The organism is Paenibacillus tritici, assembly GCF_018207515.1.
Taxonomy (GTDB): domain Bacteria; phylum Bacillota; class Bacilli; order Paenibacillales; family Paenibacillaceae; genus Paenibacillus_AQ; species Paenibacillus_AQ tritici.
Genome location: NZ_CP073365.1, coordinates 3228932 through 3286602 on the forward strand (window position 1 = coordinate 3228932; position 57671 = coordinate 3286602).

The following is a 57671-nucleotide window of genomic DNA, read 5'->3' on the forward strand; positions in this document are numbered from 1 at the left end:
CACCGCATCGGCTTTCTCCAGCTTGCCTTCCACTGCGCGGGTATTGACCCGCAGGAAGTATTCGCCACCATCCTGACGGTCTTCTATTTTGCAGTCGTAAGTAGCGCGGTAGTATTCCCATTGCCACCTGATGAATCCGGCTTTGGTTGCACTCTCGTCGAGATAAAGAAGGTCACTCTTCAATCCTTCGAGGCCAGTGTTCTCAAATATCATAGCGCACAACTCCCCTTAATGAAGTATAATGATACATTTGTAATTAAAATTTGCTATTGTTCTTCCTCATGATAGTATGTTTCCCAGGGTTGTGCAAGGTAGATCGGGCTGATCGGTACCCACTTTTTTTGGCGAATCTGCTACAATAAAAGAAAGTTGGCAGGCTGCGGACGAAGCCGGGATGAAGCAGGCTTGTCCGAAGGATGCTGCCAGAGAAGGGAATGGAGAATTATGGAGAGGTTAACGGCCAGCGGGCTGCTACCGGAAATGGTGAAATGGCGGCGCCATCTGCATCGTCATCCGGAGCTGTCGTATCAGGAGAAGGAGACCTCCGCCTATGTCGCGGCAAGGCTCGCTGAACTGGGGATTGAGATCAGACGGAGCAAAGCGGGCTACGGCTTGACAGGCATACTTAAGGGCCGGGAGTCCGGCAGAACGGTTGTCCTCCGGGCGGATATGGATGCACTGGCTATCACCGAAGAGAATGGCCGGGAATATGCTTCACAGCATCCCGGTATTATGCATGCCTGCGGGCATGACGGCCATACGGCCATGCTGCTTGCAGCCGCTGCTTATTATAGCTCCCGCCGTGAGGAACTGAAGGGGGAGATCCGCTTTTTGTTCCAGCCGGCGGAGGAGGTCTGTCCCGGCGGTGCGGTGGGAATGATTGCGGAAGGCGTGCTGGAGGGGGCGGATGCTGTCTACGGGCTGCACTTGTGGACACCGCTCCCGCTCGGAACGGTAGGCAGTGCGCCGGGGCCGCTGATGGCGTCCGCCGATGAGTTCTTCATTGATATGATCGGCAGGGGCGGACACGGCGGGATGCCGAACCGCACAGTAGACAGCATTGTTGCCGGTGCGGCACTGGTGACCGGGCTGCAGAGTATTGTCAGCCGGAATGTTGATCCGCTGCGCCCTGCTGTAGTCAGTGTAGGAACCATTCAGGGCGGTTCGGCCCAGAATATCATTGCTGAGCGCTGCCGCATTACCGGGACGGTGCGGGCGTTCGATGAAGAGACGCGTCATCTGATCCGCCGCAGAATCGAAGAGATGGCAGCCTCGGTTGCCGCGGCGTACGGTGCAGAAGCGAAGGTCGATTATCTGATGGGTTATCCGCCGCTGGTGAACGACGAAGCGGAATATAACCGCTTTTACCGTGTCGCACCTGAGGCGCTGGGGCCGGACGCAGAAGTGATTCGGATGGAGCAGATTATGCCGGCGGAGGACTTCTCTTATTATGTGAAGGAGATTCCCGGCTGCTTCATCTTCGTAGGTGCGGGCAACCCGGACAAGGGTGCTGTCTATCCGCATCATCACAGCAAATTCGACTTCGATGAGGATGCCATGCTCCATGGAGTCAAGCTGCTGATCGCGATGGCCGATTCCAGTCTGAATGAAGCGTCATCCGTATAAAACCTGGCGCTCCAGGAAAAACTACTCTCAAATGCCATGGTAACATGGACAGGAGGGTTCATTGTTGAAGACCTTGAAGACAGTCAAAGAAGTCATGACCGCGCATCCGGTGTCGGTTACTCTGCTGGACAATATCTACGAGGTTGCCGTTAAAATGAGAGATAACGGGACCGGCTTCATTCCTGTGGTAGATTCGGCTGACGGGGCAACCCTGATTGGTGTGATCACCGACCGGGATCTGGTCATCCGGGGGTATGCGGACAAGCATTCCGGCTCAACTGCTGTTGAGACGGTCATGAGCCGGGAGGTCATCTCCGTTCCGGAGTCTGCGTCCGTTGAGGAAGCGGCTGAGCTGATGGCGTCCGCGCAGATCCGCCGGATTCCGGTGACCCGGGACAAGAAGCTGACCGGAATAGTGTCGCTGGGCGATTTGGCAGTCAAGAGAGTGTTCGCCGATGAGGCTGCGGAAGCGCTCCATGACATCTCACAGCAGCAGCTGCACTAAATATCATGAGGAAAGGCTCATTATCCGGGTTGCGGAGATGGGCTTTTTCGTTGTACCGAAAAATACGGAAATCAAAAGGATATGTCCCTCTGATTCGGCTGGGAGTAGGCTGGAGGGGGACGGAAGAGTCTGAGTGAAGGACGGAAGGGGAATGAGAGGGATAAGTCCCTCTGAATGGGCTGGGAGTAGGCCGGATGGGGGGATCAAAGGGATAAGTCCCTCTGAATGGTGCTGGGAGTAGGACGGATGGTGGAATCAAAGGGATAAATCCCTCTGATGGGGCTGGGAGTAGGCCGGATTGGAGAATTAAAGGGATAAATCCCTCTGATGGGGCAGGAAATAGGCCGGATGGAGAAATCAGAGGGATATATCCCTCTGATGGGGCATGAGTAGGCCGGGATGGAGAAATCAAAGGGATAAATCCCTCTGATTTGGCTGGGAGTAGGCCGGATGAGGGAATCGAAGGGATAAATCCCTCTGATGGGGCTGGAAATAGGCCGGATGGAGAAATTAAAGGGATATATCCCTCTGATGGGGCTGGGAGTAGGACGGGTGGTGGAATCAAAGGGATAAGTCCCTCTGAATGGGCGGAGTGTAGCTGAAAGTGAAGAATGAGGAGCACTAGTGCACCTGAATTCAACGGATGCAGGCTGAAAGAGCAAGTGAGGTGCAAAAGTACACCTGAATTCAGCAGACGTAGGCTAAATGAACAAATGAGGAGCACTAGTGCACCTGAATTCAACGGACGCAGGCTGAATGAGCAATTGAGGAGCAGTAGTGCACCTGAATTCAGCAGACGCGGGCTAAATGAGCAGGTGAGGAGCAGTAGTGCACCTCATTACGATGCACGCCGCCAAGACTCTCTCATTTTTCACCCCTAGAGTAATTTGTTTCACCACCCGGTATCTCAGATATGCTCAGTTAGCAGTTTAAGAGGTTGAACCACATAGGAGACAAGGAGGGAATAGGATGAACGGAGCAGGTACGGGGCCATGTATCGTAAGGAATGACCGGACAATTCTGCTGGAATGCGGCCATTCCGGGTATGAGGAAGCGCGGGAGATGCTAAGTGAGTTTGCCGAGCTTGTTAAAAGTCCGCCAGCCTATCACACTTACCGGATCACGCCGTTGTCCCTGTGGAACGCAGCAGCCGGAGGGCAGGCTGCGTCAGAGGTGATTGGCAGGCTCCGGAAGCTGTCCCGGTGGGGCATTCCTTCCGGTCTGGAAGATGAGATTGAACTGCTGATGTCACGTTACGGCAGCTTGCAGCTGCACACGCATGAGAGTGATCCGCAGCTTGTTACGTTATCCGCCGGCCACGCCGGGCTGCTGGATGAGCTGGAAGAGCAGGATGCCGGCCAGCAGCTTAAGCAGCTGGGTTTGTTCCGGTCCGGGGAGCGGCAGAGCGATTGCCCTAAGGTGAACCGGGGGCTTTTGAAGCAGGAGTTAACGAGACTGGGTTATCCGGTCCTTGATTATGCCGGGTACCGGGACGGGCAGGAGCTGAAGCTGACCTGGAGGAAGTCCCTCAGAGAAGAGGCAGAGGGGAACGGGTCCGGCTTCGGGCTCCGGGATTATCAACGGGAGGCTGTCCGCCAGTTCCAGGGGATCGGCGGACAAGGGGGCAGCGGTGTGGTCGTGCTGCCCTGCGGGGCAGGCAAGACGGTTGTCGGTCTTGCTGTACTGGAGCAGCTGCAGTGCGAGACACTGATCCTTACTTCAAGCACTACCTCCGTAGAACAGTGGCGGGAGGAGCTGCTGAAGCGGACTACTCTGAGCGCGGAAGAGGTTGGGGAATACAGCGGGGAGAACCGGGAGGTGCGGCCTGTAACCGTTGCAACTTATCAGATTCTGACCCATAGGCGCTCCAAGGGAGGGCCGTTTGTCCACATGAATCTGTTCAATGAACGGAATTGGGGGCTGATTATTTATGACGAGGTCCATCTGCTTCCGGCGCCTGTCTTCCGGGCAACCGCTGATATTCAGGCTACGCGGCGGCTGGGTCTGACCGCAACCCTGGTCCGGGAAGACGGGCGGGAGGGAGATGTGTTCTCCCTGATCGGCCCGAGATGCTATGACCTGCCCTGGAAGGTGCTGGAGAAGCAGGGGTGGATTGCGGCTGTCGACTGCATCGAGGTCATCGTCCCGATGAACGAGATGCTGCGCCAGCAATATATGTATGCCGGGGTGAAGGAGCAGTTCCGCCTCGCGGCAGGCAATCAGGCCAAGGCGCTGGCCGCATCACAGATTGCTGCAGCACATCCCGCAGCGGCCATTCTGGTGATCGGCCAGTACCTCGACCAGCTGGAGCAAATGTCGGAGCAGCTGGAGGCTCCGCTGATCACAGGCAAGACTTCGCAGAAGGAGCGCAGCGCGCTGTATGCCGCATTCAATGAGGGGAAGCTGCCGCTGCTGATCGTCTCCAAGGTGGCTAACTTTGCTGTGAATCTGCCGGATGCCTCGGTGGCGATTGAGGTATCCGGGGCCTTCGGTTCGCGGCAGGAGGAGGCGCAGCGGCTGGGCCGTATCCTGCGCCCAAAGCCGGGCGATAACAAGGCGTATTTCTATACGCTGGTTACGGGCGACAGCCGGGAGCAGGACTTCGCTCTGCGCCGCCGGATGTTCTTGACGGAGCAAGGCTACGAGTATGGAGTCCGGTTGCTGGACCCGGCGGAAGGGGCTGTTCTGTGATGAGACAGGAGCAGGCAGGTGATACCTTGAAGCTGACGGCAGAGGCCTGCGAAGTGCTGCTGCGGATAGCCGCGGAGCATGCGGCTTCTCCTTTTGCCGCAGATACTGTTGACCGGCTGCGGCCTGAATTCCTGTGCCGTGCGCAGCAGGCGCTTGCCCTGGATGAGCTGCTTCACGCAGGGATGCTTGAGCTGCGGCAGAAGGTCTGGGGAGAGAAGCTGTATCAGATTCCGCAGCAGCAGTTGTCCTTCATCCTGCGGAGCTTCTGGGAGGGATGCCCGCAGGTCCGGGTGGAGGGTTCTGTCCAGGTTGAGCTTGCTGCCTGTACGGAGCTGGCCGCAGAGGTATTCCGCGGGCTGCTGTTCATCGCTCAGGAAGGCCTGCCGCTGACAGCTAAGGGAGTGATACATAAGAAGCAGCTCAGCCGGCTTGCCGGACAGCTGTCCATGCAGGAGCAGCATGCAGCACTGCTGCGGCCGGCTTCTTCCAGGCCGGAGAGCTATCCGCTGCCGGTAACGGTAATCATTGATCTGCTTACCGTGCTGGGACTGATCAGCCGCCACAGCAGCGGGTATCTGCCGGACAGGGAGCGGCTGCAGCAATGGCTGTCGCTCTCTGCTCAAGAGATGACGGATACGCTCTACACCATTGTGATCAGCCGTTATGGTTCTCCGGGGCCTGAAGAGCAGCATTTCAGGCACTTAATCTCGGCGGCGGAGTTCACAGCAGGCGAATGGTTTGCTGTAAATCCTATTCTGAGATGGATGATGCAACAGGGTCTCGCCAAGGAGTGGTCTATCTCGGAAGAGGCAGACTCCGGCCTGAAGCTGTCTGTTCTTGCCTGGATTTCTCTGCTGGCCGGATTCGGCTGGTGTGAGCTGGGAACTTCGGCGGAAGGAGAACCTTGCTTCCGCTGGAAGGCAGTGAAGCCGCAGCTGACCGATATTAAGGCTGGAAAAACTTCGCAGGGTGTAGCGGGGGCAGAGGAGGCTTACAGGAGTGCTGATGGAGAAGGGGGCGCTCCTGAAGCACAGAGGATGGTCAGCAACAGCTCATGGAGACCCGGAGAAGAGGAAGCAGACAAGATCACACTGGCTCCGGACTGCACGCCACTAACTCCGGGCAGCGCGCCACCGGCTCCGGACTGCACGCCACCGGCTCCGGGCAGCGCGCCACTGGCTCTGGACTGCACGCCACCGGCTCCGGACTGCACGCCACTGGCTCCGGGCAGCGCGCCACTGGCTCTGGACTGCACGCCATCGGCTCCGGACTGCACGCCACTGGCTCTGGATTACGCGCCACTGGCTCCGGGCAGCGCGCCACTGGCTCTGGACTGCACGCCACTGGCTCCGGGCAGCGCGCCACCGGCTCCAGACTGCGCGGCAACCGGCTTCATAGTGCAGCCGGATTTCGAGGTGCTGGTCCCGCCGGAGGTTCCTTATGCGGTCCGCTGGAGCCTGGCCGGGTATGCGGAGCTGCTGCATAATGAGGATCTCTGGAGCTTCCGGTTAACCCGGGAGAGGCTGGAAGCCGCAGCGGAGCAGGGCAGCGATCCCAGTGAGGTTATCGCTTGGCTCAGCGCCCATGCTGCGGGGGGACTGCCGGAGCAGGTTGAGCTGTCGCTGCGGCAGTGGGCCAGAGGAATCGGGCGGACCGTGCTGGCGGATGTGCTCCTGCTGTCCTGTGCCGGGGAGCAGGAGGGACGGGATATTGCCGAGCATCCCCGGCTACAGGACATCGTTACCCGTATCGGGCCGCTTCACTTCATTGTCCGGCCGGAAGCTGCCGGGCAACTTCGCAAGGAGCTTACAGCCGCCGGTCTGGCCCCGTCGGTAAGGACCGGGGGCGCGAATGAGGACACCGGACAGCAGCGGCTCTTCGAGCCGTTTGCACCGCCTGGGACAACGCGGCGTTACGAGCTTCCGTCAGCGGCCGGGGAACGGGGACTACTGGGTACAGGTCCCTCTCCGCAGCTTCTGCCGCTGGATAGAGACAACCGGATGAAGCTGGAGCTGCCGGGTGAGGAAGCCGTGCCGCAGATGTGGTTCAACCAGTGGAGGCAGTATCATATCACCACAGCGCAAAAGATCATGGAGCAGGCTCTGGGCTGGGGAATCAAGGTTCGCCTTTCGCATCAGGGCAGGGCAGCCGAGTTCATCCCTGAGCGGATCAGCGGGCGCCCATGGAAAGTCCGGGGCATTCTGCTGCTTCCGGACACGGAGACAGCTGAGGAGATCGAGCTTGCTGCGGAGGGCTGGGAGGAAATGAAGCTGCTGCATCCGCTCAAACATAGAAATTCTTCTTCTGCTGGGGCGGGCGGATATGTTATGATAAGGTAGTCTATCGCTGCGGTAGAACATTAAATGCAGAAAAGAGTTGAAGTTCATGAGCGTAGCGGAAATGAATACGGTTGATATGGCCGAAGTGCTGACATACGCCTATGAATTAGGCGATATGATTAATCAATCCGCAGAAGTGTCGGATTACTTATACTGGAAGGGCCAGGTGGATACCGATCCCGAAATCCAGGCCATAATCAAGCGGCTGCAGGGCAAGAAGGAGCTGTTTGAGGAGACACAGCGGTTTGGCCATTTTCACCCGAACTATCACTCGGCCAAGGATGAGGTTGCGGCCGTAGAACGGGAGCTCGAACAGTTCGAAGCGGTAGTTCGGTTCAAGAATGCGGAGAAGACGCTGGATGATATTCTTCATTCCATGTCTGAGGCGATCGCATTCTCGGTATCGGACAGTATCAAGGTTCCAAGCAATGACCCGTCCCCCAAAGGCGGATGCGGCAGCGGCGGCAAATGCTCTTGCGGATAAGCTGACCCATGAATAGACAGAGAAAGAGAGGCGGATGAGCTTATGTTTGCGGAACGGACAGGTTATATCGTATGGGTCAGCGACGTCAAGGCGGCGCGCAACCTGGAGAAATACGGAACACTGCACTATGTATCCCGTAAAATGCACTATGCGGTAATGTATGTCAATGCAGAGCGCGCCGAGGAAGTTATGAAGAATGTCCGCAGACTTTCCTATGTGCGCAAGATTGAGCGTTCTTACCGCAATGAGCTTAAGACAGAATATACCAGCAACGGACCGGACAAGTCCCGGTATTTCGGTCTGTAATTCATTATAGCAGTTACTTGGACAGGCGCCGCTGGGCGTCTGTTTTTTTGAAAATATAAGAATGTATAGGTTTCTCATGATAACTTATCCTTATATTTCTCGCTGAAACGAATACCGTGCTTATCAAAGGACGGCAAAGCCGTTTCCGCTTGAGCGGAGGGTTGGCAATGAATAAAGAGGAGCAGGTATTAACAGCTTTCCGGGACTTATTCAATAAGTTAAGCTGGCTGAACAAAGCCAAGATGGAATCCAGTCTTAAGGGCAATAAGCCTTCGGAGGTACATTGTATTGAATACATTGGGAGAAATGCAGATTCTAACGTGACCAGACTTGCCGAGTCCTTGTATATGACCAGGGGGGCCATAAGCAAAATTACCCAGAAGCTCCTGCACAAAGGTCTGATCGAGAGCTACCGGAAGCCGGGGAATCATAAAGAAATTTATTTCAGGCTTACGGCCGAGGGGCAGTCCATTTACGACATCCATGATAAGCTGCACCGGGAGTTCCGGGAGCGGGACCGCCCTGTGTTCGAGCAGGTGACCGCCAGCCAGTATGACAGTATGATCAGCTTCATGGAGAAGTACAGCAGACATTTGGATGAAGAGATTAAGCGGCAGGAGCTGGACAACAATCCCGAATCTACTTGAATAGGAAAACAATAAACCGAAGCAGCCGGACTCTATAGAGAGCAGGCTGTTTTTTTATTGTATAATTTTTGTTTCCAAGGAACCAAAAACGTGATAGAATATTATTGTTTCTTAGGAAACATAAATCAATTTCTGAGGAGAGTCGTGAAATGTCCATTTTCAGATCAGATCAACCGTCCAATAAACGCCAGCATACAGGACAAAAGGTAGACAAACACGCGCTAATCTTCGGCCTTATCTCTGTATTTTTGTGCGGAATAGGCTTCAGTATCATAGCTCCTGTTGTCCCGTTCCTGGTACAGCCTTATATAAGCGATCCCGGAAAACAAGCGGTAATGGTTACGATGCTGACTTCTGCGTATGCTGCCTGCGTGTTTTTTGCGGCTCCCGTACTCGGTGCTCTAAGCGATAAATACGGACGCCGCCCCCTGCTTTTAATCTGCTTATTGGGTTCTGCCACCGGGTACTTCATTTTCGGGCTTGGAGGGGCGTTGTGGGTGCTGTTTGCCGGGCGGATTATCGAAGGGATCACAGGCGGGAGCATCAGCACGATATTCGCCTATTTTGCAGACATCCTTCCGCCGGAGCAGCGGACAAAGTACTTTGGCTGGATGAGTGCGGTGGTAGGGGCAGGTACCATTATTGGACCGTCAGTGGGCGGATTGCTGGCCAGGTTTGGTTACTCGGTGCCCATGTATTTCGGAGCTGCTGTAACTTTGGTGAATGTGGGGTACGGATTCTTGTTCATGCCGGAGAGCCTGGAGAAGCAGAAAAGACTGAAGGAAATCTCATGGATGAGGCTGAATCCCTTCACGCAGCTTGCCAATCTCATGTCCATGAAGAACTTGAACAGGCTGCTTGTCTCCGCATTCCTGCTGTGGATACCGAACGGATCGTTGCAGGCTATCTTTTCACAGTTTACCTTGGATAATTTCAGCTGGAAGCCGGCGGTCATCGGACTTATGTTCTCGATTATGGGTCTGCAGGACATTCTGTCACAAGCATTCATCATGCCCAGGCTGCTGCAAAAATACAGTGACAAACAGATAGCCATTCTAGGAATGGTCTCGGAAATTGCGGGCTACGGTCTGTTTGCGTTGTCTGCCTTGTTCTCCTTCTATCCTCTTTTTATCGCAGGTATGTTTATCTTCGGTTTCGGCGATTCGGTCTTCGGGCCTTCATTCAACGGGATGTTATCCAAGTCTGCCGCTGCCGTCGAGCAGGGACGGGTTCAAGGGGGCAGCCAGTCGATTCAGGCGCTGGCAAGAATGATCGGGCCGCTGATTGGAGGACAACTTTATGTATTGCTGGGACCCGCAGCACCTGCTTTTATGGGGATGATTCTCATAATGGCGGCTATCCCCGTGCTGTATAAGATCAACCGGACCGGATTATTGCCGAAATAGGCATACAGGAGATTCCGCACAGCCGGACTGCCGGGGATCGCGGTATGCTTGAACAACAGCCGTCAATGCGGTAAGATTGACAACAATAAGAGCATGCCAAGACCCTTTTACGTGGAGTGTGATGACAATACAATGCAGGGCAAGGGGATGGACTGGTGGGGGGTATACGAACCCTTCCATATCGTGCTTAATAATTACCGGATTGCTGACATTGTGCTTACCCGGCATGCGAAGGACCGCTACGCGAACCGGATTGCCCAGGAGGACAGCGGGAACGGCGAGGTGACCGTCTGGATCTGGCAGGCCCTGAAGCAGAACCGGCTGAGGCCTTACTCGAACAGTGAATATAACGCTTATCTGATCGACAATGATACGGTGATCGTGGCTGATTTCAGGCAGCTTGAGGGCGTAACCACCCTCGCCGGAGAGCCGCTGTATGTCATGATAATCGTGTCCTTTCTCGGCAAAATATCGGTGATTCCGCAGCTCCGGGATCTCAAGAAATACTACTCCTGGCTGCGTCATTCCCGGCGGATCAAGCTGTCGAAGAAACGCCGCAGGCGCAAGTAGGATACCAAGAACCAGGGAGGCATGCGGCTTAGGGCTGCGTGCCTTTTTGCTGGAAATATACGATTAACAAAGGAGCAGTAACGTATGAATTTTCATCAGCTTCATATTTTCTATACCGTATCCGAACGGGGCAGCTTCTCGGCGGCGGCACAGACCCTGCATATGACCCAGCCGGCGGTGACGATGCAGGTCCAGGCGCTTGAGGATTATTTCGGAACCAAGCTGTTCGACCGGTCCACCAAAAAAATCATGCTCACCGAGGCCGGTCTCACGCTGATGCCGTTCGCGCTGCGCAGTATGCAGCTGATGCGCGAGACGGATCAGGCGATGTCGGCCTTCACTCACATGCTGGAGGGCCGCCTGCAGCTGGGAGCCAGCCTGACCATTGGGGAATATGTGCTTCCCCGCCTGCTGGGGCCTTTCGGCAAGGAATATCCGCACATCTCCATCATGATGAAGGTGATGAACACTTCACAGATTATGGATGAGATCAACAAGCACCAGCTGAATTTCGGGCTGATTGAGGCGCCGGTAACCCACCCGGATATGGTGATTGAACCGGTAATGGGCGATGAACTGAAGCTGATCGTGCCCCGGGATCATCCGCTGGCCAATCAGGCTGAAGTGACTCTGGAGGGGGCGCTCGCCTATCCGTTTGTCCTGCGCGAGCGCGGCTCGGGTACAAGACGGGTGATGGAGGAGCAACTGGAAGCCAAAGGGCTTGATCCTGCCGCCATGCGGATTGTGATGGAGCTGGGCAGCACCGGAGCTGTGAAGTCAGCGGTAGAGGCCGGGCTGGGGATCACGATCATCTCGACCTCCTCGGTCAAGCATGAAGTGGCACTCGGCCTGCTGAAGATTGTCAATCTGGCGGACGCGTCGTTCAAACGGCAATTCTATGCCATTCATCTGAAATCGACCCTGCTGCCGATCTCGGCGGTGACCTTCCTGAACTTCCTGCGCCAGCATACCGGCGGACAATAGAGGACAATAGCATAAGAATAACCGTATAAGAATAGCTGTATAGACCGATCTGAAGAACGGAGGGATTCTATGAAAGATCATAACAGTCATACCGAGCCGTCACAGGCTGAGGCCCACACGCAGGACACTGCTGATACCGCAGGGAGATGCGATCTGCACACCCACACACAGGCCTCGGACGGCATGCAGCCGCCGGCCGAGAACGTGCGGCTGGGCTTTGAGAAGGGGCTGGCCGCGCTAGCCATTACCGACCATGATACGCTCAGCGGTGTTGCGGAAGCGCTGGAGGCGGGCAGGCAGTATGGAATTACCGTGGTTCCCGGTGTAGAAATCAGCACACGTGCAGGCGGCAAGGAGATCCATGTTCTCGGTTACTATATTGACACTGAGCAGGAGCTCTTGCTGTCCCGGCTGGAAGAACAGCGCAATACCCGGCTCGGGCGCAATGAAGCGATTCTGGAGAAGCTGCGCGGGCTGGGCATTGCGATCACCCTGGAGCAGGTGGTGTCAGGGCTGGGGCGGGAGCTGAAGCCGGATGAGAGCATTGGCCGCCCGCATATCGCCGATGAGCTGGTCCGGCTGGGCGCGGCAGTGGACATGCGGGATGCTTTTGACAAATATCTGGCTGAAGGTGCGGCGGCTTATGTATCTCCTCCGCGCATCACACCGGAGGTGGCCTGCCGCTGGATTCGTGAAGCGGGTGGTGCGGCTGTCTTGGCGCATCCCGGTATTTATGGCGATGATGAACTGGTGCGCAGCATTGTGGAGCAATGTGATCTGGACGGCATCGAGGTCTACCATTCCGACCACGGTCCTGCGGAGCATGCCCGTTACCTGTCACTGGCCGAGGAATTCGGCCTGCTCGTTACCGGCGGCTCAGACTTCCACGGTGCGCGGCAGGGCGTTGTTTTTCATGGGGAAATCGGCAGCGTGAGTGTGCCTGCTGCTGTGCTGGCGCAGCTGAAGGCCGGGATAGGGAAGCGGTTAGGGTAAGGGATTAGAGTAGGAGTAAGGGTAGCAGTTGGAGTAAGGGTAGCAGTAGGAGTAATAATAGTAGGAGTAAGGGGAATGCTCAAAAGTAAGGATTAAGAGTAAGGAGTAAGAGTAAGAGTAAGAGTAAGGAGTAAGAGTAAGAGTAAGAGTAAGAGTAAGGAGTAAGAGTAAAGGATAAGAACAAAGCTTAAGGACAAAACACAAGAACGAAGCATAAGAACAAATCAAGAACAAGCAAGAACAAAGCAAGAACAAAGCAAGAACAAAGCAAGAACAAAGCAAGAACATAGCAAGAACAATCAATAACAAAGCAAGAACAAAGCAAGATCAAAGCAAGAACAAAGCAAGAACAAAGCAAGAACAAAGCAAGATCAAAGCAAGAACAAAGCAAGATCAAAGCTTAAGGGCCTTGGAAGACTTAGAGTAGTTCAGAAGAAAACTTGGGAGCCACTGCACAGGAGGCCAGCGCAAATCCGGCCAAAGTAGGCTGGATGAGAGAATGAAGTGTATAAGTGCACCTCATTTCGATCAAAGTGGGCTGAATGAGAGAATGAAGTGTATAAGTGCACCTCATTCCGATCAAAGTGGGCTGGATGAGAGCATGAAGTGTATAAGTGCACTTGATTCCGGCCTAGGTGGACTGGATGAGAGAATGAAGTGTATAAGTGCACCTTATTCCGGCCAAGGTGGGCTGGATGAGAGAATGAAGTGTATAAGTGCACCTGATTCCGACTAAAGTGGGCTGGATGAGAGAATGAAGTGTATAAGTGCACCTGATTCCGCCAAAAGCGGGCGGAGTGTAGAAAACAAAGGGATAAATCCCTCCGAATCCGCCAAAAGCGGGCGGAGTGGGTAAAGCAAAGGGATAAATCCCTCCGAATCCACCAAAAGTGGGCGGAGTGGGTAAACCAAAGGGATAAATCCCTCCGAATCCGCCAAAAGCGGGCGGAGTGGGTAAACCAAAGGGATAAATCCCTCCGAATCGGCCAAAAGTGGGCGGAGTGTAGAAACCAAAGGGATAAGTCCCTCCGAATCCGCCAAAAGCGGGCGGAGTAGGGAATTCAGAGCGATAAAAGGATTGGATGAATAAATCGGATGACTTGCAGCACCGGAAATCCAAGGGTATACCGCCGGAAATCCGTGAGTATACCGTCGGAAGTCCAAGGGTATACCGCCGTGACGACCAGCTTCAAATACAAATCTAAAAAACCCCCGTCCGACAATGGGCGGGGGTTTTTTAGATTTTGTTGTGAGATTAGAAGTGTCCAGACAGCGATGCAGAGGGTTACCGGCGCAGCTATAGAAGGCACAATCAGAATTCCTTCGCAGTCAGTTGTCCTTCTGTGAGATCCGGCATGTGCCGACTGCGCCAGGAGTCTTAGCTCCGGAGAACATTCGGCAGACGCTTGATCCGCTCTTCATCCGGTGTGACGAACAGCGTCCGCTGATGATCATAGATGACGAAGCCGGGCTTCGCTCCGCTGGGCTTGCGGACATAACGGATCAGAGTGCAGTCAACCGGCACGCTGCTCGATTGCTTGGCCTGGCTGAAGTAGGCCGCAAGCTGTGCAGCTTCCTCCAGTGTGGCATCGCCGAATTCTTCGCTGCGGATCACCACATGCGAGCCCGGAATATCCTTGGTATGCAGCCAGGTATCATTCGGAGAGGCCAGGCGGTTGGTGACATATTCATTTTGCAGATTGTTTTTGCCGACATAGATATCCACTCCTTCAGAGGAAGTGAACACCTGCAGCGTGGGTCTGGCGGCCTTCTTTTTCTTTTTGCCTTTCTTGCTGCGGTCACGCAGGTAACCCTGACTGACCAGCTCCTCGCGGATCTCCTCAATGTCATTCAGTGAGGCGTGGGCGAGCTGCTGGAGCAGCAGCTCCATGTAGGCAATCTCTTCATGTGTCCGCTGCACCTGCTCCCCGATCACCCGCAGGCTGTTCTTATACTTGTTGTACTTCTTGAAATACCGCTGTGCATTGTCCGTAGGGCTTAGAAGCGGGTCCAGCGGAACGGTAATCTCCGCCTGGTCCTCATCATAGTAGTTGACTAGCCTGGCTTCCTTGTCGCCCTTCTTCAAGGTGTGCAGGGAAGCGAACAGCAGCTCACCCCAGATCCGGAACTGGTCTGCATCCTGGGCTTCATCCAGATCCTTTTGCAGGTTGGCCAGCTTCTTGATGTTCTTGGCGCGCTCGTTGCTGAGGAAGCGGATGAGGTCGCTTACCCGCTGCTTGACGGTGTCCTTCTCTGCCTTGTCTCCGTAGTAATCCTCCAGGCACAGGCTGATGGAGCTGTAATGCTTCACATTCCCGCCCATCACCCGCAGCGCAATAGCAGAGAAGATTGGCTTACCCTTGGCATTCAGCCCGGTAACCGGGGAGAAGTCCTGCTTCCGGACAGGCTCCATTACGGAATCGAAGGCTTGCCATAGCTGCTCCGGCTTGTCGGTTCCGCTGGTGTATTCTTCAGCGGCTCCCCCAAGCTCCTTATACCGGTGGACGATCTCACCGGCGATCAGCGGACTAAGGCCGCTGAAGGCATGGACCAGCCACCCGGCCGGGTCGGCTGAAGGGGAGGGACCCCCGGAGCCGTTGGCCTTCGGAGCCTCAAGGGAGGCCAGCAGTCCTGCGATTTCGCCTTCGATCAGGTCTTCCTCCGGCTCCTCCGGATGCTCGGCTGCGTAGAGAACTGCTTCTTCTGCCGCTGCCATCAGCGCGGTGAAGCCGGCTTTGCTGATCTCCAGCGGATTCAGCTTATGCTGCTGCGGCGGCTGGGTATAGGCGGCTCCCGGCATCACTACCCGGTAGCTGCTGATTGACGGGGTCACATGATGAATGCCGTCGATAATTGTTCCTGTGGACAACTCGGTCAGAATGATATTGCTGTGCCGTCCCATCAGCTCAATAATGATTTTTTTGGCGGAGACATCCCCCAGCTCGTCGCGGGTTCTGATGGTGATATGGATAATCCGCTCCAGGCCCACCTGGGTAATGCTCTCGATGGTCCCTCCTTCACAATGCTTGCGCATCAGCATGCAGAACATCGGCGCTTCGGACGGGTTGATGCTGCTTCTCTCGGTCAGATGGAGCCGGGGATAGGTCGGGTTGGCGGACAGCATCAGCTTGCCGCCTCCGCCTGCACCGCGGAGCGTGAAGATTAGGTCATGTGTGCTGGGTTGATATATTTTGCCGACGCGTGCACCGATGAAGGGCTGAAGCTCATGCACGATCGCTTGGGTAACAATGCCGTCTAATGCCATGATAAAGTTCTCCTGTCGCCTAATAATAAAGTACTCCCTCTATGATGCCACACTTTCACCGGTTCGCGCAAAAGGAAGCCGCCGGCGGTGATATTTTGGGACGACCATGAATACACTTGGACATGAACAGGTGGAAAAGCTGTGCGCCGCCGGAAGTCAAGAAACGACCGGGAGGGGAAAGATTAGTCATGGAACAAAAAAGCTGGCACCGGCTCGGTGCTGAGGAGCTGCAGGAGATGTTCGGCGTTCATCCGGGAACGGGCCTGAACGCCGAGGACGCCGCCGCAAGACGCAAAGAGAGCGGGTACAATGAGCTGTCTGAGGGCAAAAGGGTATCCCCCTTTACGCTGCTGCTCAATCAGTTCAAGGATTTCATGGTACTGGTGCTGATGGGGGCGACACTGGTATCCGGCCTACTTGGCGAATATCTTGACGCGATTACGATTGTTGCCATTATTCTGCTTAACGGGGTGCTCGGGTTCGTGCAGGAGTTCCGCGCCGAGCGTTCACTGAGGGCGCTGAAGCAGCTCTCCGCACCTACCGCCAAGGTGCTGCGCGGCGGGAAGCAGGAGGTGCTCCCGGCCAAAATGCTGGTTCCCGGAGATATTGTCCTGCTGGAGAGCGGGGACCGGATTCCGGCGGATATCCGCTGGCTCCAGTGCAGCGGGATCTATGCCGAAGAGTCGGCGCTGACGGGGGAATCCCTTCCTGTCTCCAAGCATGCCACCGCTATTCATGCCGAAGACATTCCGCTGGGCGACCAGAAGAACATCGGCTTCATGGGTACGATGGTGAACCGGGGGACCGGCCGGGGAGTCGTCATCCGCACGGGTATGGCTACCGAGATGGGCAAGATTGCCGATCTGATCCAGAATACCGAATCACAGGAGACTCCGCTGCAGCACCGTCTGGAGCAGCTCGGCAAGATTCTGATCTACGTCTCGCTGGGGCTTACCATTGTTGTGGTTCTGGCAGGGATTCTGCATGGACAGCCCGCAACAGCGATGTTCCTGGCAGGCGTGAGTCTGGCAGTGGCGGCGATCCCCGAAGGCCTTCCCGCGATTGTGACGATTGCGCTCGCTCTGGGGGTCCAGCGGATGATCAAACGTAAAGCAATCGTCCGCAAGCTGCCATCGGTAGAGACCCTGGGCTGCGCCTCCGTAATCTGCTCGGATAAGACGGGAACGCTCACCCAGAACAAAATGACAGTCACACAGGTGTGGAATGCGGGGCGGACGTTCGAGGTATCAGGAGAGGGATATGCTCCGGTAGGGAATGTAATACAGAAGGGCAGGCCTGTGGATCTGAAGAACGACCAGAGCCTTCGGCGCATGCTCCAGGTGGGGGCTCTATGCAGCAACGCAGAGATCTATGAAAGCATCCCCGAGACACGCGGCAAAAAGAAAGGCAAAGGGGCCGATGCGGACAAAGGGGCGAAAGCGGAGCCTGTCTGGGAACTGAAGGGAGATCCGACCGAAGGTGCGCTGGTGGCCTTGTCCGCCAAAATGGGGCTGACCGCCCAATCCCTTGCTGTGACCTATACCCGGGAAACAGAGTTTCCATTCGATTCCGAGCGTAAGCTGATGTCGGTCATTGTGAATCATCCCGGCGGGAGGATGATTTGCACCAAAGGCGCACCCGATGTGCTGCTGAATTGCTGCACTTATATGCTGTGGGAGGGCGGTGTTGTTCCCTGCACGCCGACCTTGCGGCAAAAGGTGCTGGAGGCCAATGAAAAAATGGCTTCAGGTGCGCTGCGCGTGCTCGGAATGGCTTACCGTGACATGCGGAGCGGAGAGGTAGCAGGCAGCGAGAAGGAAGCGGAGAGCCAGCTTATCTTCGTGGGGCTGGCCGGAATGATCGATCCCCCGCGCAAAGAAGTGCGCGATGCGATCAGCGTCACCCGCCGGGCCGGAATCAAGACAGTAATGATTACCGGCGACCATGGAACCACCGCAGAGGCCATTGCCCATCAGCTCGGCATTCTGCAGCGCGGCGGCACGGTCCTGACCGGCACCCAGCTTACCCGGATGGACGACGATGCGCTGGATAAAGTATCGGACAGCGTCTTCGTATATGCGAGGGTATCGCCGGAGCATAAGCTGCGGATCGTGAAGTCGCTGCAGCGCCACGGCCATGTCGTAGCGATGACCGGCGATGGTGTCAACGATGCGCCTGCGATCAAGGCAGCCGATATCGGAATCTCGATGGGCATTACCGGCACGGATGTCACCAAAGAGGCTTCATCCCTGATCCTCGGGGACGATAACTTCTCGACCATCGTGGCGGCGATTGAAGAAGGCCGGAATATCTATGAGAATATCCGCAAGTTCATCCGTTACCTGCTGGCCTCGAATGTCGGCGAGATTCTGACCATGTTCTTCGCCATGATGCTGGGCCTGCCGCTGCCGCTGGTGCCGATCCAGATTCTCTGGGTCAACCTGGTGACGGACGGTCTGCCCGCTATGGCGCTGGGGGTAGACCAGCCGGAGAAGGATTTGATGGAGCATAAGCCGCGCGGGGCGAAGGAGAATATTTTTGCCCGGAGACTGGGCTGGAAGATTATCAGCCGCGGACTGCTGATCGGCCTCTGCACCCTGGCCGCCTTCTGGCTGACCCTGCGGACCGATCCGGGCAGCGCACAGCAGTTAGTCCGTGCGCAGTCGGTAGCTTTTGCAACACTGGTCATGGCCCAGCTCATTCACGTATTTGACTGCCGCAGCTCACGGTCGGTATTCTACCGGAACCCTTTCCAGAACAAATATCTGGTCCTGGCCGTCCTGTCCTCTGTCGTGTTGATGCTCGCTGTTATGTACCTGCCTGTGCTTCAGCCTGTATTCAAGACCGTTCCGCTCAGCTTCCGTGAATGGTGTCTGGTGCTGGTGATGGCCGGTATCCCTACCTTCCTGATGGGGGCGGGCAGCGTCTGGGGCGGCATGAAGAACCGCAGCCGCAGCGGCGGGGGCCAAATGATAAAAAGTACAAAGTTTTCAGCATAAAATGAATAGCATCTCCCCGCTCCTATAAGGTATGCTGGTTTCACTGAGAAGCTTGGTTTATGATGAATCAGGTTTGTGTTGAGGCTGATATTACTTATAGGAGTGGACCTGACAATGGAATTCACAAAAATGCACGGATTAGGCAATGATTTTATTATCGTATTCGGTGAGGATGAGCTGCCGGGCAACGCCCCGGAGCTGGCAGTTACGCTGTGCAACCGGTTCTTCGGCATCGGCGCAGACGGACTGGTGTACATTCTGCCCTCGCAGCGCGGCGATTACATGATGCGAATCATGAATTCCGACGGCTCTGAAGCAGAGCAATGCGGCAATGCGATCCGCTGCGTATCCAAATACGTATATGAGCATGGTCTGGTGGAGTCCGAGCAGCTTGTCATTGAAACCATCGGTGCCGGAGAACAGAAGGTAACCCTGAAAGTAACAGACGGGGTAGTAGAGAGCGTGACGGTGGATATGGGCGAGCCGGTCCTGTCGGGACTGCAGATTCCTGTCGCCGTCGACGCTGAGCCTGTGCTGAACCATCCGATTGAAGCGGATGGAGCTGAGTTCAACTTCACGGCGGTCTCGATGGGCAATCCCCATGCGGTCATCTATGTGGACGATGCGGTCTCCTTCGATCTTGGCACATGGGGGCCGAAGCTAGAGGTTCACCCGCTCTTCCCGCGTAAAGTAAATGTGGAGTTCGCCACCGTGGTTAACCGCGGGCATGTGGACATGCGTGTCTGGGAACGCGGTGCCGGACCTACTCTGGCCTGCGGAACAGGAGCCTGCGCGACCCTGGTCTCCTCCGTGCTGAACGGAGTGACGGACCGTTCGGCGGTAATCAGCCTGAAGGGCGGCGACCTGTTCATTGAATGGAATGAGGAAGACAATCATGTATACATGACCGGTCCTGCACAGGTTGTATATACAGGCTCGGTGGATATCTGAACCCGTTATAGATTCATAACCGCATATACAGAATGCCCCGCGAGCCGGTAGCTTGCGGGGCATTTTTGTTGAAATAGAAGTAAACGGGCAACGTCCTTTAAGAGGACGGCGAAGTCGCTTCTACTTGTTCGTCTCATGGCAGCCCTTATGGCAGGCCGGCCGAATAATGGCAGAGATATCCGCGAATAATAGAATTTTGGATGAATCAGGAAGGGATGAAGCGGAGATGAAGTCAGGGTCAAACCATAAAGCGCAGGCACCAGGAACAGGCTCCGCAACGGGCCAACAGCCAGGCAGTGTCCCTCTGGGCCTGGCGGATACCGTAGCCCAAAGTCTGATCAACCTTCAGACTGAGCTTGGCGACAGCCCGGATCTCAAGATCCGCAGAATCCGGATTGGCGGAGACAGCCGGATAGAAGCGGCCGCAGTTCATCTCAGCGGGCTGGCGGATACTGTGGCTGTGAATGAATTCGTAATAGGGTCCCTGCTGGACAATACGGATGACCTGCTCCGGGACAAGCCGGCGGACGGCGCCGGTTCTTCCCGTGAACAATCTCCGCTTCCGCAGGTTATCCTAAGCCGCGCCCTCGCCATCGGCGACGCGGTTCTTCAGGAGGAATGGAAGGAGATTATGCTGGCCATTCTCTCCGGGGATACGGCAATCCTGATGGAGGGCTGCCTCGAAGCCATCATTTGTGATACCAGGGGCGGGGAACAGCGGGCCGTCAGCGAGCCCTCCTCCCAGCTTGTGGTCCGTGGGCCGAAGGACGGGTTCGTCGAGTCAGTGGCTACGAATATTGCCCTGATCCGCCGCAGAATCAAATCCTCCAAGCTGCACCTGGAGGTAATGAAGATCGGTTCAGAGACACATACCCATGTGGCTCTGATGTATATGAAGGGAGTGGCCGGGGAGGATCTGGTCCAGGAGGTCAGAGAACGCCTGCGTAAGATTGCCTTAGAAGAAGTGCTGGAGTCGGGTTTTATTGAAGAGCTGATCCAGGATAAGACGTTCACGCCGCTTCCTACCATATACAATTCGGAACGGCCGGATGTCGCCGCAGGCAATCTGCTCGAAGGCCGGGTGGTGATTATTGTGGACGGTACCCCGTTTGTGCTGATTCTTCCGGCGGTCTTTACGCAGTTTTTTCAGTCTGCCGAAGATTATTCCCAGCGCTTTGATATTGCCATATTGATGCGTCTGGTGCGTTATTTGAGCTTCCTTGTCCTGATTCTGGGTCCTTCTGTATATCTCGCGCTGACCACCTATCATTATGAGATGATTCCGACCACGCTGCTGATTAATCTGCTCTCCCAGCGGGAGAATGTTCCCTTCCCGGCTTTTGTAGAGCTGCTGCTGATGGAGACGGCATTTGAAATTCTGCGTGAAGCCGGGGTGCGTATGCCGCGCGCCATCGGGCAGACGGTGTCCGTGGTCGGAGCGCTGATTCTGGGAACGGCGGTGGTAGAGGCCGGAATTATTACGCCAATCATGGTTATCGTAGTTGCGTTGACCGGGATTGCCAGCTTTGCCATTCCGGCGTATAACATGGCGATTGCCGGCAGAATTATCCGGTTTGCTTTTCTGATCCTGGCGAGTTTGTTCGGCTTCTATGGAATTACACTGGGACTGATTGTATTTGTGGCCCATATGAGCAGTCTGCGTTCCTTCGGTGTACCTTACCTATTCCCCTTCGTACCTCTCTCGGTCAACGGGCAGAAGGATACCATTCTCAGACTCCCGCTCTGGGTCGTAGGGCGCGACAAAACACCGAAGCAGATGAGTAAGGAGCTGCCGGAGTATATGCAGTTAACCACAGGCCATGACGAGCAGCTGCCGCCGCTCATTCTCAAGAATGATACTCCTGAAGGGCGGGGAATGGAGGGGGAGCCCGATGAGAAATAGATCCTTTTGCCTGAGCCTGGCCCTGCTGCTGGTCCTTCAAGTGCTGCTAACAGGCTGCTGGGACAATGTTGAACTCAACCGGCGGGCCATTATTTCCGGAGTGGCGATCGACAGGGGGGATTCGGAGGCTGAGAAGTACAAGCTTTCTTTCCAAGTGATTGTGGCGGAGGAAATATCCGGGGAGAAGAGCAGGGGAATCTCGCCGGTTGCTCTCTACACAGGGGTAGGCCGGACGATGTTCGAGGCGCTCGCGGACGCTTCCCGCCAGACGGCACGCTTCTTATCGCTGGGACATGTGCGGGTCCTGGTGATCTCCGAGAAGTTCGCCCGCGAAGGCATCAAGGACATCCTGGATGTACTGGAACGGGAGAGTGATACCCGGCTTAACAGCGAGATTTTTATCACCAAGGGACAGCCTGCGCGCGAATTGATGTCTACCATGACGGTGTTCAGCAAAATCCCGGCCAATGACCTGGTAGAGAAGCTGGAGACGACCTCCAAGCAATTTGGGTATAACTTCAGGATGGCAGTAGATGACGTAATCCGGGGAATTCAGATCAGGGGAGGCGGTCCGATCATCAATGGGGTATATACCAGCGGAGACCGTGAACAGGCAGGCAGCAATGAGAGCCTGAAGAATATCGAACCCCGGACAGTCCTGAGAGTCTCCGGGCTGGCGGCATTCAAGGATGACCAATTGAAGGGCTGGCTTACAGGCGATGCCGCGCTGGGTACCGCTCTGCTGCATAATAAGCTCAAGGAGTATCCGAGCCTGATCAAAGATAAGGAGGGCGGTTATATTTCCTTCAATATCTATCAATCCCAGGTGACACTGAAGGTCCAGTCGGCAGACCCGGAGCATCCCGTCATTACTGTCAAAATCACGCAGCAGGCTGCGCTCAAGGAATCTCCGAATACGCTGGATCTTACTTCTCCCCGGGTGCTGGATGAGCTGTCGGACCAGCTTACAGAAGAGACAGTGAGACAGATTAAGGCGGCCGTAAGTGCTGCCAGAGGATTTAAGAGTGATTATCTCGGCTTTGGACAAGCACTTCAGCGTAAGAACCCTCGTGGCTGGAAGAAGGTCAAGGATCATTGGGAAGAGGTATTTACCACCTGTGGAATCCAATTCGAGGCGGATGTAGTCATCCGGCATACGGATATGCGCGGTAATTCTTTTCAAATCTATTAAGTTTACAGGGGAGGAGAATCAGGGATGGGGAAGGTCAAAATTGGATTGGGCGAGTTTTTTTGCTTGACGATTCTGTTTGAACTGGGCACGGCGCTGGTTGTTAATCTGGGCATGGAGTCAGGCCGGGATGCGTGGCTCTCCATTCTGCTCGGCTGTGTGGCCGGGCTAATTGTGTTCAGCGGGTATGCCTATCTCTACCGGAAGCAGCCGGATCTGCCTTTTACAACCTATACGAGGAAGCTGCTCGGCAAATATATCGGGACCCCGGTAGCCCTGGCATACATTATTCTCTACATTAATCTTGCCGCCCGGGATCTGCGCGATGGCAGCTCTATGCTGGCTATGGCGACTATGCACAACACGCCCCTGTTCATCCTCAGTACCCTGATGCTGCTATCGGGAGCCTATGTGCTGCATAAGGGAATAGAGGTGCTGGGCAGAACTTCCATGGTATTTGCGGTGGTGGTGATGCTGATCGGCCTGTTCGGGACCCTGATGCTGATGCTCTCGGGATCGATCAATCTTAACAGATTGTTGCCGGTACTTGAGAATGGAATCCAGCCGGTGCTGGCCTCGGTTATTCATCAGAATTATATGTTTCCGTTCGGGGAGATGGTGTGCTTCACGATGCTGATGCCTTATCTGGCAAATGTCAAAAAAGGCCCGTGGGTCATTGCCGCCGCCATGCTGTTCTCCGCGCTTTTGCTCAGCTTCACTATGGCATTGAACATTTCTGTCCTGGGTGAGGATATTGTGGAACGCTCCCCGCTCCCGCTGATGCCGACGATCAGCAAGATTTCCATTTCGGATTTCATTCAGCGGGTAGATATTTTCGTGGTCATGGTGCTGATTATCGGAGTTTTTTTCAAAATGGCGGTATTCTTCGCTGCGGCGCTGGTCGGAATTTCCGAGCTGTTCCGGATGCCGTACCGCAGGATGCTCTATCCCTGTGCGCTGATCATTCTGTTCACCTCTATGCTGGATGCGCGCAGCTTCATTGAACATCTGGATGAGGGAGGGACCCTGCTGTACAGGGTATATCCTTATTTCATGGTGGTAATTCCGGTAGTACTGGTGATTGTAACGGCGGTCCGCGATCATTTCTCCGCCCCCCGGCCAGGCTGATTCCCGCGAACCCAATAGATGGCGTCCGGAATGATCAGAAGCAGCAGCAGTGCAGCCGCAGTCAGCTTCTCGGAAGCGGTGTACAGCAGATAGTTCAGAATGTAGCTGATATTCCCCAGGCCATAGCCCAGCATCCAGTCCGTCAGGTACAGATATAGCACTGAGAGCGCAGACAGCAGGAGGATCACGGCATATTTGCGCAGCAGCAGCTTCCTTGTATTCTTCTTCATTTCACAGGCTCCTCTGCAAAGATTAGGAGTAGTATAAATCAATTGCCGGACCCGCATACAAGGAAAAGCAGCCGCAGCCTAAATTGCCTGCTAAAGCTTATCATCCATCCCGTTTTATGTTACATTAGTATGAAACTAATGTCAGTTGGGGGAGGTTCTTGCGGTGAAGCCGGATTTGCGCTCTGCATGGGAGAAGAACGTATTAGTCGGAGACGGAGCGATGGGAACCTTTTTGTATCAGAAGGGTTTCCCTGTCGGCATCTCTTATGAGGAATTGAATCTGACCTCTCCGGAGGTAATTGAGGATGTGCACCGGAGCTACATTAATGCCGGTGCTGTACTGCTGGAGAGTAACACATACTCGGCCAACTACGACAAGCTGTCCAAGTTCGGTCTGGAATCCAAGGTTGCGGATATCAACCGTGCGGGGGTCAGAATTGCCCGCAAGGCTGCCGGAGAGAACGGTTATGTCGTCGGTGCAATCGGTTCGATCCGCGCCGGTAAGCGGGCCAATCTGTCCGCTTCCGAGCTGAAGAGATTCTTCTCGCAGCAGATTGCGGCACTCCTGGAAGAAGCGCCGGACGGGATTATGCTGGAGACCTTCTATGATGTCGAAGAGCTTCATCTGGCGCTTAAGGCTGTGCGCAAGCTCAGTGCTCTACCGGTGATCTGCCAGCTGGCTGTAGATGATTCGGCGCGGACGCTGGACGGGTTAACCCTGCCGGAAGCCTTCCATATTCTGCAGCAGGACGGAGCGGATGTCATCGGCTTCAACTGCAACACCGGACCGAACGGAATCAAGCGTGCGCTGGGTACGCTTCAGGGCAAGCTGGTGCTTCCGGTGTCGATCTATCCGAATGCAGGGGTAGCGGATTATGTGGACGGACAGTACCGCTATGGGGCTTCACCGGAATATTTCGGCCAGATGGCTCCGGTCTTCGCGGACATGGGCAGCCGGATCATCGGAGGCTGCTGCGGTACCACACCCCGGCATATTGAAGAGATCTCTGCTGCACTCAAGGGTTATGTGGTTGAACCGCTGCCTGAACCTGCTGAAGCTGTAACGGCTGAACGGATTGCTGTACAGGAGCATCTGGCAGTGGACCAGGGACAGGGCGGCGGCGAACCGACGCTTGTGGATCTGGTGAAGGAACGTCATACCGTCATCGTGGAGCTTGATCCTCCGCGTGATCTGGACATCGCGAAGTTCATGCGCGGGGCAGAGGCGCTGCGCCGGGCCGGAGCCGACGCGCTGACACTCGCCGATAATTCGCTTGCCGTAACCCGGATGAGCAATATGGCGCTCGGACATCTGGTGCAGGCCCGCACGGGTCTGCGGCCGCTGGTGCATGTGGCCTGCCGTGACCGCAATCTGATTGGCACACAGTCGCATCTGATGGGCTTCGACGCGCTGGGCATTGACCATGTTCTGGCTGTGACCGGAGACCCCGCACGATTCGGGGACCTGCCGGGCTCAAGCTCGATTTATGACCTGACCTCTTTCGAAATCATACGTATGATCAAGCAGTTGAATGACGGTATAGCCTTCTCCGGCAAGCCGCTCAAGCAAAAGGCCAAGTTCGTCATCGGCGCAGCCTTCAATCCCAACGTCAAGCATCTGGACAAAGCGGTGGAGCGGCTGGAGAAGAAGATTGCCTCGGGTGCGGATTATATCATGACCCAGCCCGTGTATGATCCTGAATTGATTGCCCGTATTGCCAAGGCCACCCGGCATCTGGATATTCCGATCTTCATCGGGATCATGCCGCTGGCCAGCGGCCGGAATGCGGAGTATCTTCATAATGAGGTTCCGGGCATTCAGCTATCCGCCGAGGTGCGCAGCCGGATGCAGGGGCTCGAAGGCGAAGCGGGACGGGCTGAAGGAGTTATGATCGCCAAGGAGCTGCTGGATGCGGTGATTCCGCATTTTAACGGCATTTATCTGATTACGCCATTTATGTTCTATGATATGAGTGTGCAGCTGTTAGAGTATATTTGGGAGAAGCAGGGACGGCAATTATCCCCCTTGTTTCGCTAGTAAGAATCAATTACAATAGTGTAATGGATGTGATTCCGTTGTCATTTAGTATGACCGGATACGGTCAGTCAGCCCTGCCATTCGGCGGTTACAAGATTACCTTCGAAGTGAAATCGGTGAATAACCGGTACTGCGAAGTTGTGCTGCGGATGCCCCGGGAATGGACGGGTTATGAGGATATGCTGCGCAGATTGGTTCAGGCTCATATCAGACGGGGACGGGTAGATGTCATTATTAATAGGGAACTTACCGATGGAGCGGCTGACGCGCATGCGCTGGACCGCAATATGGTGAAGTCCTATCTTGACGCAGCGGAAGCACTGGTCCGGGAGTATGGCTTCAAGGGGGAGTTAACCCTTCGGGATATTCTTGCTATGCCCGGTGTGATGGACGCTAAGGAAGAGGCTTCTCCTGCTCCAGCAGATTCCTCCGGGGAACTTGCCGGTCTTCTGGAGAAGGGGCTTCATCTTAGTCTGGAGGCTCTGCTGGAGATGCGTAGCCGTGAAGGTGCCTATCTGACAGCAGATCTGACCCGGCGGCTTGACCGTCTGGAAGAGCTGCACACCGGGATTAGCGCGCTTGCCCCTCTGGTGGTTGAGGAATACCGCGAGAAGCTGCGGCAGCGGCTTAGCCTGCTGAATGACGGGAGCTTCCCATGGGATGAGCATAAATTCGGCATGGAAGTTGCCATTTTTGCCGACCGCTGCAATATAGATGAGGAGCTAACCCGGCTCTATAGCCATTTCGGCCAGTGCCGGGCGCTGCTGCTAGGCAGTGAGCCTGTCGGACGCAAGCTGGATTTTCTTATTCAGGAGATGAACAGGGAGACCAACACAATCGGGTCGAAGTGCAATCATCTGGCAGTAGTGAATCTCACGCTTGATATGAAGGCGGAGCTTGAGAAGATTCGTGAACAAGCGGCGAATTTAGAATGACAGGGACCTGAAGCATGCAATGATGGAATTTATGGGGGGAACAACCGGAACATGGCAATCAAATTAATCAACATCGGCTTTGGGAATATCGTGTCAGCCAACCGTATTATTTCCATTGTCAGCCCGGAATCGGCGCCGATTAAGAGAATTATACAGGAGGCCAGAGACAGGCATATGCTGATCGATGCCACCTACGGAAGGCGGACAAGGGCTGTTATTATTACGGATAGCGATCATGTGATTCTCTCGGCTGTACAGCCTGAGACCGTTGCTCACCGCCTATCCAGCAAAGATGACGATAACGACGAATAACAACAATTGGAGTGTATTATGTCAAAAGGATTGCTGATTATACTGTCCGGCCCTTCCGGTGTCGGCAAAGGTACGGTCTGCACTGCGCTGCGGCCGAGAATGCCTGAACTCGTCTATTCTGTTTCTGCCACCACACGCTTGCCGCGTTCGGGTGAAGAGGACGGAGTCAATTACTTTTTCAAATCCAGAGAGCAGTTCGCCGACATGATTGAAGGCGACAAGCTGCTGGAATATGCGGAGTACGTAGGCAATTATTACGGTACTCCGCGTGATTTTGTAGAGAGAACACTTGAGAGCGGAAGAGATATTATTCTGGAGATCGAGGTTCAGGGAGCTCTCAAAGTCAAAGAGAAATTTCCCGAAGGGATCTTTGTATTCCTTCTTCCCCCGTCCATGGACGAGTTGAAGGACCGTATTCGCGGACGCGGAACAGAGCATCCTGATGTGATCAGCCACCGCATGTCTGTGGCAGAGGACGAGATCGGTTTGATCCGGCATTATGATTATGCCGTAGTGAATGATGAGATTGATCTGGCCTGCAAGCGAATAGAAAGCATCATTATCGCCGAACATTGTAAGGTGCGATGAACGGTTCAACAGGATTGGTCCATATTTACAGTAAAAGATGAAGAGGTGCCTTACATGCTATATCCATCCATTGACGAACTGGTGACTAAGGTCGACAGCAAGTATTCCCTGGTAGTCGCTTCAGCCCGCCGGGCCAGAGCGCTGCGTGAAGGCGGCAAGACCGATATCGTTGCGCCTAAATCGCATAAGTATGTTGGTGTTGCACTTGAAGAGATCTATGAAGACCGTATTATTGTAACGCGCGGCGAGGAATAGGACGGATCTAACGGCACAGGGCACTAGAGGCCTGGTGCAATAGAGAATCCGTATATTTCCCGCTGAAATGGTGCCGTCTGGACAAGGGCGGCAGTGCCATTTCTGCCGGGTAAGTAATTTTATATTTTGACAATAGCCCGTACCGGGCTGTTCCTGACAACCGGAAGGTTGTTATTTTTTTCTCTATTGATAAGGATATGTGCAGGTCTATATAGATGGGTACAGACTTCAGAAGCGGGGGGAGAGCATAGTGAAGAGCTTACAAGGGAAGTCCATTATACTTGGAATTACAGGCGGAATTGCTGCGTACAAGGCGGCTGCATTGACCAGCAAGCTTACCCAGAAGGGCGCCAAGGTGCATGTCATCATGACAGCATCGGCCAAGCAGTTCATTACGGAGCTGACGCTCCAGTCCTTGTCGAAGCAGCGGGTGTTCAGTGATACTTTTCAGGAACGCGACCCGTCTTCGATCTCGCATATTGATCTGGCGGATTCCGCCGACCTGGTCCTGATCGCTCCGGCTACCGCCAATATTATCGCCAAAATGGCCCATGGACTGGCAGATGATATGCTGTCAACTACGCTCCTTGCCGTTACAGCGCCTATTATGGTAGCTCCGGCAATGAATGTCCATATGTATCAGCATCCGGCGGTTATCAGCAATATGGATACACTGTATAAGCGGGGTGTACAGTTTATTGAGCCCGGAGAAGGCCAATTGGCCTGCGGTTATGTGGGCAAGGGACGGCTGGAGGAGCCGGAGACGATTGTGAAGGTGGTTGAGAACTTTTTTGTTAGGCAACAGGAGCAGGAATCCGGACCGCTTACCGGCAAAAAAATAGTGATTACCGCAGGCGGCACCGTGGAGCGTATTGATCCGGTCCGTTATATCTCCAATGATTCCTCGGGCAAAATGGGCTTCGCTCTGGCGCGTGCTGCACGTGCTATGGGGGCCGAAGTGACGCTGATCGCCGCACGTACCGATGAAGCGCCGCCTCTTGACCCGGCTATTCATCTGGTCCGCGTCGGATCGGCACAGGATATGTATGAGGCGGTTATGGACCGCTGGACGGATTGCGATATTATGGTCAAAGCGGCCGCGGTTGCGGATTACCGGCCGAGACAGAGCAGCGAATCCAAGATTAAAAAAAGCGGCGACACCCTGACGCTTGAGCTGGTGAAGACGACCGATATTCTGGAGAGTCTGGGGAAAAATAAGGATAAGCAGTTCCTGATCGGCTTTGCCGCCGAAACCGGAAACACCGAATTCTACGCCAGGGACAAGCTGATCCGCAAGAATCTCGATCTGGTTGTGGCCAATGATGTGACGCTGGAGGGTGCCGGATTCGGTACGGACACTAACATCGTGAAGGTCTATGATATCGAAGGGCTGGTCCTTGATCTTCCGCTGGCTTCCAAGGATGAGGTAGCGCGCCAAGTACTGCAGCTGGCTGCAGACCGTGTTGCCGGAGCTTTATTATAATGGATATTGCCAAGGTCATTGTCGATGTTCCTGTACGCAGCACCGACCGGCCGTTTGACTATATTATTCCGGATTCACTGAAATTGTGGATTGAAGTTGGCAGCCGGGTAGCGGTGCCGTTTGGCCCCCGCACGGTTCAGGGATTCGTGGTGTCACTGGAGTCGGGAGAGACCGGCAGCGTGTCCCGGATGAAGCCGATTGTGGAAGTGCTGGATCTGCTGCCGCCGTTATCACCGGAGCTGGTAGAGCTGGCGGATTGGATGAGTCAACGCTATGCCTGCAGACGGATCTCCGCACTGCAGGCTATGCTTCCGACTGCCCTGAAGGGCAAAGCGGAGCGGCTGATCTCGCTCGGAGATACCGAGGAAGCGGGCAATCCTCCCGGAGACGAGCTGTTTCCGCTCTTCCTGGAGCCGGACAACGAAGAACAGCAGATTATAGACTTCGTAAGACGCCACAGCGAGGTGTCCATGAAGCTGCTGACCCGAACCTTCCCTGAAGCCGCTGAAACTGTGAAGTTTATGGTGCGGCGCGGAGTGCTGGCAGAGAGCCAGTCCATCAAGGACAAGATGGGCAAAAAGAAGCTGAAGGCCGTAGACCTGGCCACCTCTCTGTCGGCAGCCCGTGAGTCGCTGGCTGGCTTCCCGGCACGTTCCGCGCGCCAGAAGGAAGTGCTGTCGTACCTGATTGATATGGAAGCGATGCTCCCCATGCCGCTCAAGGATATTCTGTCGATCCTCCAGGTTACAGCGGGGACAGTGAAAGCGCTGGAAGACAAAGGTTATATTGAGATCAGTGAAATCGAAGTCTACCGTGATCCTTACCGTGGCCGCGACTTCAAGCCAACGGCTCCGCTGCCGTTGACAGCGGAGCAAGAGGTGGTCTACAAGCGGATTGTCGGGACTGTTGAGCAGCAGATTCATGAAGTCTTCCTGCTGCATGGGGTGACCGGCAGCGGAAAGACGGAGATTTATCTCCAGTGTATTCAGCGCTGCATAGAGCAGGGGCGGCAGGCGGTAGTATTAGTGCCTGAGATCGCCCTGACTCCGCAGATGGTAGAACGATTCAAGGGCCGGTTCGGCAGCGGGGTGGCTGTGATGCACAGCCGGTTGTCGGTCGGTGAACGTTACGACGAGTGGCGCAAGATCCGCGAAGGCAAGGCGATGGTTGCCGTGGGGGCGCGTTCTGCGGTATTTGCCCCCTTTGCCAACCTGGGGCTGATTATCATGGACGAGGAGCATGAAGGCTCTTATAAGCAGGAGGAGAATCCGAAGTACCATGCCCGTGATGTGGCTGTCCGCAGGGCGGAACAGGGCGGAGCCGTAGTTATTCTTGGTTCGGCAACCCCTTCGCTGGAGAGCTACCATGCGGCAAGATCGCAGAGCGATATCCATTTCTCCCCGGTTCTGCTGGAGATGCCAAGCCGTGCACTCGGTAACGAGCTGCCGAAGGTGGATGTCATTGACATGCGCGAGGAGCTTAAGGAAGGCAACCGCTCCATGTTCAGCCGCAGGCTGCATGCCGCTCTGGTGAGCAGGCTCGAACGCGGCGAACAGACCGTGCTGCTGCTGAACCGCAGGGGCTTCTCGACCTTCGTGATGTGCCGCAGCTGCGGCTATGTCGCCGGTTGCCCTGAATGCGATATCTCGCTGACCTACCACAGCCGCAGCGACAATCTGCGCTGCCACTACTGCGGCCATGCGGAGCCTGCCCCGAAGCTGTGCCCCGAATGCGGCAGCGAGCATATCCGCTTCTTCGGAACAGGTACCCAGCGGGTAGAAGAGGAGCTGGGCAAGCTGTTCCCCGGCATCCGGGTTATACGTATGGATGTGGATACAACGACTGAGAAGGGCTCGCATGAGAAGCTGCTCAACCAGTTCCGGGACAAGAAGGCCGATGTGCTGCTCGGTACACAAATGGTAGCCAAAGGACTCGACTTCCCCGATGTAACGCTGGTGGGGGTCATTACTGCCGATTCTGCGCTCAATCTGCCGGATTTCCGGGCGGCGGAGAAGACCTTCCAGCTGCTTACGCAGGTTGCAGGGCGTGCAGGACGGCATCAGCTTCCCGGCGAGGTGGTGGTGCAGTCGTATACACCCGAGCATTATTCGATTATTCATGCCAGCGGGCATGATTACCGGAGCTTCGTCCGGGACGAGCTGAAGCACCGCAAGGAGCTGCATTATCCGCCGTATTGCCGCCTGATTCTGGTCACCTTGTCGCATGAGCAGCTTCCGCTGCTGCTGAAGCTTGCAGAGAACTATGCGCTGAGCATCCAGGGCAAGGCCAGACAGCTGCGCTGGTACGGGAGCCTTGACAAGCTCTCCTCGGATGCGCTGGATCTGCTGGGGCCTGTGGCTTCGCCGCTCCCCCGGCTGAAGAGCCGTTACCGGTTCCAGTGTATTATTAAATGGCGTGGTGCGATTGATGCTATCGGTCTGGCCCGCCAGGTAGCAGAAGAGCTGGAGGATTCTGTCCGCGATAAAGGACTGCAGATCAGCATTGATGTCGATCCCCAGATGTTGATGTAATTCTCCGGCGTGTTACAATGGTAAGGCAGTTTTTATGATATTCCCCTCATATACTATAGAAATTAGATATGTTCAGAACAAGGATGGTGTTTGTGTAATGGCAATCAGGCTGATTGTGAAAGAACCGGATGAAGTGCTCCACAAGAAAGCAAAAACCGTAACAACCGTTACTCCCAATGTGAAAAAACTGCTCGACGATATGGCAGATACGATGTATGACGCAGAAGGCGTAGGTCTTGCAGCCCCGCAGGTGGGAATCCTGAAACGGCTGATCGTAGTGGATGCCGATGAAGAGCACGGGCTGATCAAGCTGATCAATCCGGAGATCATCAGTATGGAGGGGGAGCAGCTCGGACCCGAAGGCTGCCTGAGTATTCCCGGCTTGAACGGAGATGTCCGCCGTGCAGAGACGGTGACCGTACGCGGCCTGAACCGCGAAGGGGAAGAAGTTACCATTACCGGAAGCGGCCTGCTGGCCCGGGCTTTTCAGCATGAGATCGACCATCTGAATGGCGTGCTGTTCACAGATATCGCTGAGAAGGTCTATGAATATACGGCAGAACGCAGTGAAACTGAGGAGTGAATGAAATGAAAATAGTGTTCATGGGAACCCCTGCCTTTGCGGTTCCCTCCCTGCGGATGCTGCTGGAAGAAGGCTATGAGGTAGTGGCCGTAGTGACCCAGCCGGACCGTCCGCAAGGCCGCAAGAAGACGCTGGCGCCATCTCCGGTGAAGGAAGCAGCACTGGAGCTTGGACTGCCTGTTCTTCAGCCTGAACGGCTGCGCCGTGCCGAGGCGGTAGCTGAGCTGGCTGCCTATGAGCCGGATCTGATTGTTACAGCCGCTTATGGACAGATTCTGCCGAAGAGTGTGCTTGAGCTGCCGCAGAACGGATGTGTGAACGTCCACGGCTCGCTGCTGCCCAAATACCGGGGCGGGGCCCCGATCCAGCGCTGCATTATAAACGGCGAGAAGGTGACCGGTGTAACGCTGATGTACATGGCGGAAGGACTGGACACCGGCGATATGATCTCACGGGTCCTTGTGCCGATTGAGGATGAGGATACCTCCGGTACGCTGTTTGAGAAGCTTAGCGTAGCGGGCCGCGATCTGCTGAAGGCGGAGATGCCGCGCCTGGCAGCCGGCCGTGTGGAAGCCACTGTGCAGGATGACAGCGAAGCAACCTATGCGCCGAATCTGAGCCGTGAAGATGAGCGGATGGACTGGACTAGAAGTTCACTCGATATCTATAACCAGATTCGCGGTCTTGTACCGTTCTCGGGGGCCTTCACCCTGTGGAACGGCGAGACCTTCAAGGCATGGGCTGCAGCGAAACCGCAGGCGGCTGAAGCTGCTGGAAGCAGCGCTGCTCCGGGCACGGTGCTGTCTGTGAGTGAAAGCGGTGTTGAGGTGAAGACCGGTGACGGGACTCTCCGGCTTACGACCGTTCAGCCTGCCGGCAAAAAAGCCATGAGCGCAGCCGACTTCAGCCGCGGGACAACCCTTGCGCCCGGAACGGTGCTCGGTTGAGCGCGGGCGGCAAGGGAGGAAGCGGACCGCGTCCGCATAATACCGGCAATAAGCCTGCAGCTGCCAGCCGCAGGTCCGGCCAATCCGGAGGGGCCGGCAAAGGAAATCCGGGCAGTAAGCCCTCTGCGCCAGCTTCTGCGCGTGAGGTTGCCCTCGATGTTCTTGTCCGTGTAGAGCAGCAGGGTGCCTACAGCAACCTGCTGCTCGGCAGCAGCCTCCAGAAAGCGGAGCTTAGCCGTGAAGATACGGGACTGGCTACAGAGCTGGTCTACGGAAGCCTCTCGCGGATGATTACACTGGATTATGTACTCGGCAGCTTCGTCAGCAAAGGTCTTGCCAAGCTGGAGCCCTGGGTGCGGAGTCTGCTGCGAATGAGCCTGTATCAGATTATGTATCTGGACCGGGTGCCTTCCCATGCGGCGGTTAATGAAGCTGTGAATATCTCCAAGAAACGCGGCCATCAGGGGATCTCGGGCATGGTCAACGGTGTATTGCGCAGTGTGCTGCGGGCCGGCGAACTGCCGGTCTTGCCAGAGGGGCTTAGCCGGGAGGAACGGATCTCCATCCTGCACTCCCATCCCCTGTGGATGGTGCAGCGCTGGTCGGCGGAATATGGCGCGGACACGGCTGAAGCCATGTGTGCTGCGAATAATGAGCCGCCGGCTGTCAGTGTCCGTGTCAACACGACGATGATTAGCCGTGAGGCGATGCTGGCTGAGCTGCTCGCTTCCGGTCTGGATGCCGCCGAATCGAAGGTGAGTCCCTTCGGGCTGGTCGTCAGAGGCGGCGGCAATCTGGCACTTACCTCCTGGTACAGGGAAGGTTATCTGTCCGTTCAGGACGAGAGCTCCATGCTGGTGGCTGAAGCTGTCGCTCCTGAAGCCGGTATGAAGGTGCTGGACTGCTGCGCTGCCCCGGGCGGCAAAAGTGCCCATATGGGCGAATTGATGCGGGATGAAGGCTCTATCCTTGCCAATGACCTGCATGAGCATAAGGCGAAGCTTATTGCAGAGCAGGCTGCACGCCTGGGCCTGGAATGTATCACAACCGCTAGCGGTGATGCGCTGGAGCTGGGGGACTCTCTCCAGCCGGAATCCTATGACCGGATTCTGCTGGACGCTCCCTGCTCGGGGCTTGGGGTTATCCGCCGCAAGCCTGATTTGAAATGGCGGAAGCAGCCCGGCGATGTGGCCAGCGTGGCTGCGCTGCAGCTGGAGCTGCTGCAATCGGTCTCCGGGCTGCTGAAGCCGGGAGGGGTGCTGGTCTACAGCACCTGTACAACGGAGCAGGAGGAGAACAGCCGGGTTGTCGCCGATTTCCTGGACCGCAATCCGGGCTTTGCTCCGGTCACCTTCGAGTCCGCCGTCTGGGAACGGCTGGAGGGAACCGCGCTTGCTGCGGGGGCAGGCATGCAGCTGCTCCCCCATCATTATGGAAGCGACGGCTTCTATATTGCCCGGCTGGAACGGCGCTTGTAATATAGTGGCTTCGCCTGGAATGACAGCTTTCCCGCCCGCAGAGCGCCTGCGCGGCGGGCTTTTCTTTTACCGTCTCTGAGTTTTGTGTTAAAATAGGAAGAATGAGAAACAATATGCATATAATTTATGAAAGCACAGGTGCAAACAACCAATGAAACCTTTAATATATGATTTTTCTTTAGAAGAGTTACAGCAATGGGCCAAGGACAACGGAGAGCCGGCTTTTCGCGGCGGCCAGATATTCGACTGGCTTTATGTGAAGCGGGTCAATGATTTTGAATCCATGAGCAATCTCTCCAAGGCACTCCGGGGCAAGCTTGCCGACCAGTTCAGCATTTCGGCGCTTACTGAGATTACGAAGCTGGAGTCCAAGGACGGCACTGTGAAATTCCTGTTCGGTCTGCATGATGATCATGCGATTGAGACAGTTATCATGAAGCATAACTACGGCAACAGCGTATGTGTAACCACCCAGGTGGGCTGCCGCATCGGTTGTACCTTCTGCGCCTCTACACTTGGCGGTCTGAAGCGGGATTTGACCGCAGGCGAGATTGTGGCCCAGGTTGTCCGTTCCCAGCAGATTCTTGATGCACGCGGCGAACGTGTCAGCAGCATTGTTATTATGGGGACAGGCGAGCCCTTCGAGAACTATGACGCAACCATGAGATTCCTCCGTCTGATGATTCATGAGAAGGGCCTGAACATTGGCCAGCGCCACATCACCGTATCCACCAGCGGAATTGTGCCGAATATCTACAAATTCGCTGATGAAGATACGCAGATTAATCTGGCGATCTCAATTCACGCGCCTAATGATGCCCTCCGTTCCAAGCTGATGCCGGTTAACCGCCGTTATCCGTTCGATGATGTAATCGAGTCGCTGCGCTACTATCAGGCCAAGACAGGCCGCCGGGTCAGCTTCGAGTACGCTTTGATCGGAGGCGTGAACGATCAGCCGGAGCATGCGGAGGAATTGGCCGGTGTGCTGAAGACGATGCTCTGCCATGTGAATCTGATTCCGGTCAATCATGTGCCTGAGCGCAAGTATGTCCGGACTTCCCGCAATGATATCTTTGAATTTCAGCGTATACTGGCCGATCATGGCGTGAATGTTACTATACGCCGTGAGCAGGGCCATGATATTGCCGCCGCATGCGGTCAGCTGCGCGCCAAACATATGGAGTTGGGGTGAGGATATTTGATCAGAACAGTTCAAGCCAGCGACATTGGCCGGGTACGTACGGTCAATGAGGATTCAGTCTGGATCGGCGCAACGCGCCACGGTTATACCCTCGGCATTATAGCCGACGGAATGGGGGGACATTTGGCTGGCGACACCGCAAGCAGGCTTGCACTGGAGACGGTCCGGGATATTCTGGACCAGCTGCAGCCTGATCTTCCCGAGGCAGAGCTGAAGGAGGCGCTGACTGCTGCCATTATGGAAGCCAATAACACGGTTCACAGAGAAGCCCAGAGCGATGAGAAGTTCCACAATATGGGGACCACCATCGTTGCTGCGCTGCTGAAGGGGTCGGCCGGATATATCGGCCATATCGGGGATAGCAGGGCGTATCTGATTCAGAACGGTGAAGCGAAACAACTAACCGAGGACCACACGCTGGTGAATGAGCTGTTCAAGAACGGCCAGATCAGTCTGGAGGAGCTGGACAATCATCCGCGCCGCAATGTGCTGACCAGGGCACTGGGGACAGATACAGTGGTGTCGGCGGATCTGGCTTCAGTTACGCTTGCTATTGGTGAACTCCTGCTGCTGTGCAGCGACGGGCTCAGCAATTATGTCAGCCAGGAGCATCTGGGCAAGGTGGCCGGGATTAATGAAATATCTCTGGAAGAAAGAGCAGAACGATTACTTCAACTGGCATTGCTTGCGGGCGGCAGCGACAATATAAGCGTTGCTATGCTGGAACATCAAGGAGAGGCCGCAGTGCCCGAGACAAAGGAGTGGGAAAGATGATCGGTCACGAATTGGGCGGCCGTTACCAAGTTATCGAACGGATCGGCGGAGGTGGCATGGCGCTCGTCTATAGAGCCCATGATATTCTGCTCAACCGGAATGTTGCTATCAAAGTATTGCGCAATCAGTTTGTGCATGATGAGGAATTCATCCGCCGCTTCCGGCGGGAGGCGCAATCAGCGGCATCTCTATCTCATCCCAACGTAGTCAGCATATACGATGTCGGCCAGGAAGATGAAGTCCATTATATCGTTATGGAGTATATTGAAGGCAAGAACCTGAATGAAATTATCAAAGAGCGGGCACCGCTGCAGGTCGATGAGTCCGTGCGGATTGCTTCGCAGATTTGCGATGCGCTGGATCATGCGCATATGAACCAGATTATTCACCGTGATATTAAACCTCATAATATTCTGATCGGCCGTAACGGGCGGGTGAAAGTCACGGACTTCGGGATTGCCCGGGCGGTTACGTCAACTACCATTACCCAGACAGGTTCTGTCGTGGGTTCGGTGCATTATTTCTCGCCGGAGCATGCCAAAGGCGTGACTACAGGAGAGAAGTCCGACCTGTATTCCCTGGGGATCGTAATCTATCAGATGCTTACCGGAGTGCTGCCTTTTCTGGGGGAAAGCCCGATCAGTGTGGCGCTGAAGCATCTGCAGGAGGAATTCGAGGAGCCGCGCCTGCTGAATCCGCTAATTCCGCAAAGCGTGGAGAATGTGATTCTGAAATCCATGCGCAAGAATCCCGAGGAGCGGTATCAGTCGGCCAAGCAAATGCTGCAGGATCTGGAGACCTGTCTGCTGCCTGAGCGGCGGAGTGAGGCCAAGGTCTTGTTTCAGGATGACGATGATGAGGACCGAACGCGCATCATTCCGGCGATCAAACCGCTTCAGCGGGGGCTTGGCAGCCGCGCCGGAGACGAGCGGATCCGCAGTATGGAGGATGCCCCGCCTGCTGTTCCCGAGAAGCGCAAACGGAGCCGTACAGCGCTGTGGATCAGCCTTACCCTGGTCATTCTGATCGCTATGGGTGGAGTCGTGTGGTATGTTAACTCCAAATTGTCTGTCGATGAAGTAGCGGTGCCTGTGGTTACAGGCAAGACCTTTGAGCAAGCCAAAGCAGAGCTTGAAGCTGCAGGCCTCTTTGCCGAGGAACCGCCGCTGCAGGATTACAATCCTAATTTTGAAGAGAATGTTGTCTGGAAGCAGAGCAAGACTAATACCATGGTCAAAGAAGGCACTCATATTATTCTGACGGTTAGTACCGCTAAGACTCTGCCTAAGCTTAAGGACGTTTCGGGTAAGAGTTATAATGACGCGGTCAAAGAACTAATTGCTGCGGGGATTGCAGAGAGCCGGATCACCGAGGACCCGCGGTTCAGCAAGGATTACCCCGAAGGGCAGGTTATCAGCTCTGAACCGGCTGCCGACACGGAATACGATCCTGAGACGGTAACCGTGAAGCTGATCGTGAGCAAAGGCGAAGAGAACACCCCGATGCCGGACCTCATTGGGAAGACGGAGAAGGAAGCCAAGGCCGAGCTTGATAAGGCGGGTCTCGTACTGGACGCGGTCAAGGAAGAGCCGAGCTTCATCCACGAGAAGGGCAAGGTTACGAAGCAGTGGGCCTATGAGCCCGGGGATCTGGTCCCTCCAGGTGAGAAGATCACGATCTATATCAGTACAGGATATCCCCCGGAGGCTCTGGAATTTACGTTCAATGTTCCTGTAGCACCGGCCGCAGACGGCAAGAAGAGCAAGATCCGTATCGTGTTTGCGGATGCGCGCAACGGGGGCGAGAACCAGGAGTGGGGCACCCGCACGATTGGCAAAAGCCAGACCTTGTCCGTGAATATGCTGCTTGCCCCTAACAAGGATGGTATGGTTTCTGTATACCGTGACGGGAAGTTCCTGGAGACTTATCCTATAACGTATGTGGATGTCAAGAATAACACTGTTCAGCAGCCTGAGCCTCCTCCGGTTCAGACACAGACGCCTGAACCTACCGTTGCCCCAACAGAGACGCCTGTCCCTGCCCCTGACCCGACAATAGAGCCTGAGATTCTGCCGCCGGATACGGGGGAAGGCGATGGGACAGGGGAGACCGATCAGACAGGTCTCTTACCGGATAACGAACAGAGTAATAACGCGCTGGCCTCTGCCGAGAGCAAGGGGAATGAGAACAGCAACAACAGTAAGGGCAAGAACAACAAACCAGGCAAGGATAAAGATACAAATAATAATAAGAGATAAGCTTCAGTGATACCGCCGGCAACACCGGCAGGACTGAAGCAGCGTAAATGACCCGGGGGTTCCACACTTGGGTCATTTGCGCAATATCAGGAGAGGAAGGCTCAGCATGTATGCCTGAAGGAATCATAATTAAAGCGCTAAGCGGATATTACTATGTGAAGCCGCTCAAGGATGGACAGATCGCCACAGAAGAAGAGGCCGTGCAATGCCGGGGACGCGGAATCCTGAAGAAAAGAGGGATTGCGCCGCTGGTCGGGGACAGGATTCTCTATATGCTGACCGAGAACGGGGAGGGAATGGTGGATGAGCTGCTCCCCCGTGAATCCGAGCTGATCCGCCCGCAAGTGGCGAATGTGAAGCTGGCGGTGCTGCTGTTCTCCGTCCGGGAACCGGATATGAATCTTAACCTGCTGGACAAGTTCCTGGTTCATATCGAGCATTCCGGTCTTGATACGCTGATTGTGCTCACGAAGCAGGATTTGGCAGACGATGACGGCCGGGCTACGGAAGCCGTCAAAGCCCTATATGAGCAGATCGGATACGAAGTATTGGTCACAAGCTCGCTGAACGGGTCAGGCGCAGATGAACTGAAACAGCGTCTGGCCGGAATCATCAGTGTGTTCTCGGGGCAGTCAGGCGTAGGCAAGTCCACGCTGCTGAACCGTCTTGTGCCGGGCCTTGAGCTGGAGACGGGCGAGATCAGCCTCCGCCTCGGACGCGGCCGGCATACGACGCGCCATGTAGAGCTGATGGATATAGGAAATGGCGGATTTGTGGCCGATACCCCGGGCTTCAGCCAGCTGGACTTTCTGGAGCTGGGAGTGGACGAGCTGTCGGAGTGCTTCCGGGAGTTCGCTCCATATGCGGAGAACTGCAAATTCCGCGGCTGTAGCCATCTGCACGAACCGGGCTGTAAGGTGATTGAGGCCTGGAAATCAGGGGATATAGCAGATAGCCGGTATGATCATTACAAGCTGTTCTTCAATGAAATGAAAGATAAAAAGCGGAGGTACTAAACACATGGTTAAAATTGCTCCTTCCATATTGTCAGCAGATTTCGCGGCGCTTGGCGCAGAGGTGGCAGAAGCTGAAGCCAGCGGTGCGGACTGGATTCATGTAGATGTGATGGACGGACATTTTGTGCCGAATATTACGCTCGGTCCCGCTATTTGTGCAGCCGTGAGGGCGCATACCTCGCTGCCGCTGGATGTTCATCTGATGATAGAGCATCCGGAAAACTATATTGCTGATTTTGCTGCTGCGGGTGCTTCTGTAATTACGGTACATGCGGAGGCCTGCGTACATCTGCACCGTGTAGTGCACCAGATCAAGGAACTCGGACTGATGGCCGGTGTGGCCATTAATCCGGGCACACCGGCAGCGGCTGTGCGTGAAGTCCTGGCGGATGTGGATCTGGTGCTGGTTATGACCGTCAATCCGGGCTTCGGCGGGCAGGCGTTCATTCCGCGCACCCTGCATAAGATCACACAGCTCCGGGAATGGGCCAAGGAGATGAACCACAAGGGCTTGCATATTGAGGTGGACGGCGGTATTGCCGAAGCCACTGCACCGCTGGTAGCTGAAGCAGGGGCTGACGTTCTGGTGGCAGGCAACGCCGTGTTTGGACGCAGTGACCGCGCAGGGGCAATTAAGGCTATCCGTGAGGCGGCGGACAACGCTGTCCGTTAAGAGATAAGGCTGTACCTGATCTGCAGCAATCGTAGACTAAAGGTATAGGCCAAGTAGTGCGCGCATAAATATGGTTACATGAGCAGAAATCTCATGTAGCCTTTTTTTAGATAGAAGACTTTATACTGTTATAAAGGATTCTTCTATTTCCCGCTGTAACAGAAGCCTTCTCTTCGGAGGACAGAGCTGTTACTGCTTGGTACAACAAGGGAGGTCTGCAGTTCGTTGGTACATTTATTAAGACAGGATAGTCTCCTACGGCACGGCATGAATTGATGGGAGGGTTAATCATGAAATTTTACACGTTTAAGCTGCCAAGATTTTTGGGAGGTTTTGTTAAAGCGATTTTGAACACGTTTCAGAAGAGTTGAGCGCAAGCAGACAAGTAGATATGGAAAAAAAGCACCTTACGAATGTAAAGGGTGCTTTTTGCTTCAAATATAATATCTTCTATTCTCGCTGAAACGGATACCGTCTAAGTAAGGACGGCATGTCCGTTTCTACTTGGTATGAGATATCGCTAGCTCCAGGAATAATCCGGGACTAGACGCGTTCAACTTTGCCGGCTTTCAAAGCACGGGTGCTGACGTACACGCGTTTCGGTTTGCCGTTCACCAGGATACGGACCTTCTGAACGTTAACTCCCCAAGAGCGACGGTTGCGGTTGTTAGCGTGAGACACGTGGTTGCCGCTTCCCGGTTTCTTGCCTGTTACTGTACATGTGCGGGACATAGATTACACCTCCTTGTTACTTACACCTGCGTAAAACAATACTTAAATATCATATCACAGCAAAATTTGCTTCGTCAACCGATTCAAAAACATTTATTTCTGCAGACTCTTATAGTACAATATAACTTAGTGCATTATGTCCAGTTAATCATTGAATTGATTAGGCATGAAGTTAGGAAGGGGAATTCTCATTGAGTAAGCGTTCTATAAACGGGACAGATTTTACCGCAATGGTACTAGCAGGTGCGGAAAAGCTGCAGCAGCATGCCGAGCATGTCAATTCACTGAATGTATTTCCGGTACCGGATGGAGATACGGGAACGAACATGAATCTGACAATGACCGCAGGCGCGAACGAATTGAAGAGAAATAATACGGCCTCTGTCGGTCAATGTGCAAGCGTTCTGTCGAAGGGACTACTGATGGGCGCACGGGGGAACTCCGGCGTTATTTTGTCACAGCTGTTCAGAGGTCTTGGACGTTATGCCGCCCAATATGATGAACTTAACACGCAGCAGTTCGCTGCAGCTCTGCAGACCGGTGTGGATACCGCTTATAAGGCAGTAGTCAAGCCGGTTGAAGGTACCATTCTTACGGTTGCCAAAGAAGCGGCAAGACATGCGGTGTATTATGCCCGCCGTACTACGGATATTGTCGAGCTGATGACCGAGGTGCTGGCCAAAGCCAAGGAAGCATTAGCCCATACGCCTGAGCTTCTGCCTGTACTGAAGCAGGTTGGAGTAGTGGATTCCGGCGGCCAGGGTCTGGTCTATATCTATGAAGGCTTCCACCAGCATCTGACCAGCGGATCAGTCTCTGCACCTGTACAGACGCCTGTGCAAGGACAAGCCGCAGCTCCTGCATCCGTGCCGGCAGCAGTACTAACCAAACCAGAGAATGTGTTGTCTTCTGTACAGTCTTCGGCGCAATCTCAGCTCTCTACGGAAGACATTGAATTTTTATATGATATGGAATTTTTCATCAACCGTCAGATTGGCCCGTCCGTGAAATCGGATTTTGATGAGGAAGCCTTTAGGAAAGCGTTATCAGTTAACGGTGACTCCATTATCGTGATTTCGGATGATGAGACCATCAAGGTCCATGTGCATTCCAAGACTCCCGGAGAGGTGCTGAATCTGGCTCTTGTCCACGGGGAGATCACCCAGATTCACATTCTTAACATGCGTGAGCAGCACCGTGACCTGCTGACTGCCGGAATGGACATCGCGCCAATGCCGGATGTGTTCGCCGATATCCCGGAAGAGAAGGCCAGCGTACAGTCGCCGGCGGTCCCGCCTGCAGATGATATGGCGCCTTACGGCTTCATTGCGGTCTCCTCGGGAGACGGGATCTCGGATATCTTCCGCAGCCTGGGTGTGGATGCAATTCTGGCCGGCGGCCAGACGATGAATCCCAGCACAGAGGATTTCGTGAATGCGATCTCTTCCATTTCCGCGAAGCATATCTACATTCTGCCGAATAACTCCAATATCGTCCTGGCTGCACAGCAGGCTAAGGAGCTGCTGGAAGGCGAACGCGATATTACGGTGATTCCGAGCAAGAGTATTCCCCAAGGGATCTCGGCCGCCTTTGCCTTCCAGGAAGACGATAGTGTAGATGCCAATACCAGCAACATGCTGGAGGCGATTGCCCAGGTCAAATCCGGCCAGGTTACGAATGCGGTACGGGATACCGTCATTGAGGATCTGGAGATCAAATCCGGGCAGTACATCGGCATTGAGAGCTCCAAGATTGTCGCTGCTGCTGATGAGCTGCTCGCGGTAAGCCAGCAGCTGCTTACCAGTATGCTCGTGAACGGCGATGAAATCGTGACTGTACTGACAGGTGCAGATACCGAAGCAGACGTTACGGAGGCCCTTGGAAGCTGGCTGGAAGAGACATACCCGCAGGTTGAGGTTGAGATTCATGAAGGCGGCCAGCCGCTGTACTATTATCTTTTCTCAGTGGAGCCATAGACCTCTTAGAGCTTAAGCATTAAGCAGGCACAGTGGATCAGCTATATCACAGTATGGGGAGGAACATTATGAATCGTACCGTAATCGTTACCGACAGCACTTCCGATATCCCGCCTGCGTTGGCGGCGCAATACGGCATTGAAGTCGTTCCGCTGACGCTGATGTTCGGCGAAGAAGCATTCCGGGATAATGTGGATATGACTCCGGAACAGTTCTACGAGCGTCTTCCCCGCTCGCCGCAGCTGCCGACCACTTCACAGCCGTCACCTGTAGAATATATGAATGTGTACCGCCGGATTCAGGAGCTGCATCCGGGCAGTTCGATCTTATCCTTCCATATCTCCTCGGGGCTAAGCGGAACCTATCAGTCTGCCGTCCTGGCCAAATCCATGCTGGAAGAGGAAGGGGAGGCTATCACCGTTGTGGATAGCCTGTCCGCCTCCTACGGCTTCGGATTCATGGTAGTGGAAGCCGCCCGGCTCGCGGAGCAAGGCATAGAGCCTGCGGAGATCCTGGAGAAGGTAGAGAGCCTGCGCCAATCACGCAAGCTGTACTTTCTCGTGGATACCCTCGAATACCTGCAGAAGGGCGGCAGAATCGGCAAAGCGTCCGCCATCCTGGGTACGCTGCTCAATATTAAGCCGATTCTGTCCATTGATGCAGAAGGAATTATCTATGCGGTCGAGAAGGTAAGAGGCCGCAAGAAGGCAGTTGCCCGCATGATCGAGCTGTTCAAAGCAGATCTGCCGGGTGTGAATACAATACATGTGGCCGTGGGTCATACGGCTGAACCGGCTTCCGGCGAAGAATTCCTGCGGGAATTAGCCGGCCATTTCACCTTGAAAGAGAAGGTCCTGACCAACGTCGGCCCTGTTGTAGGCAGCCATGTCGGCAACGGGACCTTAGCCGTATTCATCTGGCCCGCCTAAGTATAGGGGATGAACATGGTGCTAACTTTGGATTCAATTGATGTGAAACAAATAACTGGCGTGAGCGCTCAAAAGCAAAGCGAGCTTCACGCCTTTGGCGTTTTTACAGTGAAGGATTTGCTGGAGTATTATCCGTTCCGTTATGAGGATTTTCGGCCCAAATCGCTCAGTGAGGTCAAGCATGGCGATAAGGCGACCCTGGTGGCCAAGGTTATCGGCATTCCGGTGTTGCAGCGCTTCGGGGGCAAATCCCGCATGAGCTGCAAGATGGTGGCCGAGCCGTGGATGTTCACGGCAACGTGGTTCAACCAGCATTATGCCAGAGAGCAGCTGACTGTAGGCCGCGAAGTGGTGCTGACGGGGAAGTGGGATCAGAAGCGCAATCAGATCACGGTGACCAACTATGAATTCCCGGACCGCGGGGAAGGCAAGACAGGAACGCTGCAGCCGGTCTATTCTGTGGGCGGGAAGATCACACAGTCCTGGATTCGCAAGATCATAGGCCAGGCCCTGCAGCAGTACGGGGAGCTGATCCCTGAGATCCTGCCGCATAGCATTATGCGCAAATATGACTTCATGTCACGCAAGCGGGCGATTGCCACCATTCATCAGCCTGAGGATACACGCGAAGGCCAGCAGGGAAGACGCAGGATGGTGTATGAGGAGCTGTTCCTGTTCCAGCTGAAGGTACAGGCCTTCCGGGTGCTGAACCGCGGCAGAATGGACGGTGTGGTCCATACGGTGGACAATAGAACCGTCCGGGAGTTTGTACGCAGCCTGCCCTTCGAGCTGACCGATGCCCAGAAGCAGGTTGAGCTGGAGATTCTGCATGATATGCGTTCCGGATACTGCATGAACAGGCTGCTCCAGGGGGATGTAGGCTCCGGCAAAACGGTACTTGCGGCGATTGCCCTCTACGCTACGGTAAGATCAGGATTCCAGGGGGCACTGATGGTGCCGACTGAAATTCTGGCCGAGCAGCATATGCGTTCGCTCACGCGGATGTTCGAGCCGTTCGGCATTACCGTGGGTCTGCTGACCGGCAGCGTAACCGGCCGCAAGCGTAAGGACCTGCTCGCTTCGCTACAGCTCGGAGTGCTTGATGTGGTGGTCGGAACCCATGCGCTGATCCAAGAGGATGTCTTCTTCCGCAGCCTGGGGCTTGTGGTCACGGATGAGCAGCACCGCTTCGGTGTGAACCAGCGCAGTGTCCTGCGGCGCAAGGGGTACAACCCGGATGTGCTGACTATGACCGCCACGCCGATTCCGCGGACCCTGGCGATCACTGTATTCGGGGACATGGATGTGTCCACCTTGTCCGAGCGGCCGAAGGGGCGTGTGCCGATTACCACCTATTGGGTGAAGCCCGATCTGATGGAACGGGTACTGAATCTGATCAGCCGTGAGATCGGCCAGGGGCGGCAAGCCTATCTGATCTGTCCGCTGATTGAGGAATCGGAGAAGCTGGATGTGCAGAACGCGATTGATCTGCATGTGCAGATGTCGCAGGCTTTTCCGGACTATAAGGTAGGTCTGCTTCACGGAAGAATGACACCGTCCGAGAAGGACGAGATCATGCGGGCCTTCTACAGCAATGAGCTGCAGCTGCTGGTCTCTACAACGGTCGTAGAGGTGGGGGTCGATGTCCCGAATGCCACGCTGATGATCATTATGGATGCCGACCGCTTCGGTCTGTCACAGCTTCATCAGCTGCGCGGCCGGGTGGGCAGAGGGGAACATGCCTCGTACTGCGTGCTTATGGCTGATCCGAAATCGGAGATCGGGCGTGAACGGATGACGGCTATGACCGATACGGATGACGGATTCGAGGTATCAAGGCGTGATCTGGAGCTGCGGGGGCCAGGGGACTTCTTCGGAACGAAGCAGAGCGGACTGCCTGAATTCCGGCTGGCAGATATGACCGCGGACTTCGAGACGCTGGAGCTGGCACGGGATGACGCTGCCGAGCTGCTGCGGGATGCCGCGTTCTGGACCTCTGGTGATTATGCGCCGCTGCGCAGGTATTTGCAGCAGGAACAAATTTTCCAGGGGGATTTAATTGACTGAATAGGCACATGTAGGCACCTGCCCTCATATACTGTGAATGATTGGATATGACAGGAGGTGCTGTGCTTGGGTTATCAGCAATTTGGAATCAGTCCCCAGCTGGTGGAACGCATTAAGCTGAAGATGAAGAATCCGGCGGTGAAGGAACGCGTCAAGAATATGATCAACGGTATCTCCAAACAGGAGCTGCAGGACAAAACCGTTGTGCGCAGGCTGGTGCATCAGGCGGCGTCTGCTATGAATGAGAAGCTTACTTCGGCACAGGAAGAGCAAATTGTGAAATTTGTGATTGCCCAAAAGATTGATCCTAACAATACGTTTCACTTAATCCGGTTGTGGGGGATGTTCCGCTGATTATGGCGGGTCATATGGCTCCATCCGGGATTTGTAATACCAAAAAGCGTTCCTGTGTGTCACTCGCGGGAACGCTTTTTGGTGTGGCTCTGGGACTAACCGGACACGGACAGGACATCATCCGGGCGGCTTGTTCCGGAAAAGCGCTGAAATCCGGTGGTTTCTGGCAGCGTTGATCACAATCTTGCTGTCCTGGTCACAGCCGTGCACGATCGAAGCAAGCTGTTCTTCCTCCAGCCTGCTCGCCAGGCAGAAGACGGTGCCGGGCTGGCCTTCCGGGCCGGTGGAGCGCACGAGCTTCACCTCACGGTCCAGTGATTGCTGAAGCTTGCGGCGAATCTCTTCACAGTTGCTGCTGGTAATCCAGACTGCCTGGGTGAGCGAGAGATCCCTCAAGGAGAACCGCAGGGCTTCAAAGGCAAGCAGGTAAGCAATGATGCTGTACATCGCCTGGTCCCAGCCGAATAAGGACCCGCCATAGAGCAGGATGAGCATATTGAACAGCATGATCGGCATTTCCGCCGATTTGGGCGGTCCTCCGTTCAGCAGCCGGACTCCCTGCTTCTCGCTTCCTCCGGTAAGACCCCCGAATCGCACGGATATGCCAAGGCCGAATCCGAGACACAGTCCGCCGGCTATAGCGGCGGGCAGCGGTTCACTGGTTGCTGCCGGAAAGTGGTGGAGGGCGAGCGAACCAGCCGTGAGCACAACCAAACCAACCATGGTATACAGCGCAAAGCGCAGATTAATCTGTCTGCGCGACATCAGAATAAACGGAAGGTTGAACAGGAACAGAAATAAGCCAAGGCGCATTTCTGTTAGATGGGACAGCAGAGCGGATAATCCGGCAATTCCGCCCGGAAGCAGCTTGTGCGGCATCAGGAATAGCTCAAGACCTACCGCAGCGAGCAGTCCTCCGCCTACCACGGAGAGCAGGCGCAGGGTTTTGGAGTAACGCATGGGTGCAGCGCTTCTATATCTGATTCTCAATTAAGATTTCCTCCTTTCAGCAGGAAACCGGGATTTGTGTTAGTTAAAGCATATCATAGGATCTAGGCAGGGCCAAATCTAAAGCGCTGTTCAATCCAGGGAAAATAAAGCGGAAATACGAAACCGGAGCCGCTACACTGCGTATTCTCTAGTAAATTGAACTTTTCATGAATATTTTAACAAAGGAGCGGTTCATTTGCATAATGATGGCGTATTTAGCGGTTTTCTGCATCCGGCAGCAGTGAGTGCCCAAGGCGGAGGGGCTTCCGCATTCCCTTTTATATTGAAGCTTGTCCTTCTGCTGATTGCAGGCTATGTAACCTATACTATAGTGATGATGATCAAGACCTGGATCACCAATTATACGAGTCCGGTTCAGTCCAGAGTGGTCTCGGTGGTTGCCAAACGGACGGAAGTCTGGGGCGGCAGGGGGTATATGGGCACCCATACCAGCTACTATGTGACCTTTGAATTCCAGGGCGGGCAACGCCGGGAGCTGCAAGTGAAGCCCAAGGCCTATGCTACGATGGTGGAGGGGGACAGGGGCAATCTGTCGTATCAGGGGAGCCGGTTCACAGGGTTCGAGCGGATATTTTGATTAATGTACATAGATTATCAGAATTCTCCTGCTAATTTTGGGTAAAACTCCATATATGGATGTATTGCACAGAATAAACCGCTGAAGGAGCTGATGATTTGAATTCGGATTCTGCCCAAAAGAAGAGTCAGGAAAAGACGGCGTTCCATACGCTTGATGCATCCGAGGTGCTGAAGCAGCTGGAGAGCCGGGAAGAAGGGCTGACCCGGGAACAGGCGGCACAGCTATTGGAGCGCTACGGTAAAAATGTGCTTCAGGAAGCCAAGCCCCAGTCCCTGCTGGCCAAATTTATCGAGCAGTTCAAGAATGTGATGATCTTCATTCTGCTGGCTGCTGCCATACTGTCCGGGATTCTCGGGGAGTGGACGGATACTGTAATCATTCTGCTGGTCGTTATTCTGAATGCAGTGCTGGGTGTGATCCAGGAGAACAAGGCCGAGCAGGCGCTGGAGGCACTCAAAAGCATGTCCTCCCCCCAGGCCAGAGTTAGGCGCGGCGGGCAGGTAACCGAGATCAAAAGCGAGGAGCTTGTGCCCGGCGATATTGTACTGCTGGAGGCCGGAAATGTAGTGCCTGCGGATATCCGGCTGCTGGAGGCCGCTTCGCTGAAGACGGAGGAGGCGGCGCTCACCGGTGAATCGCTGCCTGCGGAGAAGCAGGCGGGTGTGCTGGAAGGCCAAGATCTGGTCATTGGGGACCGGACGAATATGGCTTATATGAGCAGCAGCGTCACTTATGGACGGGGCGTTGGGGTGGTGACGGCTACAGGCATGAACACGGAGGTGGGCCGGATCGCCGGGTTCATCTCGGAGGCTGAGAACGAAGTCACTCCTTTGCAGAAAAAGCTGGATGAGCTTGGCAAATACTTCACCTTCATTATCCTCGGTGTCTGCGTGGTGATCTTCATCGTGGGCTGGCTTGAGGGGCGGGAGCTGCTGGATATGCTGCTGACCTCCATTTCCCTTGCAGTTGCGGCCATTCCGGAAGGGCTTCCGGCCATCGTGACGATCATTCTGGCGCTGGGGGTCCAGCGGATGGCTAAGCGCAAAGCGATTATCCGCAAGCTGCCGGCGGTAGAGACACTGGGCAGTACAGAGATCATCTGCTCGGACAAAACGGGTACACTGACCCTCAACAAGATGACCGTTGAGAAGCTGTATGTGGGCGGGGAGACCGTGGACGCGGACGCCAGGCTAAACGAAACCCCGGGCGGTGAGCTGCTGCTGCAGGCGATGACCCTGTGCAATGATTCCAGCATTGATGACGGCACGGGCGCAGCAGAGGAATCTCCGGCGAAGAAGCCGGATGCAAGCGGCGGGACAAGAAGCGGGAAAGCCATCCTTGGCGATCCCACAGAGACGGCGTTAGTTGACTATGCACTCAGCATCGGGACCGACAAGCGGGAGCTGGAGCAGCGTTATCCGCGTGTGGGTGAGCTGCCGTTTGATTCAGACCGCAAGCTGATGACAACCATCCATAAGCTGGATAACGGACAGTTCCGGGTGCTGACCAAAGGCGCGCCGGATGTGCTGGTCGCCAGATGCAGCCACATCTATGAGAATGGCGGGGTTGTTCCATTAACGGAGGAGCACACCGCCCGGATCACTGCAAGCAACAAGAAGCTGGCGGATGAAGCGCTGCGGGTATTGGCCTTTGCTTACCGCGATGAAGCGGTGCAGCCAGTGGAGCCTTCGCCGGATAAGACAGAGCGGGAGCTGATATTCGTCGGCTTGACCGGAATGATCGATCCGCCGCGCGAGGAGGTCCGGGATGCTGTGGCCGTCTGCAGACGGGCGGGTATCCGGCCGGTGATGATTACCGGGGACCACCGGGACACGGCGGCTGCGATTGCGCGGCGGCTTGGCATCATCGACGATGACAAGGCGGTGCTGACCGGCCGCGAGCTGGACGGGATCAGCGAGGAGGATTTTGCCGTAAGAGTGGCTGATTATTCTGTGTATGCCCGGGTCTCCCCGGAGCATAAGGTGCGGATCGTCAAGGCCTGGAGGCAGAAGGGCAAGATCGTGGCCATGACCGGCGACGGTGTCAATGATGCCCCTGCCCTGAAATCGGCCGATATCGGAGTGGGGATGGGGATTACCGGGACGGATGTGGCTAAGGGCGTATCGGATATGGTGCTGGCTGACGATAACTTTACAACCATCGTAGTCGCTGTAGAGGAAGGCCGGAAGGTCTACAGCAACATCCGCAAGTCGATCCAGTTCCTGCTGTCGGCGAATCTGGGCGAGGTCGTCACCTTGTTCATTGCAACGCTGATCGGCTGGCGGATTCTGGAACCGATTCATATTCTCTGGATTAATCTGGTCACGGATACGCTCCCTGCACTCGCGCTGGGGCTGGAAAAGGCAAGCGAGGATGCGATGTCGAAGAAGCCGCGTAAATCCAGCAGCAGTATCTTCGCCGGTGGTGTCGGTATTTCGATTATCTATCAAGGCCTGCTTGAGGCTGGCTTGACGCTCATGGTCTATTACTGGGCACATACCCATTATGATGAGGGTGTTGCGGTCACGATGGCCTTCGCTACCCTGGGTCTGTTACAGCTTACCCATGCCTTCAACGTCAGGTCCAATACGAAGTCGCTGTTCCAGATCGGTGTGTTCAGCAACCGCTATATGCTGGGGGCCTCGGTGATCTCCGGGCTGCTGCTCGTGCTGGTGATTATCATTCCGGGGCTCAATGAATGGTTCGGTGTTCAGCATCTGAACGGCTTGCAGTGGGGAATAGTCTGCGGGGCGGCGCTGTCCATCGTGGTCATTGTGGAACTGGTGAAGCTGGTGCTCCGCCTGAGCGGGCGCATAAAGAGCTGGGAGTAGGCTCACAATAGCATATCAGCGTTAACTTGCAGGCAAAAAACATGCAAGGAGGATTCCCGGCCCTGTCAAGACGCCGCTTATCTTCCTTGCATGTTTTGTTATTCCGGCTTCTCCCCGGATTACAGCACCCGCTGCATATGCAGGATCACATTGCTCCAGTACCCGCTGTCCAGCTCGCTGATCTGCACGCCGGGATCACCCCAGGTATGAATGAAGCTTCCGCCGCCCAGGTAGATGCCTACATGGCCGGGAACGGCATCGGTCTCGAAACGTCCGGGAACGGTGAAGAAGATCAAGTCGCCGGGCTCCAGCTCGCTGCGGGACACCCGTCTGCCGATATTATCCTGATCCTTGGCCAGCCGGGGCAGGTCGATCCCGAATTTCTGGAATACATGACGGGTAAAGGACGAGCAGTCGAACCGCTTGGTCTCCTCATAAGGACCGGCGCCGAAGTCGTAGGGAACACCGAGGAATTTCTTGGCATAAGAGACCAGTTCGCCGGTATCTACACTGGACACACTCTGAATCCGCAGCGGCTTCGCGGCTTCCCCCGCGCTGGTATCTTCCGCAGCGGCTTCACGGTCGGACGGGGCGGCGATATTAATCTCGCCGGTGCCCGGATTCCAGCCCACCTCTGTCTGCAGCAGCTTGGACAAGGCGGTGGGTGTAATGTAGATCTGACCTTCCCGGCGGACCGGAACATCGGGCAGGGTGACTTTTTGTCCCAAGGAGAAGACCTGGCTGGAATCCGGGCGCAGCATATACATTACATCACTGTAGCCCAGCTTGGTGTACCCGCCGCTTGCAGTGTCATCCTTCATTCTATACCCGATGGAGGCTGCAGCAGGTTTGAGCGGAATCCAGTACTTCCCCTCTTTATCGGTATAGGAGTTCTTCTCGTAGTAACTGCCGGCAAAGGTTCCTGACGGTGTGACGGAGTTAACTTTGGGCTTGCTGTCCTTACTGGTGTAACTGCAAGCTGTAGTTCCCGCAATGGCGGCAACTAAAATGGCGGAAGTAAGAATGATTTTGCTGGACTGCGGATGGATCATTGGCATCATGGCACGCTCCTTCAAACTTTACTTAAAGTTTGTGCAGGGCTGGTTTTTTTATGTGCAGCATGCCTTTAGTAATCAATGTCAAGGATAACCGTGCGCTGTAGAAGGGATTCTGCACCCATTGTGCGATTTTTGTAAAATATGGAGCGAGGATTAAGGATTGACGGAAAATCAGGCTACATATAATATATGTTTAATAGATTCGGGGAGTGGATGTGGAAAGGGTGCGGATATTCACTTTAATGCTTTTAAAGATGAAAGCGATAATGCTGGACCGCTAGCCCTGGTTCTCGCACTGACCCGTCCAAGAAGAGGGGTTATCTGATGAAGAAAAAGAATGTTTGGCTGGGCCTGAGCATGGCCTTGATGCTTGTAGCTGCCGGATGCGGAAACAATAAGACTGCAGGGAATACCGGAAGCGGGAATACTCCGGCTGCTGCGACAGAAGCCCCGGCTAATACGGGCTCCACAGATGGTAAATCCTATACGATCGCTATTTCTCAATATGTGGAGCATCCGTCGCTGGATGCCACCCGCGAGGGATTCCTGGCGGCACTTAAGGATGCGGGCATTGTTGAGGGTGAGAACCTGAAGGTGGATCTTGAGAACGCCCAGGCCGATCAGGCCAATAACCTGTCCGTGGCCCAGAAGATTGCCGGTGACAAAAACGATCTGGTGCTGGGTATTGCTACTCCTTCGGCCCAGGCGCTTGTACAGAATGTCAAGGATACGCCGATTCTGTTCGCAGCAGTCACAGACCCGCTCGATGCCAAGATTGTCAGTGATCTGGAGCATCCCGGAGGCAATGTCTCTGGTGCATCAGATACGAATCCTGATTCGATTAACCGTCTGATGGACTTCATTGCTGCACAGTTCCCGAAGGTCAAGAAGCTGGGGCTTGTGATCAATGAAGGGGAGCCCAATGCTGTAGTGATGGCGGATATCGCTAAGGCAGCCCTGGACAAGCACGGAATTGAGCTGGTGAAGGCGGCGATTACCAATACCTCTGAAGTGAAGCAGGCGGCAGAGTCGCTTGTAGGCCGTGTGGATGCCCTGTACATTACGCTCGATAACTCCGTAGTCAGCGGTGTGGACACCATCATTCAGACCGCGAATGACAATAAGCTTCCGTTCTTCTCCGCAGACCGTGATACCGTGGAGAAAGGCGCTTTTGCAACCGTAGGCTTCAAATACTATGATCATGGCTATCAGGTTGGCGAAATGGCGGTGGAAGTGCTGAAGAACGGCAAAAGCCCAGGCGACATGAAGGTAACCATGCAGGAGAAGCTCGACCTCATTCTTAACCTCAAGGCGGCAGCAGCACAGGGAATTGAAGTCACGGATGCGATGAAGGCTGAAGTGGCAGATCCTGCGAATAACATTATTCAATAAAGATAGACATGATCACGGGGCGTATCCAAAGCGGGCGCCCTTTGCCGTTTGAGGGAGGAAGTCACGATGTATAATTCATTAATGGGCGCCCTGGAAATGGGCCTGCTGTATGCTTTTATGGCACTCGGCGTATATATTACTTTCCGGATTCTTGATTTCCCGGATCTGACGGTGGACGGAAGCTTCACTACAGGCGGAGCGATTGCCGCTGTGATGATTACCAACGGTTACCCTCCATTCCTGGCGACTATCTGTGCGCTGCTTGGCGGAATGGCCGCAGGGATGTGTACCGGGCTGCTCCATACCAAAGGTAAAATCAACGGCCTGCTGTCCGGGATTCTGATGATGATTGCCCTGTATTCGATCAATCTGCGGATTCTGGTGAAGCCGAATGTCTCCTTGATGGGAGATGACACATTGTTCAGCTCCATGAATCCGCTGCTGGTTATGCCTTTTATCGTCGTGCTAATCAAAATCCTGATGGATCTGTTCCTGCGCACCGATCTGGGACTGGCCCTACGGGCCACCGGCGACAACTCGCGGATGATCCGCAGCTTCGGAGTGAACACGGATACAACAACCATTCTGGGCATCAGCCTGTCGAACGGGCTGGTGGCGCTCTCAGGTGCATTGATCGCCCAGTATTCTACCTTCGCCGATGCCTCAATGGGGATCGGGATGATTGTCATCGGACTCGCGTCGGTAATTATCGGTGAGGCAATCTTCGGTGCGAAGAACGTCTTCCGGGCGACACTGGCCGTGCTGCTCGGCTCGATCGTGTACCGGATTGTGGTGGCCCTGGCGCTGCGGGTGACATGGCTCAAGGCTTCCGATCTGAAGCTGATTACAGCTATTATCGTTATTATTGCTCTCGTCTTCCCGTCCATTCAGCGGATCATGAAGCAGAAGAGCATGGCCCGCAGACGGACCGCAGAGCTTGCTGAACTGGCACAGCGCAGCAAGAAAGGAGGCGCCGCCCATGCTGAAGCTTGATAATGTATCCAAGCTGTTCAACCCCGGCTCACCCGATGAGAAGATCGCTCTGCTGGGGATAGACCTGGAGCTGCGCACCGGAGATTTCATAACGATTATCGGCAGCAACGGTGCCGGTAAGTCTACACTGATGAATATCATCTCAGGCGTGATGAAGCCCGATCTCGGACAAGCGCGCATCGAGGGCAACTCGATCAGCAATCTGGCAGAGTACCAGCGCGCACGCTGGATCGGCCGGGTCTTCCAGGACCCGATGGCCGGCACGGCGCCGCATATGACGATTGAGGAGAACCTGGCTATGGCCTACAAGCGGGGCCAGTCCCGCGGGTTATCCTTCGGTGTCAATGCAGCCAGACGCAAGCTGTTCCGTGAACAGCTCAGCCGCCTGGGCATCGGCCTGGAGAACCGGCTGCGGGCCAAGGTGGGGCTGCTCTCGGGAGGAGAGCGGCAGGCGCTCAGCCTGCTGATGGCGACCTTCACCCGGCCGCAGATTCTGCTGCTGGATGAGCATACGGCCGCGCTGGACCCTTCCCGGGCCGAACTGATCACTACGCTTACGGAATCCATTGTCCGTGAGATGAAGCTGACTACGCTGATGGTTACACATAATATGGACCAGGCTATCCGGCTGGGCAACCGTCTCATTATGATGGACAAGGGGTCGATCATTCTCGATTTCGATGAGACGCGCAAGAAGGATCTGACGGTAGAGCGGCTGCTTGGCGAATTCGAAGCCATCAGCGGGCATAAGCTGGCAGATGACCGGATGATGTTAGGATAACGAAGGCTTGAGCGCTGTCTGTTATGAGGACAGCAGCTCAAGCCTTTTTGGCGTTCAGGTGTCATTGTCCGATTCATTTTGCGGAATGGGAGGTAAAGTTTAAGGAGAGAATTTAAACTTGAACTACCATGAATCCAAGGAGGAGAATGCACAGATGACCCCTAAGAAACTGGAAGGTAAAGTAGCTATCGTTACAGGAGGCGGCTCGGGCATTGGCCGGGCTTCGGTACTCGAGTTCGCGAGAAATGGAGCCAAGGTGGCGCTTCTGGACCGGACGGTGGAGAATGCCGAGAAGGTGGCACGCCAGGTTGAGCAGGAAGGCGGGCAAGCCGCTGTGTTTGAATGTGATATCGCCGAGCCGCAGCAGGTAGAGGATGCTGTGAAGCAGGTTGTCGCCAAGTGGGGGCAGCTCGATATTGTGTTCGCCAATGCCGGAATTAACGGTGCAATGACACCGATCGAGACAATGGATATCGAGTCCTGGGATCAGACGATTCATATTAATCTGCGCGGGACGTTCGCCACCGTCAAATATGCCATTCCCCATCTTAAGGAGAGAGGCGGCAGTATCCTGATTAACAGCTCCATTAACGGCAACCGGGTATTCTCGAATATCGGTTTTTCCGCCTACAGTACTACGAAGGCTGGCCAGGTAGCTTTTATGAAAATGGCAGCCCTGGAGCTGGCCCAGTACAAAATCCGCGTAAATGCCATCTGTCCGGGAGCCATCACCACTAATATTGATGACAACACCTATCCTTCTGAGGACCTCAAGGAGGTACAGATTGCCGTGGAATTCCCGGATGGCGGGCAGCCGCTGGAGAAAGGTCCGGGACGCCCTGATCAGGTGGGCAAGCTGGCGCTGTTCCTGGCTTCTGCGGATTCGGATCATATCTCCGGCACGGAAATCTACTGTGATGGGGCGGAATCACTCCTGCATGGCTGATTCTTCTATATATCATAGGTTGCTCATATCCTAGAATGAGTGAAGTCTTCTCAGAAGCGGACGATGTTCCTTTGCCGGACCAGGGAAGTACGGCCTGGTATCCGGTTAACGGGACAGCCGTCCGTTTCTTTACTATGGCTGCTTGCGGGAAATTTCAGTAAAGTTTGCAGCGGTTTTCAGGTATACTGATTCTATGTGCCAAGAGGAAGGAGGAATCATCATATGGATTTTACTATTGATCTGCACACGGAGTCGATTGTGAAGCTGCTTGTGGCCATGCTGTTCGGGCTGTTCATCGGCATTGACCGGCAATTGAAGCAGAAACCGCTGGGAATCCGGACCAGTATGGTCATCAGCATCGCAAGCTGTCTGGTTACGCTTGTATCAATTCATGCCTACGACAAATTCGGCGGAACGGATCATCCCAATATGGACCCGATGCGTCTGGCGGCCCAGATTGTCAGCGGCATCGGATTCCTGGGGGCGGGTGTTATTCTGCGCAGGGGCGGAGATGCGATCTCCGGCTTAACCTCGGCCGCACTGATCTGGACGGCATCCGGGATCGGGATTGCGGTCGGCGCAGGCTTTTATGTGGAGGCAGGTTATGCGGTTATACTGCTGATGTTCGCGGTAAATGCTGTACCCCTGCTTATTAGAGCCATCGGGCCAGAGGTGCTGAACAAACATGAGATATCCATCAAGATTATCATGGAGCCGAATTACATTCTGACCG

Annotated in this window: 50 protein-coding genes (2 of these 50 running past the window's edge); 44 read left to right on the top strand and 6 right to left on the bottom strand. The window is 55.0% G+C overall.

Annotated features, from left to right (window positions below; genetic code table 11):
• Positions 1 to 213, bottom strand: partial view of a YugN family protein gene (locus KDC22_RS13535; RefSeq protein WP_211723412.1) — the 5' portion only. Its footprint begins 135 nt before the window's first position; only the first 213 of its 348 coding nucleotides appear in the window; it begins with the start codon at positions 211 to 213; its stop codon lies off the left edge, out of view.
• Between the two features lie 231 nt (positions 214 to 444).
• On the opposite strand from KDC22_RS13535, the gene KDC22_RS13540 reads away from it, so the two are divergent.
• From KDC22_RS13540 to KDC22_RS13590, 11 genes are all read left to right on the top strand, one after another.
• Positions 445 to 1626, top strand: coding sequence for an amidohydrolase (locus tag KDC22_RS13540; RefSeq protein WP_211723413.1), 1182 nt, complete (start codon positions 445 to 447; stop codon positions 1624 to 1626).
• Positions 1627 to 1699: 73 nt separating this feature from the next.
• A complete protein-coding gene (locus tag KDC22_RS13545; RefSeq protein WP_211724031.1) occupies positions 1700 to 2131 on the top strand; it encodes a CBS domain-containing protein in 432 nt (143 codons plus the stop codon).
• A gap of 969 nt (positions 2132 to 3100) precedes the next feature.
• A complete protein-coding gene (locus KDC22_RS13550; RefSeq protein WP_211723414.1) occupies positions 3101 to 4822 on the top strand; it encodes a DNA repair helicase XPB in 1722 nt (573 codons plus the stop codon).
• A complete protein-coding gene (locus tag KDC22_RS13555) occupies positions 4822 to 7161 on the top strand; it encodes a helicase-associated domain-containing protein (protein ID WP_246553712.1) in 2340 nt (779 codons plus the stop codon). The genes KDC22_RS13550 and KDC22_RS13555 overlap by 1 nt, the downstream gene beginning before the upstream one ends.
• Before the next feature lie 46 nt (positions 7162 to 7207).
• Positions 7208 to 7645 carry a YlbF/YmcA family competence regulator gene (locus KDC22_RS13560; RefSeq protein WP_211723416.1) on the top strand — a complete coding sequence of 146 codons (438 nt, stop codon included), beginning with the start codon at positions 7208 to 7210 and terminating at the stop codon, positions 7643 to 7645.
• 42 nt (positions 7646 to 7687) lie between these two features.
• Positions 7688 to 7951, top strand: coding sequence for a YlbG family protein (locus KDC22_RS13565; protein WP_173126238.1), 264 nt, complete (start codon positions 7688 to 7690; stop codon positions 7949 to 7951).
• A 167-nt stretch (positions 7952 to 8118) separates the two neighbouring features.
• Positions 8119 to 8598, top strand: coding sequence for a MarR family winged helix-turn-helix transcriptional regulator (locus KDC22_RS13570; protein ID WP_211723417.1), 480 nt, complete (start codon positions 8119 to 8121; stop codon positions 8596 to 8598).
• 149 nt (positions 8599 to 8747) lie between these two features.
• Complete coding sequence (locus tag KDC22_RS13575) at positions 8748 to 10004, top strand: MFS transporter (RefSeq protein WP_211723418.1); 1257 nt, start codon at positions 8748 to 8750, stop codon at positions 10002 to 10004.
• Between the two features lie 93 nt (positions 10005 to 10097).
• The gene (locus KDC22_RS13580; RefSeq protein WP_246553555.1) at positions 10098 to 10574 is read left to right on the top strand and encodes a hypothetical protein; all 477 of its coding nucleotides are present in this window, start codon (positions 10098 to 10100) and stop codon (positions 10572 to 10574) included.
• 84 nt (positions 10575 to 10658) lie between these two features.
• On the top strand, positions 10659 to 11558 hold the full coding sequence (locus KDC22_RS13585; protein ID WP_173126247.1) for a selenium metabolism-associated LysR family transcriptional regulator: 900 nt from the start codon (positions 10659 to 10661) through the stop codon (positions 11556 to 11558).
• A 69-nt stretch (positions 11559 to 11627) separates the two neighbouring features.
• A complete protein-coding gene (locus KDC22_RS13590; protein WP_211723419.1) occupies positions 11628 to 12551 on the top strand; it encodes a PHP domain-containing protein in 924 nt (307 codons plus the stop codon).
• Positions 12552 to 13929: 1378 nt separating this feature from the next.
• On the opposite strand, the gene KDC22_RS13595 is transcribed toward KDC22_RS13590, so the two are convergent.
• The gene (locus KDC22_RS13595) at positions 13930 to 15816 is read right to left on the bottom strand and encodes an Rqc2 family fibronectin-binding protein (protein WP_211723420.1); all 1887 of its coding nucleotides are present in this window, start codon (positions 15814 to 15816) and stop codon (positions 13930 to 13932) included.
• 188 nt (positions 15817 to 16004) lie between these two features.
• Here KDC22_RS13595 and KDC22_RS13600 point away from each other — a divergent pair, with 188 nt between their 5' ends.
• From KDC22_RS13600 to KDC22_RS13620, 5 genes are all read left to right on the top strand, one after another.
• Positions 16005 to 18815 (top strand): calcium-translocating P-type ATPase, SERCA-type, encoded by a 2811-nt coding sequence (locus KDC22_RS13600; RefSeq protein WP_211723421.1) that lies wholly within the window; start codon positions 16005 to 16007, stop codon positions 18813 to 18815.
• Positions 18816 to 18929: 114 nt separating this feature from the next.
• A complete protein-coding gene (gene dapF / locus KDC22_RS13605) occupies positions 18930 to 19766 on the top strand; it encodes a diaminopimelate epimerase (protein ID WP_211723422.1) in 837 nt (278 codons plus the stop codon).
• Between the two features lie 226 nt (positions 19767 to 19992).
• Positions 19993 to 21669: a spore germination protein gene (locus tag KDC22_RS13610; RefSeq protein ID WP_211723423.1), complete on the top strand. Its 1677-nt coding sequence runs from the start codon at positions 19993 to 19995 to the stop codon at positions 21667 to 21669.
• A complete protein-coding gene (locus KDC22_RS13615; protein ID WP_211723424.1) occupies positions 21659 to 22861 on the top strand; it encodes a Ger(x)C family spore germination protein in 1203 nt (400 codons plus the stop codon). The genes KDC22_RS13610 and KDC22_RS13615 overlap by 11 nt, the downstream gene beginning before the upstream one ends.
• A 24-nt stretch (positions 22862 to 22885) precedes the next feature.
• Positions 22886 to 23986 carry a GerAB/ArcD/ProY family transporter gene (locus KDC22_RS13620; RefSeq protein ID WP_211723425.1) on the top strand — a complete coding sequence of 367 codons (1101 nt, stop codon included), beginning with the start codon at positions 22886 to 22888 and terminating at the stop codon, positions 23984 to 23986.
• On the opposite strand, the gene KDC22_RS13625 is transcribed toward KDC22_RS13620, so the two are convergent.
• Positions 23959 to 24216, bottom strand: coding sequence for a hypothetical protein (locus tag KDC22_RS13625; RefSeq protein ID WP_211723426.1), 258 nt, complete (start codon positions 24214 to 24216; stop codon positions 23959 to 23961). The genes KDC22_RS13620 and KDC22_RS13625 overlap by 28 nt on opposite strands.
• Positions 24217 to 24379: 163 nt before the next feature.
• On the opposite strand from KDC22_RS13625, the gene KDC22_RS13630 reads away from it, so the two are divergent.
• The 16 genes from KDC22_RS13630 (at position 24380) to spoVM (ending at position 41659) form a co-directional block, all read left to right on the top strand.
• Positions 24380 to 26254, top strand: coding sequence for a bifunctional homocysteine S-methyltransferase/methylenetetrahydrofolate reductase (locus KDC22_RS13630; RefSeq protein WP_211723427.1), 1875 nt, complete (start codon positions 24380 to 24382; stop codon positions 26252 to 26254).
• A gap of 38 nt (positions 26255 to 26292) precedes the next feature.
• On the top strand, positions 26293 to 27189 hold the full coding sequence (locus KDC22_RS13635; protein ID WP_211723428.1) for a YicC/YloC family endoribonuclease: 897 nt from the start codon (positions 26293 to 26295) through the stop codon (positions 27187 to 27189).
• 51 nt (positions 27190 to 27240) lie between these two features.
• Positions 27241 to 27501 carry an extracellular matrix/biofilm regulator RemA gene (remA, locus tag KDC22_RS13640; protein ID WP_006209218.1) on the top strand — a complete coding sequence of 87 codons (261 nt, stop codon included), beginning with the start codon at positions 27241 to 27243 and terminating at the stop codon, positions 27499 to 27501.
• Between the two features lie 18 nt (positions 27502 to 27519).
• Positions 27520 to 28089 carry a guanylate kinase gene (gene gmk, locus KDC22_RS13645; protein ID WP_173126280.1) on the top strand — a complete coding sequence of 190 codons (570 nt, stop codon included), beginning with the start codon at positions 27520 to 27522 and terminating at the stop codon, positions 28087 to 28089.
• Positions 28090 to 28143: 54 nt separating this feature from the next.
• Positions 28144 to 28344: a DNA-directed RNA polymerase subunit omega gene (gene rpoZ / locus KDC22_RS13650; RefSeq protein WP_036694519.1), complete on the top strand. Its 201-nt coding sequence runs from the start codon at positions 28144 to 28146 to the stop codon at positions 28342 to 28344.
• Between the two features lie 247 nt (positions 28345 to 28591).
• The gene (coaBC, locus tag KDC22_RS13655) at positions 28592 to 29827 is read left to right on the top strand and encodes a bifunctional phosphopantothenoylcysteine decarboxylase/phosphopantothenate--cysteine ligase CoaBC (RefSeq protein ID WP_211724033.1); all 1236 of its coding nucleotides are present in this window, start codon (positions 28592 to 28594) and stop codon (positions 29825 to 29827) included.
• Complete coding sequence (priA, locus tag KDC22_RS13660) at positions 29827 to 32358, top strand: primosomal protein N' (RefSeq protein ID WP_211723429.1); 2532 nt, start codon at positions 29827 to 29829, stop codon at positions 32356 to 32358. The genes coaBC and priA overlap by 1 nt, the downstream gene beginning before the upstream one ends.
• Positions 32359 to 32455: 97 nt before the next feature.
• Positions 32456 to 32941: a peptide deformylase gene (gene def / locus KDC22_RS13665; RefSeq protein ID WP_173126286.1), complete on the top strand. Its 486-nt coding sequence runs from the start codon at positions 32456 to 32458 to the stop codon at positions 32939 to 32941.
• A 5-nt stretch (positions 32942 to 32946) separates the two neighbouring features.
• Entirely contained in the window at positions 32947 to 33888 is a 942-nt protein-coding gene (gene fmt, locus KDC22_RS13670; RefSeq protein WP_211723430.1) for a methionyl-tRNA formyltransferase, read from the top strand.
• Positions 33885 to 35366 (top strand): 16S rRNA (cytosine(967)-C(5))-methyltransferase RsmB, encoded by a 1482-nt coding sequence (gene rsmB, locus KDC22_RS13675; protein ID WP_211723431.1) that lies wholly within the window; start codon positions 33885 to 33887, stop codon positions 35364 to 35366. The genes fmt and rsmB overlap by 4 nt, the downstream gene beginning before the upstream one ends.
• A 151-nt stretch (positions 35367 to 35517) precedes the next feature.
• Positions 35518 to 36558 (top strand): dual-specificity RNA methyltransferase RlmN, encoded by a 1041-nt coding sequence (gene rlmN / locus KDC22_RS13680; RefSeq protein WP_173126294.1) that lies wholly within the window; start codon positions 35518 to 35520, stop codon positions 36556 to 36558.
• A 6-nt stretch (positions 36559 to 36564) separates the two neighbouring features.
• The gene (locus KDC22_RS13685; protein ID WP_173126297.1) at positions 36565 to 37341 is read left to right on the top strand and encodes a Stp1/IreP family PP2C-type Ser/Thr phosphatase; all 777 of its coding nucleotides are present in this window, start codon (positions 36565 to 36567) and stop codon (positions 37339 to 37341) included.
• Complete coding sequence (pknB, locus tag KDC22_RS13690) at positions 37338 to 39599, top strand: Stk1 family PASTA domain-containing Ser/Thr kinase (RefSeq protein ID WP_211723432.1); 2262 nt, start codon at positions 37338 to 37340, stop codon at positions 39597 to 39599. The genes KDC22_RS13685 and pknB overlap by 4 nt, the downstream gene beginning before the upstream one ends.
• A gap of 110 nt (positions 39600 to 39709) precedes the next feature.
• Entirely contained in the window at positions 39710 to 40615 is a 906-nt protein-coding gene (rsgA, locus tag KDC22_RS13695; protein ID WP_211723433.1) for a ribosome small subunit-dependent GTPase A, read from the top strand.
• Between the two features lie 4 nt (positions 40616 to 40619).
• A complete protein-coding gene (gene rpe / locus KDC22_RS13700; protein WP_211723434.1) occupies positions 40620 to 41288 on the top strand; it encodes a ribulose-phosphate 3-epimerase in 669 nt (222 codons plus the stop codon).
• A 290-nt stretch (positions 41289 to 41578) separates the two neighbouring features.
• Positions 41579 to 41659, top strand: coding sequence for a stage V sporulation protein SpoVM (gene spoVM, locus KDC22_RS13705; RefSeq protein ID WP_020431362.1), 81 nt, complete (start codon positions 41579 to 41581; stop codon positions 41657 to 41659).
• A gap of 172 nt (positions 41660 to 41831) precedes the next feature.
• Here spoVM and rpmB read toward each other — a convergent pair whose 3' ends face one another.
• Positions 41832 to 42020 carry a 50S ribosomal protein L28 gene (gene rpmB / locus KDC22_RS13710; protein WP_042175942.1) on the bottom strand — a complete coding sequence of 63 codons (189 nt, stop codon included), beginning with the start codon at positions 42018 to 42020 and terminating at the stop codon, positions 41832 to 41834.
• 191 nt (positions 42021 to 42211) lie between these two features.
• Between rpmB and KDC22_RS13715 the strand changes: the two genes are divergently transcribed.
• From KDC22_RS13715 to KDC22_RS13730, 4 genes are all read left to right on the top strand, one after another.
• Positions 42212 to 43996 (top strand): DAK2 domain-containing protein, encoded by a 1785-nt coding sequence (locus KDC22_RS13715; RefSeq protein WP_211723435.1) that lies wholly within the window; start codon positions 42212 to 42214, stop codon positions 43994 to 43996.
• 68 nt (positions 43997 to 44064) lie between these two features.
• Positions 44065 to 44925 carry a DegV family protein gene (locus tag KDC22_RS13720; protein ID WP_211723436.1) on the top strand — a complete coding sequence of 287 codons (861 nt, stop codon included), beginning with the start codon at positions 44065 to 44067 and terminating at the stop codon, positions 44923 to 44925.
• 15 nt (positions 44926 to 44940) lie between these two features.
• Positions 44941 to 46992: an ATP-dependent DNA helicase RecG gene (recG, locus tag KDC22_RS13725; RefSeq protein ID WP_211723437.1), complete on the top strand. Its 2052-nt coding sequence runs from the start codon at positions 44941 to 44943 to the stop codon at positions 46990 to 46992.
• A gap of 66 nt (positions 46993 to 47058) precedes the next feature.
• Positions 47059 to 47346: a stage VI sporulation protein F gene (locus tag KDC22_RS13730; protein WP_173126318.1), complete on the top strand. Its 288-nt coding sequence runs from the start codon at positions 47059 to 47061 to the stop codon at positions 47344 to 47346.
• Positions 47347 to 47463: 117 nt separating this feature from the next.
• On the opposite strand, the gene KDC22_RS13735 is transcribed toward KDC22_RS13730, so the two are convergent.
• The gene (locus KDC22_RS13735; protein WP_173126321.1) at positions 47464 to 48336 is read right to left on the bottom strand and encodes a YitT family protein; all 873 of its coding nucleotides are present in this window, start codon (positions 48334 to 48336) and stop codon (positions 47464 to 47466) included.
• Positions 48337 to 48532: 196 nt separating this feature from the next.
• On the opposite strand from KDC22_RS13735, the gene KDC22_RS13740 reads away from it, so the two are divergent.
• On the top strand, positions 48533 to 48934 hold the full coding sequence (locus KDC22_RS13740; RefSeq protein ID WP_211723438.1) for a DUF2500 domain-containing protein: 402 nt from the start codon (positions 48533 to 48535) through the stop codon (positions 48932 to 48934).
• Positions 48935 to 49032: 98 nt separating this feature from the next.
• Positions 49033 to 51768 (top strand): calcium-translocating P-type ATPase, SERCA-type, encoded by a 2736-nt coding sequence (locus KDC22_RS13745; protein ID WP_211723439.1) that lies wholly within the window; start codon positions 49033 to 49035, stop codon positions 51766 to 51768.
• Positions 51769 to 51887: 119 nt separating this feature from the next.
• Here the strand turns inward: KDC22_RS13745 and KDC22_RS13750 are convergent, their stop codons facing one another.
• Positions 51888 to 52829: a C40 family peptidase gene (locus KDC22_RS13750; RefSeq protein ID WP_246553556.1), complete on the bottom strand. Its 942-nt coding sequence runs from the start codon at positions 52827 to 52829 to the stop codon at positions 51888 to 51890.
• A 321-nt stretch (positions 52830 to 53150) separates the two neighbouring features.
• Here KDC22_RS13750 and KDC22_RS13755 point away from each other — a divergent pair, with 321 nt between their 5' ends.
• The 6 genes from KDC22_RS13755 to KDC22_RS13775 all read left to right on the top strand — a co-directional run.
• The gene (locus tag KDC22_RS13755; RefSeq protein ID WP_173126330.1) at positions 53151 to 54218 is read left to right on the top strand and encodes an ABC transporter substrate-binding protein; all 1068 of its coding nucleotides are present in this window, start codon (positions 53151 to 53153) and stop codon (positions 54216 to 54218) included.
• 66 nt (positions 54219 to 54284) lie between these two features.
• Complete coding sequence (locus tag KDC22_RS13760; protein WP_211723440.1) at positions 54285 to 55211, top strand: ABC transporter permease; 927 nt, start codon at positions 54285 to 54287, stop codon at positions 55209 to 55211.
• Entirely contained in the window at positions 55198 to 55992 is a 795-nt protein-coding gene (locus KDC22_RS13765; protein WP_211723441.1) for an ABC transporter ATP-binding protein, read from the top strand. The genes KDC22_RS13760 and KDC22_RS13765 overlap by 14 nt, the downstream gene beginning before the upstream one ends.
• Positions 55993 to 56146: 154 nt before the next feature.
• A complete protein-coding gene (locus KDC22_RS13770) occupies positions 56147 to 56938 on the top strand; it encodes an SDR family oxidoreductase (protein WP_211724035.1) in 792 nt (263 codons plus the stop codon).
• A 35-nt stretch (positions 56939 to 56973) separates the two neighbouring features.
• Positions 56974 to 57099, top strand: coding sequence for a hypothetical protein (locus tag KDC22_RS33765; RefSeq protein ID WP_281425002.1), 126 nt, complete (start codon positions 56974 to 56976; stop codon positions 57097 to 57099).
• A gap of 61 nt (positions 57100 to 57160) precedes the next feature.
• Positions 57161 to 57671: the 5' portion of an MgtC/SapB family protein gene (locus KDC22_RS13775; RefSeq protein ID WP_173126339.1), read on the top strand. Its footprint extends 221 nt past the window's final position; the window shows 511 of its 732 coding nt (coding positions 1-511); it begins with the start codon at positions 57161 to 57163; its stop codon lies beyond the right edge, outside the window.

What these genes read in the sequence shown, in the direction of transcription:
- KDC22_RS13540 (WP_211723413.1), top strand. Translation starts at nt 445, where the DNA reads ATGGAGAGGTTAACGGCCAGCGGGCTGCTACCGGAAATGGTGAAATGG.
- KDC22_RS13550 (WP_211723414.1), top strand. Translation starts at nt 3,101, where the DNA reads ATGAACGGAGCAGGTACGGGGCCATGTATCGTAAGGAATGACCGGACA.
- KDC22_RS13555 (WP_246553712.1), top strand. Translation starts at nt 4,822, where the DNA reads ATGAGACAGGAGCAGGCAGGTGATACCTTGAAGCTGACGGCAGAGGCC.
- KDC22_RS13560 (WP_211723416.1), top strand. Translation starts at nt 7,208, where the DNA reads ATGAGCGTAGCGGAAATGAATACGGTTGATATGGCCGAAGTGCTGACA.
- KDC22_RS13565 (WP_173126238.1), top strand. Translation starts at nt 7,688, where the DNA reads ATGTTTGCGGAACGGACAGGTTATATCGTATGGGTCAGCGACGTCAAG.
- KDC22_RS13570 (WP_211723417.1), top strand. Translation starts at nt 8,119, where the DNA reads ATGAATAAAGAGGAGCAGGTATTAACAGCTTTCCGGGACTTATTCAAT.
- KDC22_RS13575 (WP_211723418.1), top strand. Translation starts at nt 8,748, where the DNA reads ATGTCCATTTTCAGATCAGATCAACCGTCCAATAAACGCCAGCATACA.
- KDC22_RS13580 (WP_246553555.1), top strand. Translation starts at nt 10,098, where the DNA reads ATGCCAAGACCCTTTTACGTGGAGTGTGATGACAATACAATGCAGGGC.
- KDC22_RS13585 (WP_173126247.1), top strand. Translation starts at nt 10,659, where the DNA reads ATGAATTTTCATCAGCTTCATATTTTCTATACCGTATCCGAACGGGGC.
- KDC22_RS13590 (WP_211723419.1), top strand. Translation starts at nt 11,628, where the DNA reads ATGAAAGATCATAACAGTCATACCGAGCCGTCACAGGCTGAGGCCCAC.
- KDC22_RS13595 (WP_211723420.1), bottom strand. Translation starts at nt 15,816, where the DNA reads ATGGCATTAGACGGCATTGTTACCCAAGCGATCGTGCATGAGCTTCAG.
- KDC22_RS13600 (WP_211723421.1), top strand. Translation starts at nt 16,005, where the DNA reads ATGGAACAAAAAAGCTGGCACCGGCTCGGTGCTGAGGAGCTGCAGGAG.
- dapF (WP_211723422.1), top strand. Translation starts at nt 18,930, where the DNA reads ATGGAATTCACAAAAATGCACGGATTAGGCAATGATTTTATTATCGTA.
- KDC22_RS13610 (WP_211723423.1), top strand. Translation starts at nt 19,993, where the DNA reads ATGAAGTCAGGGTCAAACCATAAAGCGCAGGCACCAGGAACAGGCTCC.
- KDC22_RS13615 (WP_211723424.1), top strand. Translation starts at nt 21,659, where the DNA reads ATGAGAAATAGATCCTTTTGCCTGAGCCTGGCCCTGCTGCTGGTCCTT.
- KDC22_RS13620 (WP_211723425.1), top strand. Translation starts at nt 22,886, where the DNA reads ATGGGGAAGGTCAAAATTGGATTGGGCGAGTTTTTTTGCTTGACGATT.
- KDC22_RS13625 (WP_211723426.1), bottom strand. Translation starts at nt 24,216, where the DNA reads ATGAAGAAGAATACAAGGAAGCTGCTGCTGCGCAAATATGCCGTGATC.
- remA (WP_006209218.1), top strand. Translation starts at nt 27,241, where the DNA reads ATGGCAATCAAATTAATCAACATCGGCTTTGGGAATATCGTGTCAGCC.
- gmk (WP_173126280.1), top strand. Translation starts at nt 27,520, where the DNA reads ATGTCAAAAGGATTGCTGATTATACTGTCCGGCCCTTCCGGTGTCGGC.
- rpoZ (WP_036694519.1), top strand. Translation starts at nt 28,144, where the DNA reads ATGCTATATCCATCCATTGACGAACTGGTGACTAAGGTCGACAGCAAG.
- priA (WP_211723429.1), top strand. Translation starts at nt 29,827, where the DNA reads ATGGATATTGCCAAGGTCATTGTCGATGTTCCTGTACGCAGCACCGAC.
- def (WP_173126286.1), top strand. Translation starts at nt 32,456, where the DNA reads ATGGCAATCAGGCTGATTGTGAAAGAACCGGATGAAGTGCTCCACAAG.
- fmt (WP_211723430.1), top strand. Translation starts at nt 32,947, where the DNA reads ATGAAAATAGTGTTCATGGGAACCCCTGCCTTTGCGGTTCCCTCCCTG.
- rlmN (WP_173126294.1), top strand. Translation starts at nt 35,518, where the DNA reads ATGAAACCTTTAATATATGATTTTTCTTTAGAAGAGTTACAGCAATGG.
- pknB (WP_211723432.1), top strand. Translation starts at nt 37,338, where the DNA reads ATGATCGGTCACGAATTGGGCGGCCGTTACCAAGTTATCGAACGGATC.
- rsgA (WP_211723433.1), top strand. Translation starts at nt 39,710, where the DNA reads ATGCCTGAAGGAATCATAATTAAAGCGCTAAGCGGATATTACTATGTG.
- rpe (WP_211723434.1), top strand. Translation starts at nt 40,620, where the DNA reads ATGGTTAAAATTGCTCCTTCCATATTGTCAGCAGATTTCGCGGCGCTT.
- spoVM (WP_020431362.1), top strand. Translation starts at nt 41,579, where the DNA reads ATGAAATTTTACACGTTTAAGCTGCCAAGATTTTTGGGAGGTTTTGTT.
- rpmB (WP_042175942.1), bottom strand. Translation starts at nt 42,020, where the DNA reads ATGTCCCGCACATGTACAGTAACAGGCAAGAAACCGGGAAGCGGCAAC.
- KDC22_RS13720 (WP_211723436.1), top strand. Translation starts at nt 44,065, where the DNA reads ATGAATCGTACCGTAATCGTTACCGACAGCACTTCCGATATCCCGCCT.
- recG (WP_211723437.1), top strand. Translation starts at nt 44,941, where the DNA reads ATGGTGCTAACTTTGGATTCAATTGATGTGAAACAAATAACTGGCGTG.
- KDC22_RS13750 (WP_246553556.1), bottom strand. Translation starts at nt 52,829, where the DNA reads ATGATGCCAATGATCCATCCGCAGTCCAGCAAAATCATTCTTACTTCC.
- KDC22_RS13755 (WP_173126330.1), top strand. Translation starts at nt 53,151, where the DNA reads ATGAAGAAAAAGAATGTTTGGCTGGGCCTGAGCATGGCCTTGATGCTT.
- KDC22_RS13760 (WP_211723440.1), top strand. Translation starts at nt 54,285, where the DNA reads ATGTATAATTCATTAATGGGCGCCCTGGAAATGGGCCTGCTGTATGCT.
- KDC22_RS13765 (WP_211723441.1), top strand. Translation starts at nt 55,198, where the DNA reads ATGCTGAAGCTTGATAATGTATCCAAGCTGTTCAACCCCGGCTCACCC.
- KDC22_RS13770 (WP_211724035.1), top strand. Translation starts at nt 56,147, where the DNA reads ATGACCCCTAAGAAACTGGAAGGTAAAGTAGCTATCGTTACAGGAGGC.
- KDC22_RS33765 (WP_281425002.1), top strand. Translation starts at nt 56,974, where the DNA reads ATGAGTGAAGTCTTCTCAGAAGCGGACGATGTTCCTTTGCCGGACCAG.